This is a genomic window from Mesorhizobium sp. B2-7-3 (genome assembly GCF_006440715.1).
Classification (GTDB): domain Bacteria; phylum Pseudomonadota; class Alphaproteobacteria; order Rhizobiales; family Rhizobiaceae; genus Mesorhizobium; species Mesorhizobium australicum.
The window spans coordinates 221,209-274,724 of the sequence record NZ_VFTY01000009.1 but is presented as its reverse complement, the minus strand read 5'-3'; the positions used below and the strand labels follow the sequence as shown (position 1 = coordinate 274,724).

The window sequence follows — 53,516 nt, the reverse complement described above, 5'->3', positions numbered from 1 at the left end:
GTGCCGCTGAAGGTGCCTTCGGCCAACGCGTTGTCCAGCCCGACCAGCAGCAGGCCGTAGCCCTTGCGGGCTTCCGCGGCGATCGTCTCGGCGGTGGCTTCAAGCTCGGTGCGGGCCGTGAGGTGGACCTTGTCGACGGGCGTATCCTCGGCCTTCCTGACAGCCCTGGCGCTTCTGGCCGCCCCCCTCTTGACCTGCTTGGAGGCGCGCTCGGGACCTTTGTCGCGGGCCGGGCCGGGCAGCTTGCCACCCTCGAGGTGGAGCAGGGTGGTCGGCATGCCGCTGCCGCCGCCGACGAGACCGGCGAGGTAGGCGGTGAATTTGCCGACCGGGCTGTCGTCGACGAGCAGCAGCAACCGTTCCAGCTTGGAGACGAAGCCGCGCTCGTCGAGCAGTTCGCGGTCGACGCGCTGCTTTTCGGTGTCGCCCACCGGCAGCCGGCCGAGCGCCCAGCGCAGCATTGGCGGCATGGCCAGCGTGGTGATGACGGCCATGGTGACGATCATGGTGAACAGATTGTGGGAGAGGATGTTCATAGACAGGCCGATCGAAGCGACGATGACCTCGGTCGAGCCGCGCGCGTTCATGGCGCTGCCGACGGCGGTGGACTCCTTCAGCGACATGCCGGCCAGCCGGCCGCCGAGGAAGGCGCCCGAGAACTTGCCGATGCTGGCGATCAGCACCAGCGCCAGCGTCAGCAGCGCCAGCGTCGGATCGGCAAGCACGGTAAGGTCCGCGGACAGGCCGGCCATGCCGAAGAACACCGGCATGAACAGCGCCGTGATGACGCCGCGCAGCTGGCCCTCGATGTGGTCCGACAGGATCGGCGATTCCCCGACCAGTATGCCCGCGACGAAGGCGCCGAGCACGGTGTGGACGCCGATCAGGTTGGTGATCAGCGCCATCACGCCCATGATGATGAGGATAACGGTGATGACGGCGTATTCGCTGCGGAAGGAATCGTTGCTCCAGCGGATCAGGGTGAACACCAGGCGGCGGCCGATGGTGAAGGAGAACACCATGAACAGCGCCACTTCGGCGACCGTCAGGACCAGCGGCAGCACCTGCAGGCTGCCATTGGTGGCGATGCCGAAAGTGACGGCGATGATCAGCCAGCCGATCGTGTCCTCGATGATGGCCGAGGAGACGATGATCTGGCCGAGGTTGCGGCGCATGAAATTCATTTCGCGCACCACCATGGCGACGATCTTGACCGAGGAGATCGACAGCGCCGTGCCGAGGAACAGCCCGGCGACGATGCGCTCGCTCGGCTCGGGCAGAAGCGAATCCGGCAGGACCTGCGCCAGCGCGAAACCGCAGGCAAAGGGCAGGACGACGCCGGTGATCGAGATCGAAAAACAGGCCGCACCCACCCGCCGCACCAGCCGCAAATCCGTCTCCATGCCGGTGAGCAGCAGGAGCAGCAGGATGCCGAGCTGCGAGACGGCATCGATCATGCTTTTCTGCGCCGGATCGGTGGAGAAGATCAGATGCTGGGCGCCGGGCCAGAGCCAGCCGAACAGCGACGGCCCGAGCAGGATGCCGCCGATCAGCTGGCCCATGATCGCCGGCTGCCGGTAGCGCTGGAAGATCTCGCCAAGGCCACGGCCGACCAGAAGCAGAAGCACGATCTCGGCGACGAACAGGCCTTCGGCCGAGCCGCCCATGCCCGAGGCGTGGCCGGCCGGCTGCGCGGCCAGCGCCTGGCTTGCCGGGGCGAGGGCGACGATGGCCAGCGAAAGGGCGGCCGCGGTGCCGTGCGACCTTGTTGCCGGTGGGTGGATCATGGGTCCCTTCAAGACGCCGCCGCGGACTGACCATCACAACGCGCGGCCGAGGTTTGCGTTGCAGCCATCCGTCGCGAGATATCGAACTCAGACGTGGACGTCGCCGAAGGAGAGTTCGCCGTCGTCCCCCGGTGTCAGGAAGGCGGCTGCCAGCAGGACGGCATAGAGGAGGGCAACCACGGCGACGATGGCCACGCCCGGAATGGGGCCGAGGGCCGCGGCGCCGACAGCTTCGCGCATCGTGCCGACAAAGCCGACCGGCACGCCTTGGTCAATCAGGCTCGGGGTCGACAGTTTGAGGATCCAGGCGAGCAGCAGGATCAGCATCATGTGCAGGTAGTTGCGGCGCAAGCGGCGCGCCAGCGCCACGCGCTGCGAGACCAGGAATTTTGGCGTGCGCAGGCTCTCGCCGAGGATCAGCAGCCAGTCGGAGGCAAAGTCGGGCTGCGGCGAGAAGATCTGCGCGAAATAATGGCGCTCGAACTGGCGTACGCGGGCGCGGTAGACATCGAAGAAGCGGTAGCGGCGCGCCTCGATCCACAACAAGAGCAGCACCAGCAGCATGGCGAACAGCAGCACGCCGTGATGGGCGCTGGCCGTCGACAGCGACACCGACAGCATCGCCGCGACAACGGTGATCGCCCAATTGCTGGTGCGGTCGAGGCGGTCGCGCCAGCCCGCCATGCGGGCGATCTCGGCGCGATGGAAATGGGACATCACGGTGACCAGCTCGCCAGGCGAAAGCGGCCTGCCGACGGGCGTTGCCGGCGCATCGTTCATGACTTCCTCCCCGCCGACAACGCTTATGAGGCAATGTCGTTCCGGCCAGCGGTCATTCGGGCCCGCCGGTCCAGTCGGCCAGCAGGGCAGCGAGACCAAAGGCGGCGCCGATGGCGCAGAGACAGGGCCAGCCGCCCAGGGTCCAGCCGATGCCGGCCAGCAAGGAGCCGATGGCGCCGCCGATGAAGAAGATGCCGACGAACAGGCCGTTGAGGCGGCCGCGCGCCTCGGGACGCAGCAGGTTGATGGCGCGGCGGCCGAGCGTCTGGTCGCCGGTGACCCCGATGTCGAGCAGCACGGCGCTGACGCCCATCAGCGCGAGCGGTGTCCATGACACTCCGGACTGAAAGGAGCCGGCCCAGGCCGCGAGCACCAGCGCGCCGATCAGCACGAGATGGCAGAAGATCGTCGCCGCCCGCGTCCAGCCACGGTCGCCGGCGCGACCGAACAGCGGCGTAACCACGGCACCGCCGGCGCCGACGAGCGCGAAAAGCGCGATGCCGCGTTGCCCGAGGCCGAAAGGCGGCTGCGCCAGGCGCAGGGCCACCGCCGTCCAGAACAGACTGAACGCCGCCATCACCAGCGCCGCGGTCAAGGCGCGGCGCCGCAGCACCGGCTCTTGGCGCAGCAGATGGAACAGTGAAGCAATCAGCGCGCCATAGGACGATTTCACCTCCGGCCGCCGTCGCGGCAGGGTGAAGGCGAGCACGATGGCGAGCAGCGTCAGGGCGGCGGCGCTGAGGCCATAGAAGGCGCGCCAGCCCCAGGCATCGGCGACGAGGCTGGCCAGCGGCCGTGCGAGCAGGATGCCGATCATCAGTCCGCTCATCACATCGCCGATGACGCGGCCGGCCTCGCCGGGCGGCGCCATCGAGGCGGCGATTGGCACCAGTATCTGGATCGCCGAACAGGCGGCGCCGAGCACGAACAGGACGATCAGCAGCGAGGCGATGGTGGGCGCCAGCGCGGCGATGCCGGCCGCAAGAGCCGCCGCGCCCAGCATGCGCAGGATCAGGGTGCGGTTTTCGCCGAGATCGGCCATCGGCACCAAGAAGAACAGGCCGGCGGCATAGCCGAGCAGCGTCGCCATGGCGACCAGACCGACGCTCGCTGTGCCGGCGCCGAGCGACGGGCCGATCAGGCCGACCAGTGTCTGCGGCGCGAACAGATTGGTGACGATAATGCCGGTAGAGGCTGCAAAAAGCAGCGTCTGCGGGCCGGTGATGGTTCGAGCCGGCAGCCGTCCGGCCAGTTGGCCGTCATTGGTATCGAGCATGAAATCCTCAATGAAGTGGCATATCCCGTGAGGGCTTTATGCCGAAGCTTTATCATGCTACAATTCAATAAAATCGATAATGATTATGCGAGATGCGCATGAATATCCATGATCTCGAAGCTTTCGTCGCCGTGGTGGAAACTGGCTCGATCGTCGGCGCCTCGGCTAGGCTTAATCTCACCCAGCCGGGGGTCACGCGCCGCATCCAGAACCTCGAGGATGGGCTGGCGACAGCATTGCTCGACCGCCAGTCGAAGCCGCTGAAGCCGACCGCCTCGGGACGCGAAGCTTATGAGCATGGCCGGCGCGTGCTGCGTTCGCTGGAAGATCTGAAGGCAGGCGTGTCGCCGCAAGGCGAGGTCAGGGGCGAATTCCGCCTGGGCATCATGCCCTATCTCTCGGATGCGGCGCTGGCGCTGCCGCTCGATGGCCTGCGCGCCGCCTTCCCGCAATTGACGCTGCGCATCACGTCGGGCTGGTCGCCAAGGCTGGTCGAGCAGGTGGCGCGCAGCGAGGTCGACGCGGTGGCGGTGTGCCTCGCCGAAGGCCTGGCGCCACCGGACGAACTGGCCCGCGACGATCTCGGCGTACAATCGGTGCTGCTGGTCGCGTCTCCCGGCCTTCGCGTGCCGAAGCAGGCGAAGCTTGCCGATCTATCGCGCTTTGCCTGGGTGATGAACGAAAACGGCTGCGGTTTTCGCGCCTTCATCCGTCAGAGCTTCGAGGCCGCGAGGCTGCCTTTCCAGGTCGGCGTCGAAGCGCTCAGCGTCGATCTCAGAATGTCGCTGGTGGCGCGCGGCCATGGCATCGGCATCGTCACGCCGGGCGCCTTCGCCGACAGTCGCTGGCGCGATGCCGTCGAGGTGATCGACTGCCCCGACTTCAAGCCGCAAGTGCGCGCCTGGCTGCTGCACCGCCCGCCTGCTGGGCGGCTGGGGCGCCCGATTGCGCTGTTCCGCGACGCGCTGATCGACGGGCTCAAGCTGCCGATGCCGCTGGTGTCATAGGTGTCAGGGATGCTGACGTCGTCCGAATTTGTTGAATCCGATCAAGCTGCTGCACGGGATGGCTCAGGTATGGATTCCAGGTTTCGAACGGTTCTGGCTCTTGAGAATCCCCGAACCTTCAGCAACATGGCCGCCATGGCCGAGGCACGACAATGAGCAAGCCGATTTCCGCCGCACCGCGCAAATCAGCGCCACGCAAGGCGCCGATGGCGCTGACCGAGGCGCTGGTGGCGCGCACCTTGCGCGCGGTTGAGGATGCCGGGCCGGTGCCGGGCATGATCCCGATGACCGATGACGACTATGCGCGGTTTCGCGACGAGATCCTGGCCTCGGCGCCGACCGGGCCGCTGAAACTGTTCGCCTATGGCTCGCTGTTGTGGAAGCCGGCCGGCGAGGTGAGGGGCGGCGAGCGAGCGGTGGCGCGGGGCTGGCACCGGTCGTTCTGCTTCACGGTGCAGCGCTTTCGCGGCACGCTCGAGCAGCCCGGCCTGATGATGGCGCTCGACCGTGGCGGCCAGTGCCAGGGCATGGTGTTCGAGATCGCCGAACCGGTAGCCGCCAATCTGGAAGCGCTGCTGCGCCGCGAAATGACCATCCTGCCCGCCGTCAACGTGCCGCGCTGGCTGCGGGTCAGCACCGAAAGCGGGCCGTGCCTGGCGCTCGGCTTCGTCGTCGATCCCGCCAACCCGCGCTATGCCGGCAAACTGGACAAGCCCGCGGTCGCGGCAACGCTGGCCAACGCCGTCGGCCATTGGGGCTCGGGCGCGCAATATCTGTTCGAGACCATCCGCCATCTCGACGCCTGCGGCATACGCGACCGCAATCTGTGGCACTTGCAGGAACTGGTGGCGCGCGAGATCGGTCGCAGCCACGGCCCCATATAGCCACCACCGTATCAGGACGCTCCAATCTTCCGCTTGACGAACATATATCCCTGTGGTTATACGTTAACCAATAGCCAACGGGTTATCGATCAGCCATGCCAGACGCTCATGACATGCTCTTCAGAACGCTCGCCGACCCGACAAGGCGGGCGATCTTCGAGCGGCTGTGCCGCCAGGGAGAGCAGACGGTCGGGGCGCTGACCAGCCAGTCCGGCGTCTCGCAGCCGGCGGTGTCGAAGCATCTCGGCGTGCTGAAGCAGGCCGGGCTGGTGCGCGACCGCCACGAAGGCCGCCAGACGCATTACAGCGCGCAGCTTGCCGCGCTGGCGCCCCTGATGGACTGGACACGCCATATGGCCGGGTTCTGGGAAAGCCGGTTCGACGACCTCGAGGATTTGCTCAAAAGGATGGACCAGTGAACGATAGTGCACAGCAAACCCGCACTGTCGTCGTCGAGCGGGAGATCTCCCATCCGCCCGAAAAACTCTGGCGCGCGCTGACGCAACCGCATCTGATCGAGGAGTGGCTGATGAAGAGCGATTTCAAACCCGCCGTCGGCCATCGCTTCAACATCAGCGCCGACTGGGGCGGCGTGCTGGACTGCGAGGTGCTTGCCGTCGAGCCGCACAAGAGGTTGTCCTACAGCTGGAACCTCGCGCATCAGGACCCAGCGTTCGATCTCAGGAGCGTGGTGACTTTCACGCTCACCCCGACGCCAACGGGAACCCATTTGCGCATGGAGCAGGCCGGTTTCCGGCCCGACCAGAAGCGGGCCTATGGCGGCGCCAAGGTGGGTTGGCCGCAATTCCTGGAAAAGCTGGAAGAGCTTCTGGCGCGGACGGACTGAGGCCTCTCGGCCGAACTGAAAGCCACACAGAAATATTAGAGGGCGGGTTCTCCGCCGGCAAAACCATGGAGAAAAAGCGATGAAGATCAAACTGACCAGCATCTATGTCGACGATCAGGAAAAGGCGCTTGCCTTCTACACCGGCGTGCTGGGCTTCACCAAAAAAGCCGATTTCAGCAATGGGCCGTTCCGTTGGCTGACGGTCGTCTCGGCCGAAGAGCCCGACGGCACCGAATTGCAGCTGGCGCTGAACGACAACCCGGCGGCAAAGGCCTACCAGCAGGCGATCTTCAAGCAAGGCCAGCCGGCGCTGATGCTCTTCACCGACGACATCAAGGGCGACCATGAGCGCATCAACGCGAAGGGCGGTGCCTTTGCCATGGCGCCTACCGACGTGACCGGCTCGACCATCGCCAAGTTGGAGGATGGCTGCGGCAATCTCATCCAGATCACCGAACTGGCGCGCTGGTAGCGCCCAGCTGGTTTACGCGTTTTTCAAGGGAGGTAACATTGGACTGGAACAAATGGATCAGGCAAGCGCATCGCTGGCTGTCGATCATCTTCACGGCGACCGTGGTCGCCAATTTCGTCACCATGGCGTTTGGACAGCCGCCGGCCTGGGTGGTCTATTCGCCACTGCCGCCGCTCTTCCTTATGCTGTTCAGCGGCCTCTATATGTTCGTGCTGCCCTATGTCGCGAAAGGACGCAGCGCACAGCGGGCCAATGGATAGGAGGAAAGCGCATGGCCAAGGCGACCCCGGCCAAGGCTGAGCCGAAGCTGCTTTCCGGTGGCAATCCGCAGATCGCCAAGGGTTATGGCGACGCTCCGGTGCAGGCCTATATCGCGGCAATGCCGGGCTGGAAGCGCGAGATGGGCGGGCGGCTCGACGCGCTCATCGAGCGCGCCGTGCCCGGCGTAAACAAGGCGGTGAAATGGAACTCGCCTTTCTACGGCGTCGAGGGCGAGGGCTGGTTCCTCAGCTTCCATTGCTTCACCAGATACATCAAGGTGGCCTTCTTTCGCGGCATGTCGCTGGATCCGGTGCCGCCGGGCGAATCCAGGAGCCAGGACACGCGCTACCTCGACATTCGTGAGGACGACGCGTTCGACGAAGCGCAGTTCAGCGCTTGGGTGAAGCAGGCGAGCCTCTTGCCTGGCGAGCGCATGTAAGCGCTCTATTTTCAATTCGAAGGAGAACCACAATGACGACCACCCAGGACAGCAAATCTCCCTCCGAGCTGATCGACGGCAGGATCAAGGAATTGGGCGACTGGCGCGGCGAGATGCTGGGGCGGCTGCGCACGCTGATCCATCAAGCCGATCCCGACGTGGTCGAGACGTGGAAATGGCGCGGCGTGCCGGTGTGGGAGGATGCCGGCATGATCTGCACCGGCGAGACCTACAAGGCCGTCGTCAAGCTGACCTTCGCCAAAGGTGCCGCGCTGCCCGATCCCGCGCGCCTGTTTAATTCCAGCCTCGAAGGCAACACACGGCGCGCCATCGATTTCCAGAAAGGCGAGGAGGTCGACCAGGAGGCCTTCAAGGCGCTGGTACGCGCGGCGGTGGCTTTGAACAAATCCAAGTCCCGAAAGTAATCGTTCATTGTGCATAGAGGTCACGGTCGGCGCTGCCCCTCACTGTCCTGCCGGACATCTCTCCCCGTAAACGGGGCGAGAGGGCTGCCGCGAGGCCGACGCTCTTTCCGCAACGCCGGCGATTGGCGAAATCGGCGAGAACGGCGTCCCTCGCCCCGTTTACGGGGAGATGATGCCAGGCAGGCGAGGGGCAGCGCTGACGGCAGATGATTGCCAACGGCTTCAACACGGCGGCCCGCGGACGCTGCCAGCCTCACCGCAAGACAGCCGCGTTTACGATCTGGGAAGCTTGATGGTGCTAGACATCGCGGGATGATGGCTGGCCAGCCGGGCCGGCCGGTTTGGATTCGCCGCCATGAACAGCAGCCCGATGCGCATGCCGTGGGTGGACACGGCCAAAGGTCTCTCGATCATCCTCGTGGTCATGATGTACTCGGCCTACAACACCGGCGAGTATACAGGCGGCGTCGGCTTTCTCCACTATGTCATCGGCTTCGCGACGCCGTTCCGGATGCCGGAATTCTTCCTGATCTCGGGGCTGTTTCTGTCGCAGGTGATCGACCGGCCGTGGCTGCGCTATATCGACCGGCGCGTCGTCCATTACCTCTATTTCTACGTGCTGTGGGCGATCATCTCGATCGGGCTGAAGATCGGCATCTTCAGCCGGGATCCCGCCGGCATGCTGCACGACCTGGCAATGGCCGTCGTCCAGCCCTATGGCGTCCTGTGGTTCATCTACATGCTGGCGGTGTTCGGTCTTGCCGCGAAACTGCTGCGGCAGCTTGCCGTGCCCGCCTGGATCGTCATCCCGATCGCGGCCGGCCTGCAGATGTGGGCGCCGCATCCCGACAGCTACGCGGTCGAACAATTCGCCGCCTATTTCGTCTTTTTCTACGTCGGCTTCGTCATGGCCCCGCTGGTGTTCCGGCTCGTCGAATGGACGCAAGCCCGCCCGGCGCTGACCGTCTCCGGGCTCGTCCTGTGGGCTGTCGTCAATGGCCTGCTGGTCTATTCGCCGGGTTATGCCATGCAGCCGGTCGGCATGCAGATGGGCTTGGCGGCATGGCCGCCGCTGCATCTCGTCCTGGCCGTCGCCGGTGCCGTGGCGCTTTGCGTGCTTGGCGGTTTCCTGTCGAAATTTCCCGCCATGGAATGGCTGCGCTGGCTGGGCGAACATTCCCTGGTCGTCTATGTCGCCTTCACCATTCCGATGTCGCTGTTCCGCGGCGCCGCACTGGCAAGCGGCCTGCTGACCGACACGGGCTTGCTCAGCCTGGCGGTGCTGCTGGTCTCGATCGTCAGCCCCGTCGTGCTTTACTTCATTGTGCAGCGCATCGGCTTCGGCATGTTCTTGTTCGAGCGGCCGGCCTGGGCGCATATCGATGGCAGCGCCGCGAAAACAGCGCCGAAAAAGCCGCTGACCGCCGCCGCCCAGTCGAGCCGGACATAACCGGCCGCCCCATGGCGTTACGGCCGACCTCAACCATCGCGCAGCCAGACCAGCATCTCGCCCGGCTCGCGGTTGTCCCAGGCGAAATAGGGGATGGCGGTCAGGCGCGTCTCGACCCTGGCCGGCGGATCGGAGCGATAAAGGCCGTCCTGCCAGCCATCCCCGGCATCGGCTTGTGCCGTGGCTGAAAGCGTCACCACACCGCCGAGCAGATCCGGTTCGTCATGCGCCTCGATGCCGGCCGTGCGCGGCAGGGTTAGGCGATGCAGGCGATTGTCATTGTCGGTCGCCTCGACGCAGTAGATCAGCGGCCCGCGCGACAGTGCGACGCGGCCGGCATCCTGCCTCACCTCGGGATTGGCATAGAGCCGCTCGATCGGCATTTCGAGATCGAGCCGGACACGGTCGCCCTTCTGCCACCTGCGCCGGATCGCGGCGTAGCCATCACTGGTCAAATCCTCGAGGTCGACCGTCTCGCCATTGACGGCCAGGCCGGCGTTGCCGCTCCAGGCCGGCACACGCAGGTGCAGCGTGAACTCTACCGGCGCCTGCGGCTCAACGGTAATCTCGACGGCACCATCCCAGGGATAGCGGCTCGCCTGCGTCAGTGTGACCGGCGTGTCTGCAATGTCGAAGCGGGCGGTGGAGTCGCCATAGAGATGAACCGCCAGCGCGTCGTCCGCCAGGCTGTAGAAATAGCTGCCGATCGAGGCGACCACGCGCCCGATATTGGGCGGGCAGCAAGGGCAGCGGTGCCATTTCCAGCGGTTATGCTTGCCCCGGCTTTCCAGCGGATTCTCGTAGAAGAACAGCGAGCCGTCGAGCGACAGGCCGGAAATGGAACCATTGTAGAGCGCGCGCTCCATCATGTCGGCGTAGCGCGCGTTCGGCCCCATGCCGAGCATGCGGCTCGCCCAGAACACCAGCCCGACCGATGCACAGGTCTCGGCATAGGCGGTTTCGTTGGGCAGGTCGTAGTCGCTGGTGAAGCCCTCATTGTGCGCCGACGGGCCGAGCCCGCCGGTGATGTAGAGGTTCTTGGTGGTGAGGTCGTCCCACAGCCGGTCGAGCGCCACCCGCAACGTGTCGTCGCCATATTCGGTCGCGATGTCGGCCATCCCCGAATAAAGGTACATGGCCCGCACCGCGTGGCCGACGACCTTGTCCTGCTCGCGCACCGGTATGTGCGACTGGCTGTATTCGTAGGTCTTGAAATGATAAGCCTTCGGGTCGGCGCCACGGGCGCGCGCCTCCTCGTCGAAATAGTGCGGCTGCTGCCCGCGCTGGTCGATGAAGTATTTGGCCAATTCCATGTACTTTTGTTCGCCCGTCACCCGCGCCAGCTTGACCAGCGCCAGCTCGATCTCCTCATGGCCGCAATAGCCCTTTTTCTTGCCGGGCTCGGGCCCCAGCACCGAAGCGATGTGGTCGGCGTAGCGGCACATGATGTCGAGCAGCTTGCGCTTGCCCGTCGCCTGGTAGTAGGCGACCGCGCCCTCGATGAGGTGGCCGGCGCAATAAAGCTCGTGGCAGTCGCGCAGATTGGTCCAGCGCTTGCCCGGCTGGATGCGCTGGTACCAGCTGGAGAGATAGCCGTCCTCCTGCTGCAGCCTGCCGTACATGTCGATGACGGCATCGATCTTCTTCTCCAGTTCGGGATTCTTACGCCGGTAGAGCGAATAGGCCGCGGTCTCGATCGTCTTGCCGAGATCGGAATCCCAGAACATCTGCGTGGTCACCGTCGAGCCGGTGAAGCCGGCGGAGGCCGCCTCGTCGGGCGAGGGCGAGTGGAACGGAATGACGACGCCTGGCGAGGGCTGGTCCGGATCGATCTGCTCCAGCATGCGCGCCGCCACGCAGCGGTCGTAAAGGATGTCGGCGGTGCGCGTGGCAACCGCCTCGGCGCGGTCGCCCCAGAAGCCGCGCACGTCGACCTGCGGCACCGGCAGCGGGCGGAAGGCGAGCTTCGGCTTGCCCGTCTCCTGCGATTTATTTGGGGTGGCGTGCCGGGGGGATGGCGATGCGGTCATGAACTCACTCCATTCGATCTGACGTCTATCTCTTTGTTGGAGCATGATCTTTCCGAAAACCGGTTCCCACTTTTCGGGATCATGCTCTATTTGACGGCCCCGGCCATCAGGCCGCGGATGTAGAAGCGCTGCAAAGCCAGGAACAGGATCAGGCACGGCACCATCATCACGGTGACGCCCGCCTGCACCGCGCCCCAGTCGATGGCGCCGAAGCGGCCGGACTGAAGTGCGGTCATCATCACCGGCAGCGTGAACTTGGACTGGTCGGTCATCAGCACCAGGGCAGCGAGGAATTCGTTCCAGGCGCCGAGGAAGGCAAACAGCGCGATGGTGACGACACCAGGCCAGACCAGCGGCAGCATGACCTTTATGAGCATGGTGGCGTTGCCGGCGCCGTCCATGCGCGCGGCCTCCTCGATCTCGCGCGGCACCGCGTCGAAGGCGTTGCGCATCATGAAGATCGAGAACGGCAGCTGCAGCGTCACATAGACGCCGACCAGGCCGGTCAGCGTGTTGTGCAGGCCAAGCTTCGTCAGCACCAGGAAGATCGGCGTCAGGATCGACTGGAACGGGATCATGATCGTCGACAGGATGAGGACGAAGAACAAGTCCTTGAACGGGAACCGAAACCGCGAAAAGCCGTAGCCGGCGAGCACGCTGACGATGACCGACAGCATGACCGTCATCACCGAGACATAGATGCTGTTCTGCGCCGAGGCCCACAGGCCGTCGCCGAAACTGTTCAGCGTTTGATAGTTCTCCAGCGAGAAGCCCGTCGTCGGCCAGGGCGGCAGCGGCGGCAGGCGCGCCTCCTGCGCCGGCTTGAAGGCCGACAGCACCGTCCACACGATCGGCGCCACGAACAGCACCGAGGCGACGATGCCGGTGGAATGCCTGGCCAAGCGTGCGGCAAGCTTGCCTGTGCCCGATATCGCCTGCGCCATCAGTCGAGCCCCTCGGGTTTGCGCAGCAACCAGAGCTGGACGAGGCTGAGCGCCACCAGGATGACCAGCAGCACCATCGAGAGTGCCGCGCCATAGCCGAGCTTGAACGAGACGAAGGACTGGTTGAAGATCCAGTACACCGCCGTCAGCGTCTGGTTGCGCGGGCCGCCGCGCAGGATGATGTAGAACTGGTCGAAGGCAAGGATGGAGCCCGCGACCGATAGGATCAGCGCCAGCGCCAGGGTGCGGCGCATCAGCGGCAAGGTGATCGCCCGGAACCTGGCGAACGGCCCGGCGCCGTCGATGACGGCGGCCTCCTGCAGATCCTGCGGGATCGACTGCAGGCCGGTCATCAGGATGATCATGGTGAAGCCAGCGACCTTCCACACCACCATGGCGATGATCGACCAGAAGGCCGGTTGGAAGGTGGCGAGCAGGTTGAACTTCTTGTCGATCAGGCCGAGATCGTAGGCGGCGGGGCTGAACAGGCCGGAATCGACGTTGAGCAGCCACGACCACAAAAGGCTCGCCGAGGCAAAGCCGACCACCGCCGGCATGAAGAACATGGTGCGGTAGAGGTTGGTGAACGGGCGCGGCCGCTCGATGAAGATCGCCAGCGGAAAGGCGACGGCGAAGATCGCGATGGTGACGATCAGCGTGTAGTAACCGGTGAATCTCAGCGCGTTCCAGAACCTGGTGTCGCGCAGGATTGCCCAGTAATTGCCGAGGCCGATGAAGGAGTGCTCGCCCATCAAGGGCCAGTTGTGCAGCGACATCCAGGCCGTCATGCCGAGCGGAATGACGAAGAACAGCATGACCAGCGCCACGGCCGGCGCGACATAGAGCAGGCCAATCCATTGCCGGCGCCCGGCGCCGACGCGTTTGCGGAGGCGGGGTGGGGCGGTGGTTGCGGTGATGGTGGTCATGGCTGTTTCCCTGGCGCTGCGTCCCCTCCTCCTCAAGGGGAGGGTCCGGCCGAAGGCCGGGGGTGGGGTCCTCCGCCAAGCGCGCCGACATCAAGGAACGTCGAGCACTGCCGAGACGACCCCACCCGGACCTGCGGTCCGACCTCCCCTCAAGGGGGAGGTGGAGGCGGCGCTACTTCTGCGGCGCCTGGTCGATGATCGACTGCATGGTCTCCTGCGCGTTTGCTATGGCGCCATCGACGTCGTCGCCGAAGAACACCTCGTTGATCATCTGTGTCCACGGGCCGTTGGCGGAGTTGATCAGGTCGTTGAACACCACCGAATACGGCGTCTTGCCCTTGGCCATCGCCTCGGCGGCAATCTGGTAGCGCGGGTCGAGCTCCTTCAGCGCGTCCTTGGCGATGTCGCCGCGCACCGGCAGGCTGCCGTATTTGGCGAGGATCGTCTGGCCTTCGAGCGAATAGGCGAAGTCCAGGAACTCCTTCACCACGGCGAGTTTCTTGGTGCCCTTGGTGACGACGAAATTGTCGCCGCCGGCAAAGGACGACCAGTTGCCATCCTTGCCCGGCAGGAAGGTGACGCCGTAGTCGACATCAGGATATTGCGTGTTGAGCGCGCCGATGGCGAAGGCGCCGGAGGGCGAGATGCCGATATTGCCGGCGGCGAAGGCGGCAAAGAAATTGGCGCCGGTGTCGGTCTGCGCGCCCGCCGGCACCAAATCCTTCTTGACCATCGAGCGGTAGAGATCGATGGCGCCGCGCAATTGCGGGCTGTCCAGCGTCGCCTTGGAGCCGTCCTCCGACAGGATGTCGCCGCCCGAGGCCCAGATCAGCGGCGTGAAGGTGAAGATGTTGCAGCCACCGCAATTGCCGGAGAAGTAGAAGCCCTTGATGTTGCCGCCAAGAGCGTTGACCTTCTCGGCGTCGGCTTCGATCTCGGCCCAGTTGGCCGGGCCTTTTTCAGGGTCGAGGCCTGCCTGCTTGAACAGCTTCTTGTTCCAGATCAGCACCGAGGCGTCGGCCGAGAAGGGCAGGCCGTAAATGCGATCCTTGTAGGTGCCGGTCTTCACATGCGCGGGCGACAGGCTGGCGAAATAGGGGAGCGATTTCGCCCAGTCGGTGATGTCCTCCAACTGGCCGGCGGCCGCGAAGGAGGGCGTGTAGATCAGGTCGAGCGACAGCGCGTCGGGCGCCGTGCCGCCGGCCGCGGCCGCGCCATATTTCGGGATGATCTCGGCATTGGGGATAATGTCGAGCTTGACCTGGTCCTTGTTCGCCTTGTTGAAGGCGTCGACGATCCTCGGCATGAAGTTCGAGCCGTCGGCGCGTACCCAGATGTTGGCGGTTTCGGCGGCGGCAAATTGCAGGCCGCAACCCAGAACGGCAGCCGTCAACGTCAATTTGGTCAGGGCCAATTTGGTCGGGGCCAGTTTGGCAATCAAAGTCCTCATGTTCTCCTCCTCCTCATTTAGCCGCGATGCGCGGCTTGCCGCCGATCGCGGCGCTTCGTTTCTCAGCCGTCTTTTCAGCCGTCGGGCAGGCGGCCGCAGGACTGCCGCACCACCAGCCGGCACGGCAGTTTTCTGATGCCCGGCGCGGCGGGCTTGCCGCCGACCAGGGAAAGCAGGGTCAGCCCGGCCTCGCGGCCGAGCGCTGTCAGGTTCATGTCGACCGAGGTCAGCGGCGGGCGGGTCGCCTCGGCCACGATCTCCCAATTGTCGAAGCCGATGACGCCGACATCGCCGGGAACGCTCAAGCCACGCTCGCGCAGAGCATCGATGACGCCGCGCGCGATCTGATCGTTGCCGCAGAAGACGGCGTCCGGCTTTTCTCCCCCGCCATCGAAAAGGATCCTCACCGCCTCATGCCCCCAGGCTTCCGACCAGGCGCCGAGCAGGGGTTCGATGACGGACAGGCCGTTCTCGATCAGCGCGGCGCGATAGGCCTGCGCCCGTTCATGCACCACGGCAAAACTGGCCGGGCCGGTGACATGGGCGATGCGCTTGCGGCCGAGCCGGCAGAAATGGTCGACGGCCAGCCGCGCCCCGCCGGCATCGTCGGAAACGAAGGCGACGGCGTCGGGATCGGGCTGAGTGAAGGCGTAGATCACGGGGATGCGCAAATTGGCGAGATCGATCGGCAGATGGCGGTCGATGCGCTTGCCGGTGGCGATGATGCCGTCGACGCGCTTGTCGAGCATGGCCTCGACATGGAGCTGGCCGAGGCGGGGATCCTCCTCGACATTGCACAGGAATACCGAGACGCCGGCATCGACCAGTGCATCCGAAATGCCCGACATCAGCGGCAGCGAAAAACGGCCATAGGTGTCGTTGGTGAGCAGGCCGACAGTGAAGGAGCGGCGCCTCAGCAGGCTCTGCGCCAGGCTGTTAGGCCGGAAGCCCAGCTTGCGCGCCGTCTCGCGAATGCGCTCGCGGGTCTCGGCGGTCATGCGCCCCTGATCGTTGAGCGCCTTGGATGCAGTGGCAACGCTGACGCCGGCCTGCGCGGCCACGTCGCGCAAGGTGACGGGTTTGGGAAAGACCGGAACTGGCTGGTCGTCCGATGCCATCGCGGCAGAAATCCTTGGTTGGAAAAAGGTTTTCCCTTACCGGCCGGAATAAAGCCCGGCTAACGGCCGAACCCCATCGGGACTGTCTGGAAAAACCTTTTCTCAACTTGAAGGCTAGGCCAGAACGGGGGACCGATCAAGAGGAAAATGGCCAGATCAGGGTTCCTCGGTACCATCCGCTATTTCGCGCGCGGCCGCGACGTTTCGCATCTTCGAGGCCGAAAGGCAGGTGAAAGGGAACGCGCCGCGGTGTGGAGCTGGACGCTCTTGCCCTTGGTCGGCAGGATCATTGCATGGCTGGAACGTCAGACGTGGCTTGAGCCGCCGCATTCCTTGACTTGGTGCAAGCCCAGCGGAAGACCGCTCACGTCCTTGGAGTGACTCTATGCCTTCTTGGCCACACGCTTCTTTTTCGGCGCCGGGTTCAGCGCTTCCGCCACGCGATCGGCTTCTTCCTTGGCCAGGCGCAATTCCCTCAGCCTTGCCGTCTTGATCTCCCTGGCCCTCGCCTCGGACATGTATTCGGCGGTTGCCTTGTTGCGCTCCGCGGTTTTCTTCTGCTTGTCGACAAAGCGGGCTTCAGCTTTTTGCATGATCGTCTGATTGCCGTCGGCCATTGAAGAAATCTCCTTCGCGCGTGAAATCGTGAAAATGAACTTCTCGATAAATAGGCGCGCGGAAGGAAAAATTCAATCTTTCGAATAATTTGGCCTCCTTGTCGGCGTCAGGAGACCGCGCTTCGAAATAATACTTTTGAAATTTTTCTCCCGCCGGAATCAAATCTTGCGCCGGGAATGGAGATAGCGCCAAGGCGCCAACGGACAGAATTTCGAACGGAAGACCGTTTCGCATTTTCCTGAAATTGCCTAGGATGGTCCGGTGGTCGTTTGGTGCAGGGTTTGCGGAAACGGAACCGCGATTCCCAGTTGGAGACAAGTCATGTTCGCGGCCCAGGCCATCGGTATCTCAGACAAGGCCGCGTTCTACCGCGACCTCGCCAAGCAACTGAAGGCGCTGCTCGAGGGCGAGCACGATTCGATCGCCAATGCCGCCAACACCGCGGCGCTGATCTTCCAGATGGTGCCCGACCTCAACTGGGCCGGCTTCTATTTCCTGGCATCGGACGAAGAGTTGGTGCTGGGGCCCTTCCAGGGCAAGCCGGCCTGCGTGCGCATCGCCGTCGGCCAGGGCGTATGCGGAACGGCGGTCGAGCTCGGCACCTCGATGCTGATCAAGGACGTGCATGATTTCCCCGGCCACATCGCCTGCGACGCCGCCTCGCGCTCCGAGCTGGTCGTGCTGCTTGAGGACGAGGAGGGCGTTTTCGGCGTGCTCGATCTCGACAGCCCGCTGCCCGGCCGCTTCGACAGTGCCGACCAGGCCGGCATCGAGGCGCTGGCGGCGATCTATGTCGCGGCGAGTTCGTTCCAGGATTAGTTACCCTGAGACCTTCACCAGCATCAGGCTGAAGCCGCCGATGAACAGGAAGGCGCAGAAGGCGAGCGCCAGCGGGCGCAGGCCGCGCGAGCGCAGTTGCGAAATGTCCGCCTGCAGGCCCATGGCGGCCAGCCCCATGGTGAGCATGATGGTGGTGGCCAGCACTACCGCCTGCTTCACTTCGGCTGGTATCGTAACCAGGCTGTTCAATGCCACGACGGCGACAAAGGCGGCGACGAACCACGGCATGGGCGGGCGTGCAGCCGACTGGTCGTCACTTTTGCGGCGCGCCATCAGGCCGAGCGCGATGATCATCGGCGCAAGCATGGCGACGCGGGTCAGCTTGGCGACGGTGGCGATCTCGCCGGATTGGGTGCCGTTCTGGAAACCGGCGCCGATGACTTGCGCCACCTCATGGATGGAGGCCCCGGCCCACAATCCGAAGGCGTGCTGGTCGAGGCCGAGCAGCGGCGCCAGCAGCGGGAAGCCGAGCATGGCGATGGTGCCGAACAAGGTGATCGAGGCGACGGCATAGGTGACGTCCTCGTCGCGCGCATCGGTGACGATGTTGGTGGCGACGATCGCCGAGGCACCGCAGATCGAGGTGCCGGCGGCGATCAACTGGGTGAGCTTGGCGTCGACGCCGATCAGCCGGCCGAGCGTGATGGTGAAGACGAAGGTGGCGCCAAGGGTCAGTGCGACGATGCCGACGCCGCCGGCGCCGATCGAGACGACCTGGCCAAGCGTCAGCTGGAAGCCGAGCAGCACGATGGCGAAGCGCAGCAGGCGCTTTTGCGAAAAGGCGATGCCCGCCTTCGCGTGCACCGGTGTGCCGAGCACGTTGGAATAGACCATGCCAGCGACGACGGCCAGGATCATCGGGCTGAACAGGGCAAAACCGGAGACATTGCGGGCCGAGAAGGCGACGGCCGTGATCATCGCCACCAGCACGATGCCGGGAATGATGCCGTTTCCCAGGGAATCGAGGCGCTTGCGACCTTGGGCCAGATCGGCGGAAATCAGGCCTTTCGGAATACCGTTCGCGATGTGGATCAGGGACGACAATGCAATTCTCCGTGCAGGCATGCCGGAGAAATGTCATTCCAAGACCAATCTTTCCAACGAATTATTTTCGTTAGAATGATCGATTTTTATGAACGGTCTTAGGCGCGCTTCGAAAAGCAGACGAGCGGTGAAGGGCCGGCCTACAGCTGCGCTTCGATCGCCGCCTTGTCGATCACCGACCAGACGTGCCTGATCCTGCCGTCGAGAAACTCGTAGAAGACGTTCTCGCTGAAGGACACTTTCCTGCCGTTGACCGGCAGGCCGAGAAAAGTTTCCTTCGGCGTGCAGTTGAATTGAAGGCGGCTCGCTATGAAAGGCGTATCGGCGATCAGCAGCTGGATGTCGAAATAGAGATCGGGAATTTCGCGAAAATCCCGCTCCAGCATGTCGCGGTAACCCGACAGGCCGACCCGGTCGCCATTGTAGTGCACCTCCTGGTGTACGAAGCGGTCTAGGCTCCGCCAGTCCTGGGCGTTGAGGCAGGCGATGTAACCACGATAGCTATTGGCAAGATCTTCATCGGTCATAGCATGCTCCGGTGCTTTGCCAACCGCATGTCTTCCACGACTGTTCCGGACGGCGAGAAGTGCTTGTTCGGGGAAGACATAGAGCGGCGATGCCGGAATGCGAGTGCGGCATCAGGGAAGGACTTCGAATTCCGGTCCGCCGATCACCTCGTCGATCGCCTGTGGGTCGACGTGCTCGCTGTCGACCGAGGCTTCGAGCTGCGACAAGGGGGCTTCAAGGGTCCAGGTGACGCCGTGGCTGTCATATTCGAGAACGCCGGTGCCACTTACAGCTGCTGGAGCGACGCGCTGGAGCACGACGGTGCCGAAACCGCCATGGCCGATGTTCTGCACCTGAGGACCATCGCGCTCTTTCCAGATCAGCTGGAACCGTTTCAGGGCGCCTGCCTGGCTCACCTTCCATTGCACCGATATCGTTCCCTCGGCGGCCGAAAGCACGCCATATTTGGCGGAGTTGGTCGCCAGTTCATGAAAGGCGATGCCGAGATACTGGACGGCATTGGGGTTCAGCGTCAGGGAAGGGCCAGCCATGGAAATCCGTTCCTCGTTGCCGAACGGTTTGGCTTGTGCCAGGAGCAGCTCGAAAATCGTCGCGCCTCGCCAGTCGCCGGACACCAGCAGGTCGTGCGAGAGCGACAGCGCCATGATGCGCTCGCGCACCTGGCGTTCGAACTCCGCCGGTGTCGAGGACCTCTTGCTGGTCTCGCGGATCATAGAGATGATGACGGAATACTGGTTCTTGACCCGATGGTTGACCTCGCGCATCAGCATGCGGATGCGATATTCGCTCTCCTTGGCTATCGAGATGTCGCGGGCGATCTTGGAGGCGCCGATGATCCGGCCGACGGCATTGCGTACGGGCGAGATCGTCAGGGATACGGGCACTAGGCTGCCGTCCTTGCGGCGGCGGATGGTCTCGTAGGTCTCGACCCGCTCGCCTTTGCGGATGCGCTCCAATATGCGCGGCTCCTCGTCCAGATGGTCATCGGCTATCAGCATCGTCACGGACCTGCCGACCGCTTCGTCGGCGGTGTAACCGAACAGGCGCTGGGCGCCTGAGTTCCAGCTCTTGATGACGCCGTTCAAATCCTTGCTGACGATTGCATCGAAGGAGGATTCCACGATGGCCGACAGATGATGCCTGGCCTCGTCGGCAAGATGCCGGTCGGTGAGGTCGAACAGCATGTTGACGGCCCCGACCAGCCTGCCTTGGTCGTCATGGAGCGGCGTGGGATAGGGAAGGAAGGGCACGCGCGTGCCGTCGGGACGCTGCGAGATGGCCGACTGGTTTCTGACCGGCCGGTTCTCCCGCAACGCAACGGCCATCGGGCATTGGTCGTGCGGCAACACCTGCCCGTCGGTCGTGAACAGCTTGTGCGTTACGCACCACTGGTCTTTTCCGAGCTCGGGCTCGCGCCCGGCAAAATCGGCCGCGGCCCGGTTGAAATAGGTGATCCTGCCTTCGCTATCGGTCGTGTAGATGGCGACAGGAAGATTATCGAGGATTTGATGGGATAGATCGAGTGTCGAACTGTTCGACAGGTCCGTCATGCGCAAGGTTCCATTTAACTACCGTGAACGCTGTCCGGCTGAATTGGTTCCTGGACCCGTAGGCTAGCCGCGATAACGCAGCGCATCAACCAGCAGCGTAAAGGCGGGCGTCGCCTGGCGGCGGCTGGGATAGTAGAGGTGGTAGCCGGGAAACGGCGGGCACCAGTCGGCCATGAGCCGCAACAAACGGCCATCGGCGAGATGCGCCGTCACTTGATCCTCCGGGAGATAGGCGAGGCCGACGCCGGCCAACACGGCATTCATGCGCAGCCCCGCCGTGTTGAAGACCAACTGGCCGTCGACGCGCACCTTCAGCTCGCGTCCGGCCTTCTCGAATTCCCAGGCATAGAGCCCGCCATGGGTCGGCAGGCGCAGGTTGATGCAATTGTGATCGGTCAGGTCCTGCGGCGTGCGCGGCTTCGGCCGGCTTGCGAAATAGGCCGGAGATCCGACCACCGCCATGCGCATGTCCGGCCCGATGCGCACCGCGATCATGTCTCGCGCCACCTGTTCGCCCAGCCGTACGCCGGCGTCGTAACGCCCGGCGACGATGTCGGTCAGGCCGTAGTCGACGACGATCTCGATCCGGATGTCGGGATATTGCGGCAACAGCCGGGCAATGGCCGGCCACAGGACCGTGTTGGCCGAATGTTCGCCGGCGGTGATGCGGATGGTTCCGGCGGGCTTTTCTCGCAATGCGCTCAAGGCGGCGAGCTCACTTTCGATCTCGTCGAGCCTCGGTCCGACGGTGCGGGCCAGGCGTTCGCCGGCTTCGGTCGGCGAGACACTGCGCGTGGTGCGGGTCAAAAGCCGCACGCCCAGCCGCTCTTCCAACGTGCGCAAGGCATGGCTGAGCGCCGATTGGGATACGCCAAGCTTGGCCGCCGCCCTGGTGAAGCTCTTTTCGCGCGCGACGGCGAGGAAGGCGGTCAACTCATTCAGATTGTCGCGTGGCATTGATGAATTTCTCTCATAAGTACATGCCGGATATAGCAACTACTCATGATCATCGCAGCCCCTAAATAGAACGCAATCGGCCGAACAAGCCGGTGCTCCTGGCCTGGCGGCAATGTCCTCCCGGCATCACGAAAGGACGGAAAACGTGGAGATCACACGAAGTGGCTCGCAGCCCTCGGCGAAGGGGCCCGCCGAATATTTCACCGGGGCGGTGCGCATCGATGCATCCTTCAAGGGCAGCGGCCCCGCGCGCGTCGGCGGGGCTACCGTGACCTTCGAGCCCGGCGCGCGCACGGCCTGGCACACGCACCCGCTCGGCCAGACGCTTATCGTTCTGTCGGGCGCCGGTCTGGTGCAATGCGAAGGCGGGCCGATCCAACAGATCCGTCCCGGCGACATCATCTGGTTCGCGCCGGGCGAAAAGCATTGGCATGGGGCGTCGCCGACAACGGCGATGAGCCATATCGCCATTGCCGAAGCGCTCGACGGCAAGGTCGTCGACTGGATGGAGCATGTCACCGACGAACAATACGGGATTTGACCGACCAGGCCGCGCACCCACCGATAGCACAAGAAGGAGACCCTCATGACCGATGCCCCAGCGCCTCCCAAAAGCCCGTTTTCCGACATCGCTCCAGCACTCGGCACCTATACCGACGAGGTGCTTTTCGGCGACGTCTGGAAACGCCCCGGCCTCTCGCCGCGCGACCGCAGCCTGGTCACCGTCGCCAGCCTGGTCTCGGGCTACCGGATCAACGAGATGCCGTTCCACATGAAGCGGGCGCTCGAGAATGGCGTAACCCATGACGAGCTCATCGAGGCCATCACGCATCTTGCCTTCTATGCTGGATGGCCGCCGGCAAGCACCGCGATCGGCATCGCCCGCAAGGTCTTCGAACAGGCCGACGCCGAGAAGAAGGGACACTGACGATGCAAAAGCGCACACTTGGAAACAGCGGCCTCGAAGTCTCGGCCATCGGCCTTGGCTGCATGGGCATGAGCCAGTCATATGGGCAGCCGATGGAGACGCCGGATGCGGTCCGTCTGATCCGGGCGGCATTCGAGCGCGGTGTCACCTTCTTCGACACGGCGGAGGTCTACGGACCGTTCAGGAACGAAGAGGTCGTCGGCGAGGCGTTGCAGCCAATCCGCGACCAGGTGGTGATCGCCACCAAATTCGGCATCGACATCGCCGGTGCGGCCGGACACCAGGGCATGGACAGCCGGCCGCAGCATATTCGCGACGTCGTCGAGGCCTCTCTCAAGCGGCTGAGGACGGACTACATCGATCTTCTCTACCAGCATCGGGTCGATCCGGTCGTGCCGATCGAAGAGGTGGCTGGCGTGGTGAAGGACTTGATCAGCCAAGGCAAGGTGAAGCATTTCGGCCTCTCGGAAGCGGGCGTGCGCACCATCCGCCGCGCTCACGCGGTGCAGCCGGTCGCCGCGCTTCAGAGCGAATATTCACTCTGGTGGCGTGAACCCGAGGAGGCGATCCTGCCGGTCCTCGAGGAACTGGGAATCGGCTTTGTGCCTTTCAGTCCGCTGGGCAAGGGTTTCCTCACCGGCGCCATCAACGCCGGGACGACGTTCGATGCCAACGATTTCCGCAACAGCGTTCCGCGGTTCACGGAGGAAGCCCGCCAGGCAAACCAGGCACTGGTCGACGCCATCGTCGCGATCGCGGCTGACAAGAACGCGACATCGGCACAGGTCGCGCTTGCCTGGCTGCTGGCGCGCAAGCCCTGGATCGTTCCCATCCCAGGCACGACCAAGCTAAACCGCCTTGAGGAAAACATCGGATCTCTCGCCGTTGCCCTGACCGCGGACGATCTTCGCGATATCGAGAACGCGGTCTCGGCGATTGCCGTCCAGGGAGAACGATACTCCCCGCAACAGGCGGCGAGGATCGATCGCTGAGGGTCCCAGCCGTATCAGGCCAAGGCGTTGCCGACGGTTTGGCCCAATGACAGGCCGAGGCGGTGTCTTGACGCGGGACCGTTGCTGCTCCAGCTTGCCGCGATGTTCGTTCCCGCGCCCGTCATCGCCAAGCGACGCCGCTTCCGCCCAGCGTGGAGCGGCACGCTGATTGCGCGACGACAAAGGCCGGCAGGATAAATCCGCTTCGCTCGTTTCCAGCCCCGCCCGCGACAACAGCCGGCGGGGTTTTTCATGCCTGGAGCACTGTCATGATCATCGAGTCTGCCATCCGGTTTCGGCCGGCCGAACCCGCCGATGCCGCCGCCATCCGCGACATTGTGCGTGCCGCCTATGCCAAATGGGTGCCGGTGATCGGCCGCGAGCCGCTGCCGATGCGCGCCGACTACGAAAAGGCCGTCGCCGAGCATCCGTTCGACCTCGCCGTCGAGGACGGCCGCATCGTCGGCATGACCGAGACCACGCTGGCCGACGATCACCTGTGGATCGAGAACGTCTGCGTCGCGCCGGAAGCGCAGGGCAGGGGTATCGGCCGGCTCCTGCTGGAGCGTGCGGAAATCAAGGCGCGCGAGGCGGGCCGCAACGAGCTTCGCCTGTTGACCAACGGCGCCTTCGAAGCCAACGTGTCGCTCTACAAGCGGCACGGCTATACGGTCGACCGGGAAGAGCCGTTCATGAATGGGGTGACGGTCTATATGAGCAAGAGGTTGACATGACGATCAGAGCGCGACGATGGCTGCGAGGATAACGCTGAAGCAACTGTCCGGGCTCTACGCGATTTCGCGGCTTCAGGCCGCTGACGGCATCCCTGGCTGGGCGGACGGACCAGGTTTCGTCAGCATCACCAGGACCGACGACGAGCTCTCGATCACCTGCCTTCAGGATCGCGTGCCCGATGCCGTCAAGCATGACCGCGACTGGGTCGCCTTCAAATTGCAGGGGCCGTTCGCGTTCGACGAAACCGGCATCGTGCTGTCCGTCATCAGGCCGCTGTCGGAAAACGGGCTGGGCATCTTCCTGGTATCGACCTTCGATGGCGACCACCTGCTGGTGAAAGCGGCTGACGAGCCTGCGGCAACACGGTTGCTGGGCGAAGCCGGGCATACGCTGCTATAGTCCGCTCATCGCTGGTCCAGCCCTCTGGCTCAACCACTGCCGCGCTGGCTCAACCAGTTCGGGGGTTGCGTTTGACAGCGCCGTTCGCACATCGTTATTTCTGGCCAGATATCACGGCCTGACCGGCCATGCGGCACCTCAAGGAGAGATCATGTCACACGATCTGCAGTTCTACATCGATGGCGCGTGGGTCGATCCTGTCGTGCCCAACACGCTCGACGTCATCGATCCATCGAACGAGGACGCCTTTGCGCGGATCTCGCTCGGCTCCAGGGCCGATGTCGACAAGGCTGTGGCCGCCGCCAAGCGCGCCTTCAACACATATGGCTTCACCTCGGTCGAGGAGCGCCTCGACATCCTCAACCGCGTCATCGAGGTCTACAAGAAGCGCAGCAAGGACCTGGCGGTCGCCGTGTCGCGCGAGATGGGCGCGCCGCGCCAGATGGCGCTCGACAGCCAGGTCGGCATCGGCCTGGCGCATCTGGCCAAAATGGCCGAGACGCTGAAGAATTTCCAGTTCCGCCACGTCAAGGGCAACCATCTCGTGGTCAAGGAGCCGATCGGCGTCGTCGGCCTGATCACGCCCTGGAACTGGCCGCTGAACCAGATCACCTGCAAGGTCGGTCCGGCACTCGCCGCCGGCTGCACCATGGTGCTGAAGCCCTCGGAAATCGCGCCGCTCAACGCCATCATCTTCGCCGAAATCATCGACGAGGCCGGCGTGCCGAAGGGCGTGTTCAACCTCGTCAACGGCGACGGCCCTGGCGTCGGCCAGGCGCTGTCCAGCCATCCCGACATCGACATGATGTCGTTCACCGGTTCGACCCGGGCAGGCATATTGGTGGCCAAGGCTGCCGCCGACACCGTCAAGCGCGTGCATCAGGAGCTTGGCGGCAAGTCGGCCAACATCCTGTTCCCGGATGTCGACCTCGCCACCGCCGTCAGCAAGGGCGTCGCCGGCTGCTTCAGCAACAGCGGCCAGTCCTGCAACGCGCCGACGCGCATGTTCGTGCCGCGCGACCGCCACGACGAGGCCGCGGGATATGCCAGGACGGCGGCGGAAAGGTTCACGGTCGGTCCGGCCGACGGCGCCAACACCAAGCTCGGCCCAGTCGTCAGCCAGGTCCAGTTCGACAAGATCCAGGACCTGATCCAGAGCGGCATCGACGAGGGTGCCAGGCTGGTCGCCGGCGGCCCCGGCCGCCCTGCCGAACTCAATCGCGGCTACTATGTCAGGCCGACCGTGTTCGCCGACGTCACCCACGACATGCGCATCGCGCGCGAGGAGGTTTTCGGGCCGGTGTTGGCGATCCTGCCCTACGACACGGTCGAGCAGGCTGTCGAGCAGGCCAACGACACCGTCTACGGCCTTGCCTCCTACATCCAGGCCAAGGACCTACAGAAGGCGCGCGAGGTCGCGGCCCGCATGCGCTCGGGCAATGTCTACATCAACTATCCCCAATGGGACGCCGGCCTGCCCTTCGGCGGCTACAAGCAGTCGGGCAACGGCCGCGAATACGCCGAATACGGGCTCGAGGATTTCCTCGAGATCAAGGGCATCGCGGGGTACGAGGCGGCGGAGTAGTGCAGGACTTTCGGGCCGGCGCAACGCCGGCCCGGTCAGAAGGGACAGGTCCCGTCAGAAGGCTCTATTTCAGCGGCAGAAACAATTCGCAGACCACATCAGGCACCGGCACATTCGGGAACATCGAAAAGTGCCGGCGGCAATAGATCGGGAAGTCACGCGCTTCCTCGCCGCTGGCAGGAAGCCAGTCGCGATAAAGGTAGAGCGCGGCTGGCTCCAGGTTATTGGTATTGTGGACGACGCGCAACACGGCGCAGCGTCCGCCGGGGATCACGCCAGCCATCATTTGCCCGTCATCAGCGTCGATCGGCAGGTCAGTCCCGACACACAGGTCCATGCTGTAATCGGCTGGGTTGGCGGGCATCCTCTCGGAACGGAAGACGTTGAAAGTCGGGCTCGTCTCCGGCGACAGGCCGGCGGCCTTGCGCCAGGCGATGAACCGCTGGATGGTGTCGCCGAGTGTCGCCCGGTCGCCTCGATGTTCCATGATCGCCACCGGCGTCGGGGGCACATCGCGGATCGTCACGTCGTCGTGGTCATAGGTAATGTGCATGAGCTTGCTCCTTGCATTGTCCATAGGCCCGAAGGCCGCAAGCCACGGTGCCCAGTCGGGCGACTTCCGGAACGATGAAGGAGACTGCCCGAACCGTTGCCGAAAGGCGCGGGCGAAGGCGTCCGGTGCATCGTAACCGGCATCCATCGCTATGTCAGTGACGCTTTCGGCATCCCTGAAGGCCAGCCGGTATGAAGCGCGCTTCATGCGGGCAAGCTGGACATAGCGATGAACGGACAGCCCGAAGGTCGCCGTGAACTGCCGGTGGAAATGGTATTTGGAAAATGCCGCGATGCCGCTCAAAGCATCCAGGTCCAGATTGCCGTTCAAATGCTGGTCGATATGATCCAACACTCTCTGCATCCGGGCATGGTAGTTTTGAAGCGCCGCCTTCATCATTCCGTTCTCCGTGGCAGCACCAGCTAAAGCGTATGCGGACATGACGCGCTCGACCGATCTTGCGGTTTGTCACGGGTCGCGGAACCGGGCGCCAAGGACCGTTTAGGGGCACGCGCGACCTTAGTTGGAAATCCAACTACCGGGAAATTCGACCGTAATTGTTGATGCAACATTGTTCGGACCATCTAATCGCCATCAGTGCGGTCTTCACTGGCAATGGCTCCCCGCCTTGCCAATTGGCATATACATGCTATATATCTGCCAATTAGCGAGGTCTAAACATGCAGCTTCAAGCCATCACCGCCACACCGGCCACGGTCGGCTCAGCCATTTCGGATGAAGAGGCAGGCGCTTTGGCGCGCACCACGGTCAACCTGTTCAAGGCCTGGAACCTCACCGACTTCGAGGCCTGCGTCCTGCTTGGCGGCATTTCGGCGCGCACCTGGGCGCGGTGGAAGGAGGGCGGCATCGGCCGGATCGACCGCGACCTGCGCACCCGCATGGCGCATCTGATGGGCATCCACAAGGGGCTGCGTTACCTCTTCACCGAGCCGGCGCGCGGCTATGCCTGGATACGCAAGCCCAATGCCACCTTCGGCGGGCAGTCGGCGCTCGACGTGATGCTGCGCGGCGACATTTCCGATCTCGCGGCGATGCGTGAATGGCTCGACGCGGAGCGTGGTGCATGGTGAGTGGGCTCGCGGTCCGGCGCCGCGTCCACTGGCCCCAGACCTATCGCATCATCCGCTCCATCCATCCGCCGATCGATCTGTTCGAGGACATCGCCGATCCGCGCGACTGGGAGGCGCTCGCCGCCGTCGAGGAGAAGACCAACCCGCGCATCCGGCTGGAGCTTGGCGATCTCGGCAAGGTGCCGGCCGCAAGGCGGGTTTCCGGCCCTGGCGCCAGCTTCGTCATGGCGCCTTTCGTGCATTGTTCCGTCCTTCGGCCCGGCCGTTTTTCGGACGGCAGCTACGGCATCTACTATGCCGGCGACAGCGAGGACGTGGCGCTGGCCGAAACCATCCACCATCACCAGAAATTCATGCGCGCCACCAACGAGGCGCCCGGCTGGACGGCCGATTTCCGCGTGCTGATCGGCAGCGTCGATCGCGACCTCGACGACGTCAACGCCGTGCCCGGCGTGCTCGATCCCGACGACTACACGGCGTCGCAGGCGGAAGGGCGGGCGCTGCGGGCCGCCGGCAGCGACGGGCTGGTGTGGAACAGCGTGCGCATGCCCGATGGGGAGTGCATCGGCATCTTCTGGCCAAACGTCATCGGTGTCCCTGTGCAGGGCCGCCACTACAGTTACCACTGGGACGGCGGCCGCGTCGATTTCGTGCGCCAGCACGACACGGGCAAGGTGCTGGAAGTGGTGTGAGCGAAGGCGGCCGCGGCGACCAGTCCCAGCCTTTACGTAGCCTTGCGTGCCTGCGTGACGGCCAGCCATACGGCCGAGACGAGAAAATAGAAGGCACCGAACGCGGCATAGGGCGCGATGTCGGTGATGCCAGGCGTCGCGGTGCCGATTGCCTGTTTGATGAAGAAGCCACCGGCCAGCGCCGACTGCGCACCGCTCAGCACCATCGCCCATTGCGCGCCTGCCCGCCAACGGCGCACGCCGGTCGCAAGCTGGAACAGGCCGGCGAGAACCGCCCACGCACCGAACACCGCCAGAACCGCGTGCGGGCCCTGTCCGAGTGCGATGACGACGGCAATGGCCGTGATCGTGCTGACCACCGCGTTGAGCGCCTGGCTGGGATTGGCTTTCAGGCCGCCGCTGCGCTGCGCGTCCAGAATATTGGCGATAGCGTCCCACAAGGGATAGGCGACCAGGAGTAGCGCCGCGACCGGCGGCACGCTTTTGCCAAGGGTGAAGGCCGCCGCCACCCAGGCGACCGAAAAGCCGGCCCGGAGGAAATAATAGGATTTCAGCCACTGCGATGCGGCGCCGGGCGCCTGGATGGTTTGAGTGCTCATTGGAATTTCCTGTCTTGTTGTTGGACGGTGATTGATCCGCTTGATCGATTTGGAATCACGCCCGCCGGGTTGGATGATTGGAACAGCCCGTTCTCGCAGCCTTGGCTGCGGGAATGGTTTTGATCCAAGCAAAAAACGGCGCATAATCAGCATGAAAATGCGCTATCCTCGTGAGGAATGTAGGGGAGCCGGCCGGCCGCATCCATGATGGAATCGCCTGAAAATTTGACCATTCTTCCGGATGGAGGGCCGCGTGCCGGTGTCTCCGGGGACCTTCTCTCGCATGTGCTGGCGCAGATCAGGCTTACTGGCGACGAGGTTTTTTCACGCACGCTGTCACAGGCGGAGCAACTCGATCTGGACGAGGGCCAAGCCCATATTGTCGTGGTGACCGTCGGCGCGCTGCGCATGGAGGGCGGGGATCAGGCCGCTGTCGTCATAGAGGCCGGCGACCTCGTGCTCCTGCCTCGTGGTCCCGGCGCGTTGCGGCTGGTGGCGTCGCATCCGCAGGTGGCGATCGTCGCCTGCCGCTTCTGGTTCGATCCTGACAGCCTGCGGGGAATGATCTTCGCCTTGCCGCGATGCATCCATATCGAGCGTGCCCAGGGGGCAGGGTGGGTCGATGGAATGCTGCCTTTCCTGATGGTCGAAACCAGCGACGCCCAGCCCGGGGCGGCTTTGATGATTTCCCGCATCATCGATCTCATGGTCATCCGCACCTTGCGCAGTTGGGTCCATGAAGGACGCGCCACGGGCTGGCTCGGCGGGCTTTCAGACGCCCGCATCGCCCGTTCCCTGAAGGCCATCCACGAAAGGCCGCTGCAGCGGTGGAGCATCAATGAACTGGCCGACAAGGCCGGCATGTCCCGATCCAGCTTCTGCGAGCGCTTCGCCGCGCTCGTCGGGCGCTCGCCGCTGCGCTACCAGAATGAATGGCGGCTGGGCCTGGCCCGCGATCTGCTGGCCAGGCGAGACGCACGCGTGGGTGAGATCGGCTTGCGCATCGGCTACGAGTCCGAAGCCGCCTTCAGCCGCGCCTACAAACAGCTCTTCGGGCATCCGCCACGGGTTGAATATGCCCTGGCGAATGAAGCCGCACCGGTGAAACCGCGCTGACCGATGGGGCCAGCTTGAAAATATCGGGTTGTGGCCGCTACCGCACCACCAGCACCGGGATCTCGGTGTAGGACAGCACTTCCGCCGTCTGGCTGCCCAGAAGCAGCCTGCCGAGGCCCCGGCGGCCGTGCGAGGCCATGACGATCAGGTCGCAGCCTTGCGCCCGCGACAGTTCCAGGATCGCTTCGGCCGGCCTTTTGTCCTCGACATGGACCAGCGTGGCGGACACGCCGGCGGCGTCGGCGGATGCCTTGCACTTGTCGAGCACTTCCTTGCCATAGCGGCGCGCTTCCTCCCGATAGGTGACCAGTTCGTCGCCGGCGGCATAGCCGGCCATGGCGCCGCCCCAGGCGAAGATCGGGAATTGTTCCGAGACGGTAACGAAGGTGACGGCGGCGCCGATGCCCTTGGCCAGTGTGAGGCCCTGGGCGACACCCTTGCCGGCCAGGTCAGAACCGTCGGTGGCGATGAGCAGATGTTTGTACATGATGGTGTTGCCTGTCGTGCCTGATGACTATCCAGCAGAGATAGTTATGCCGCACGCTCAATCATTGTGCCAATGCGGCGGGAATCAGGGCCAGGCGAGGTTTCGCCAGTACCCCGGATTCCCCTTTGCCGCATCGTCCTCTAAGGTGCCGCCGACATCGAAAGGTACCCCATGAGCAGTGCGTTCCCCCAAATCCATCTGGTCCGGCATGGCGAGACGGCATGGAGCCTTTCGGGGCAGCATACCGGGCGCACCGACATGCCGCTGACGCCGGCCGGCGAGGCGGCCGCGCGGGGTGTTGCGGAGCGGTTGAAAGGCCTACCGTTCTCAGCCGTCTGGTCGAGCCCCTCGCAGCGCGCCTACAACACCAGCGTGCTTGCCGGCTTTGGCGCGACAAGCGTCAAGATGGACGATCTGCAGGAGTGGGACTACGGCGCCTATGAAGGGCGCACGACGAAAGAGATCCTGGCCGAGCGGCCGGGCTGGAACGTGTTTCGCGACGGCTGTCCGCAAGGCGAGCTGGCGGCCGATGTCGGCACCCGCGCCGACGGGATCATCGAGCGCCTGCGCAAGGCCAATGCCGACATACTGATCTTTTCCAGCGCGCACTTCCTGCGCGTGCTGGCCGCCCGCTGGCTCGGCCTGCCGCCGGAAGGCGGGGCGCTGTTCGTGCTCGACACGGCCAGCATCAGCGTGCTCGGCTACGAGCATGATTTCGGTGAGCCGGTCGTGCGCAAATGGAACGGGAAGTAGGGCGGGCACCGGCTCGGCGCGGAAGCGCCGTCTTTTCGTCATCCACGGGCGGAGCAAGGAGCGTAGCGACGCCGCGCAGACCCGAGGATCCATGCCGCGACCTCCGAGCGCGGCCACGGTGCGGAATCTGCTCCGCTGCACTCCACGGCCAGCATCGCGGCATGGATCCCAGGGTCTCCGCGACGCCGCTTTCGCGGCTGCTCCGCCCTGGGATGACGAACGCGGGGAGGCTTCGGCAATTCCCAAACCCTAGCCAATCCCGACCGTCTCTATCTGTCAAACTTCCGGATCGCCTCGGCGGTGACGGGCTGGAAGAAATTCACCAGATTGCCGTCGGGGTCGCGAAACAGCAGCGAGCGGTTTCCCCAGGGCATGGTGGTCGGCTGCTGCACGGTCGTGCTCTTGATGAGGTCCGACAGCCGGGCGAATTCGGCATCGACGTCGCCGACGCGGAATTCGAGGATTGCCGTGTGGTTGTCGGCGGGGCGGGCGATGTCGCCGCCGAACAGCATCAAGGTGCGCGTGCTGCCGATCGCCAGCGTGCAGGCTGGCGTCGACAGTTCGGCGAAGTCTTCAGTATATACCGTCACCGGCATGCCGGTGACCTCACCGTAGAAGCGCACGAGGCGCTGGACATCCGATGTGATGATGCGGACTGAGACGAAATTCATCGCTTAGGTTCCTTGGTCGCTGAAGCCCGGGCCGGGCTTCCCAGCCGATGCATAGCCCAGGTCTCCTGCCAGCTTTCTGTCAGGAGAGGGGGGTGCGATGGTCTATTCGGGCCTGAGCGACTCCTGGACGGCGCGAGGGAGAAATCATCGGCAGGTGTCAAACAGCGCAATCGGCAATCTGTTCTTGGCAAAGTTTATGGCTTGACGATTTTCATGGCGTTGTTTCGACAGGAATACTCCATTTCATTCGGCAGAGTGTTGATAAGGGCGATCGCCGGGCCTTTACTCGATTTTGTTCTGATAACCATGAATTGATTGGTATGGCTGTTTCCGTGATTTGAGCCTGGATTTGTGCCGTCATAAAATCGCCGGTGGGAAATTTCTGAAACGGGGGAAAAAACATGTCTCACCGCGCGACAAGCATCATGGCCGGCCTGGCGCTTCTGGCTTTTGCGGTCAGTCCGGCGGCTGCTTCCAACCGCATGTTCACCTCCCAAAAGACAGCGCTTTCGGGCCGCGATGTCTATTTCTTCGGCGGAGCGAGCCTGAACGTGGATTGTTCCAGCGCGGGCAGGGACGATGTGAGGGTGGTCTCGGGTCCAAGCCACGGAAATGTAAAACTCGTCCATGACGGGGTGTTTACGCATTACAACAAGTCGAACGACCGGGCAAAATGCAATTCCCACAAGGTGAATGGCATCAAGGCGCTTTACAGGTCGAGCCCTGGCTTCAAGGGCTGGGATCAGGTGACGATCTCGGTTCACACCTATGACGGCGACGCGTTCAAATACGTCACCAACATCAAGGTGGAGTAGTGCTCGCCCGAACGCTTTGTTTTACGCAATTCCGGACGGAAAACCATTACGCACTTTTCCTGGAATTGCCCTAAATCGCACAAGCAGGAGGATCGTTGAAATGAAGCGTCGGACGACAGGTGCGATAACGGCATTGGCGGTTCTGGGATGTGCCGCCTGGCCGGCGGCGGCGGAAAGCTATGGAAAGGTGGCGCTCTCCGGACAGGAGATCTATATTTTCAGGGATGCCAGCCTGAATGCCGACTGTTCCAGTGCCGGCGCGAACGATGTCAGGATCGTCGCGGGCCCAAGTCACGGGAAGATCAGGCTCGTGCATGCCAAGCTCTATACCGGTTTCAGCAAATCGAACGAGCGCTGGAAATGCAATGCCCACAAAGTGGACGGCATCAAGGGGTTTTACCGGTCGAACCCCGGATACAAGGGGCGCGACCAGGTCACGTTTTCGGTCCACACCTATATGGGCAATGCCCATCAGACCGTCGTCAGCATCAACGTCGAATAGTGGGCTTCGTCGCCCACTCACTGCGCCAGCAGCGCCAGTTCCTCCGGCGTGAGGTGCCGCGCGGCGCCCTTGGCGAGGTCGCCGAGGGGCAGGCGGCCGATGGCGACGCGGATCAGGCGCTTGACCTCGATGCCGTGAGCGGCGAGCAGGCGGCGGATGTGGCGGTTCTTGCCTTCGTCGAGCACGATCTCCAGCCAGGCCGTGCGACCGCCGCTGCGCAGGAATTCGATCGAATTGGCCGCCAAGGCCTCGCCGTCGATGGTGGCGCCCGCGCGGAGTTTGTCCAGCAGCGTTTCATCCGGCACCGTGGCGACCTGCACGTGATAGGTCTTGGGCAGATGCGAGGCCGGGTCCATCAGCCGGTTGGCGAAGCGTGTGTCGTTGGTCATCAGAAGCAGGCCTTCGCTGGCCTTGTCCAGCCGGCCGACCGGCGAAACGAAGGGCAGGTCGAGCCCTTCGAGACAGGCATAGACGGTGTCGCGCTCGAGCGGGTCGTCGCGGGTGGTGACCAGCCCGCGCGGCTTGTTCACCATGAGATAGACCTTGCGCTCGGCAACCACCTCGACGCCATCGACGACGATCCTGTCGCGGTTCATGTCGACGCGCAGCGCGGCATCGCGCACCACCTTGCCGCCGACGCGCACGCGGCCTTGCGCGATCAGCGCCTCGCCCTGCGTGCGCGAGCACAGGCCGAGTTTTGAGAGCGCTCGGTTCAGGCTGACGCCAGGAGGGCCGGCGCTGCGTGGCTTGCCGGGTGGCGGCCTGCCGGGCGGTGGTGGTCGTGAAGCCATGCTGCTTGGGTCGATCCGTGGTATTGGACAGATGCCATGGGCAGCGTCAGCTTAGCAAGCTGCCGCCGAGGCCGCATCGAGGCCCGGCGGCAAGCCGGCCAAACGGGGCCTTTCGACGCGTCACGCGGCCTGCTCGGTCTCGCCTGCTATGCCGTTCAAGACCTGGACGGCATCCGCCGGCAGCTTAAGCTCTGCGGCCGCCAGGTTCTCCCTGAGATGCCCGACTGACGAGGTGCCGGGGATAAGCAGGATGTTGGGCGAGCGCTGCAACAGCCAGGCGAGCGCCACCTGCATGGGGGTGGCGCCGAGTTTTTGCGCGACGTCGGCAAGCGTGCTCGACTGCAGCGGCGTGAAGCCGCCGAGCGGGAAGAACGGCACATAGGCGATGCCGTCGGCGGCAAGCTCGTCGATCAGCGCGTCGTCCTGGCGATGCGCGATGTTGTATTGGTTCTGCACGCAGACGATGTCGACCATCCCGCGTCCCTGCGCGATCTGCTTGCGGGTGACGTTGCTCAGGCCAATATGGCGCACAAGTCCTTGGCGTTGCAGTTCGGCGAGCGTTTCGAGTTGCGGCTCGAGCGAGCCTTCGGCGGGCCCGTGGATGCCATGCATGGAGCGCAGGTTCACGACCTCGATCACGTCCAGCCCGAGATTGCGCAGGTTGTCGTGCACGGCCTGCGTCAGTTCCTGTGGCGACATCGCCGGGATCCACGAGGCATCCGCGCCGCGCCGCGCACTGATCTTGGTGACGATGGTGAGGTCCGCGGAGTAGGGGTGCAGCGCCTCGCGGATGATCTGGTTGGTGACGTGCGGACCATAGAAATCCGATGTGTCGATATGGTCGACGCCGCTGGCAACGGCCTCGCGCAGCACGGCGATCGCCGCATCGCGGTCCTTCGGCGGGCCGAAGACACCGGGTCCGGCCAGTTGCATGGCGCCATAGCCCAGGCGCTTCACGGTGCGGTCGCCGAGCTTGAAAGTTCCGGCCTTGCTGATGTCGGTCATGGGTCTCGATCTCCTTTGGATCGGCTCGATATAGACAGTCCCCGCCCGCGCGATAATATGGCGCAGTCGGCACAGGCTGTGCGGAAAGGCGAACAATGGCGACGGATCTGGGTGACCTCCAGGCATTCATGGCGGTGGCGCGCGCCGGCGGGTTTCGGCAGGCGGCGCGGACGACCGGCTTCAGCGCCTCCAGCCTGAGCGAGACGGTGCGACGGCTGGAAACGGGGCTTGGCGTGCGGCTCCTCAACCGCACCACGCGCAGCGTCGCCCCCACCGAAGCCGGCGCGCGCCTGCTGGAGCGGCTCGGTCCCGCGCTCGGCGAGGTCGAGGCGGCGCTCGACGTGGTCAACGGGTTTCGCGGCCGTCCGGCCGGCACGCTACGGCTCAACGTGCCGGTGGTGGCGGCGAAACTGGTGCTGCCGCGCCTTCTGCCGCCCTTCCTCGCGGCCTATCCCGACATCCGCGTCGAAGTAACGGCCGAGGACAGTTTCGTCGACATACTGGCGAGCGGTTGCGATGCCGGCATCCGCTATGACGAACGGCTGGAGCAGGACATGATCGCGGTGCCGATCGGCCCGCGGCGGCAGCGCTTCGCCACCGCCGCCGCACCGGCCTATCTCGATCGGCGCGGCCGGCCCGGCCATCCACGCGACCTGCTCGATCACGCCTGCCTGCGCGGCCGCTTCGCCAGCGGCTCCATGCCGCCCTGGGACTTCGAACGCAACGGCGAGACGGTGAGCGTCGACCCGACCGGCCCGCTGCTGGTCAGCACCGGCACGGCGATGGACCTCGCTGTCAGCGTGGCGGTCGACGGCGGCGGTATCGTCTCATTGTTCGAGGACTGGCTGCGCCCCTATTTCGACGATGGCAGGCTCGAGCCCGTGCTGGAGCCCTGGTGGCAGGAATTCTCGGGTCCGTTCCTTTACTACCCCGGCCGCCGCCTGACGCCAGCGCCGCTGCGGGCATTCATCGATTTTGTCGACGGGATGCGGTGGTGAGGGGGGGGGCGACGGCCTGGCTCCTTCGACCAAAGGCAATCCCTGATGTAACACTTTGTTGTCATTGAGGGTCTATCGAGGAGGCGGTACGGCGAAAGCCCGGTAACAGGAAAGGCGCCCAATGGGTTCGCCCTGGTCCGAATTGCTGGCCAATCTGGCGGTCGTGGCGATGTTCGTGTCGGTCTGGATCCACACCCATGTGTGGCTGGACCGCTGGGCGCCCGCCGTAAAGGCGGCGACCTTCGGCCTGCTGATGGGCGCTGGCGCCATCATCCTGATGCTCACACCAATGCAGCTGCAGCCTGGCGTGCTCGCCGATCTCAGGGCGACGATGATTGCCGTTGCCGGCTTCTTCGGCGGTCCCGTCGCCGGCATCGTCGCCGGGGTTATGGCCGGTGCGTTCCGGACTTTCGAGGGCGGGCTCGGCGCCTTCGCCGGCGCGGTGGGGATCGCGGCCGCCATGCTGGTCGGTGTTGCCGGAAACCTCGCCCTTAGGGGCCGCCGGCCCACCATGGTCGACATCATGACCCTCGGCGCGGCGGCAGCGGCGGCGTCGCTGCTTGGCCTCAGCGTCCTGCCGCGGGATGTGCTGCAAACAGTCCTGCCGAAGGTTGCGCTGCCTTCCTCCCTGCTCATCTTCGTCTCGGTGGTGCTGTCGGGGCTTACGCTTTACCAGGAGCGGCGGCGCCTCGAGGCGCTGCAGTCGCGGCGCATCTACAAGGCCGTGGTGGAGACGCTGCCGGATTGCCTGAACGTCAAGGACCTCGACGGGCGGTTCATCGCGGCCAATCCGGCAACGGCCGAACTGATGCAGGCGCCAGACGCCAAGGCGCTGATCGGCAAGACGGACTTCGACTTCTATCCGCGCGAGACGGCGAAAGGTTTCCGCGAGGACGAGCTTGCCGTGCTGGCGTCGGGCGTCTCGTCCACCATCGAACAGCACCTTCATCACGAGGATGGAACCGAAGGCTGGCTGGCGACCTTGAAGGCGCCCTTTCGCGACAGGAGCGGGGCCGTCGTCGGCCTGATCACGCACAATCGCGACATCACGGCGCGCAAGCAGCTCGAGACCGAGCTGGCGGAAAGTCGGGTCCGGCTCGGAGACGCCTTGACACACATGGCCGACGGTCTGGTGATGTTCGACCCGGACGGCAGGCTGGTGCTGTGCAACGACCAGTATCGCGCCATGTTTCCTAAGACGGCTGAGATGAGGGTGCCCGGCGCCGACTATCGCGACATCCTGCGCGCCTCGGCGGCGCGCGGCGAGGGGACCACACCGCCAGACGCGGTCGAGGGCTGGATCGACGGCATCATGGCCTCGCAGAAGCTTGTCAGCCACCGCCAGGTCCGGCTCGCCGACGGCCGCTGGCTCGACGTACGCACCCGGCCGACAGGCGACGGCGGCAGCCTCAGCGTGTTTTCCGACATCACCGAGGCCAAGCAGGTCGAGGCCGAACTGCTGGCCGTCAACGAGAAGCTGAACCTTCTGGCGCACCGCGACGGGCTGACCGAACTGTGGACGCGCCGCGCCTTCGATGAAGCGCTGGCGCGCGAATTCTCGCGCGCCAGGCGCAATGCGGCGCCGCTCAGCCTAGTGATCATCGATGTCGACTGGTTTAAGCGGTTCAACGACCATTACGGCCATCCGGCGGGCGATGATTGCCTGCGCGCCGTGAGCCGCTGCATCCAGGCGACTGCCCGCCGTCCGGCCGACGCGGCGGCCCGCTACGGCGGCGAGGAGTTCGCGCTCATCCTGCCGGAGACCGACGCCCGGGGCGCCTTCGTCATCGCCGAGACCCTCAGGAGCAAGGTGCGCGACCTTGCCATGGCGCATGCCGGCAGCGAAAAGGGTATCGTCACGGTCAGCATTGGGGTGAGCACCCTCGATGCGGACGGCGCCGCGATGGAGATTGCCGATCTTCTGAGACGCGCCGACGAGGCGCTTTACGGCGCCAAGGCCGCCGGGCGGGACCGGGTGCATGGCTGGCGCCCGCATCTCAGCGACCAACGCTCGACCGGTTCCCGGCGCAAGATATGAGACTTGCAAGGCCACTGCCGGTGGATTTGGATCAAGGCTGAGCTTGCGATTGCCTGAACGAGGGTCCGGGCGGGAAGCTCTCTCGGTGGCGCGTAAGCTTCAGCCGGAGTGAGCTGAATCCGTGCTGGCGCGATCGAGCTTCACAAGACGAGCCTTCGCTTCGCCGACGCGTTGTTGCGCGGATCTTATCCTGTCACAAAGCCGCAGATTGATACCGACGCCACAGTCTTCGTCCAGCATCGCGTTTGCGCGTTCAAGGGCGAGTTCCGCCCGGTTAAGTCGCTGCCTCGCCCTGGCAAGTTCCAAGGTCAAAAGTTCCATTGCTGCTTCCGTGGTTTGCGGTCCCTTCCATTGGGAAACCGCTGCCGGGTGGTTTGGTTCCGGGCCGTTCGTGAAGCTGTATTCGCTGCCGGGGTCAGGCGTCTGCCTGGAGATGCGGCGGCCGCCACGCTTCCAGGATTGGGCTGGTGATTGGCAGTCATGTCTTTGTTTATTGACCCCGCCAATGGCTGGCGTAACTTGTCAAAGGCCGTCCGCGACGCGAAGACACGTGGGCGCTTGGGAGCGGTCATCCTGCTTCCACCCAAATCCAGGAGGAAGCTGTGCGCAGGCTATTACAGACGCGCCCTGGCGAATATCTCGATCACCGATTGGAGTGCCCTTTTTGCGGCACCATCCGCCTGCAAATCCCGGCCGATGCGACACCATCGACGCGGATCAGTTGCGCCGAGTGCGGCAGATATCTTGGTATCTGGGATGAGCTGCAGACCGACTTCGAGCAACAAGGCGGCAACGATGGCGTGTTCCGTCTCGACAAAGGGCGCATCCAGAAGCTCGACTAGGCTCGCCGCGAGCAGCGCTCGATAGCGCCGGCTAGGGTCGGCTCACCATCGCCGATGCCCATCAGGACGGCCTTGGATGGGCAAGGCCGGTGTCGAAGGTGCCTGGCAACACAGGTGGGCCACTGCGGCTGGTCGAGGCTGTCGCCATCGCGTCAACCGGCACGATGATGATCATGCGGGCATGCTGCTCCGGCCACAATGGCTTTCCGAAAAGGAAGAATGTGCTGGCGAGAAAACAGACCAGCAAGAGGATTGCCAAGGTGTTGGCGATGATCTCACCAAGCTGCATTGCTCTTCTCCAATTCACGCGTCCCTCTCGGCAACGAGCGCCAGCAAACTATGTTCAATGTTTGGGACCAATGCGCCTGGTTCGCAGGACTTCAGTCCGAGTTGCGGGTCGAGCGATAAACGCACAACCTGCCTTTGCACCGGCCCGAGCCTCCGCCAAGTGTGGCAGCCGGAGCATAGCCCGGCCTGCTCGCAACGTGCCGAGCCCTCCGCCAAAGCAGGCCGGGCTCCTTTCTGAAAGGGTCACAAACGGACCGCGATTTCCACGGGCAGCGGTAAGCGCTGGTTGTGCAGCGAGGGCAAGGCCCGATCAGCGGGGTGGCGGAAAGCGCGCCGGTACCGTCCGCCTTGCTCCACGGCGACAAAGGCGCGATTCTCCTCCCTTTGGCGGCTAGCATGGTCAGATCGGGCCAGCATGGTCAGGTTGGGATTGTATGGGCGGATCTGTTGTCCCATGGCCTCAACTCGACCCCACGATTGGCGATAAAGGCAGCAAGGGCTGCTACCAGTTCAAAGTAAGGCTGACGAGCAGGACGGCGATCAAGGCCGACAACGGGACCGCCATCACCAGCGCCGCCTCCATAAGGCGGGTTTCCTTGTCGCTGAACATTAAACCTCCTCACTTATCGGCTGACGCCGAGGGTTTAGGGTTCGCTCACCGCCTGAAGCAGTGAGCGAACCCTATTGGCGCAGGAAGGGACGTAGCTGCGCCAATTCGCAAAAACACACCCGCAGTGCCCGACATCGGCCGGATTACTGCGATGAACTTGCAGCGAACAACGAGCGTGAAAGACGGCCGTTCCCGGCGGCGGCGCCGGCAGGACTATTGCGTTTTTCGATGGGACCTAAGTCTGGCGCTGGCCGGACCGAAGCCCAAGCCCTGGAACATTCAATCATGCCTGAAGTTCGATCCGGCAGCGCGGTGACAATGTTGCGCTGTGCAGGTTTCAGATGGAGGTATTCATGAAAAAAGATCTTGCCGCCGTAGCCGCGGTTCTGTTGCTCGCAGGTGTCGGCGCAGCCGCTGCCGAGGACGTCGTCATCCAGCCCGAGCAGGAAACAGTGATCAAGGAGTATGTGCATAAGCAGCCGCTGGCTTCGGTCAAGCTTCCCGGCGTGGAACTCAACGTCGGCACGGCCTTGCCCGATACCGTCGAACTCCACGAAGTCCCCAACGTCAAGTATCGCTACACCGTGGTCGACAACCGGACCGTGATCGTGGATCCAAGCACCCGCAAGATCGTCAAGATCATCCAGTAGCGGCGCCTGGCCCGCTGCCGGCTGGCGGCGGGCCAACCGTGCAAATGCATTGCCTGACAATCAGAATTTGTGTGGGTGGATGCCGACCTTGCGCAAGCTGAACGGGTGTGCGAACGCCCCTTCAATGGGATCCAGAGTCAACGCGACAGGTCCGCCTCTCGCTCCTTGTGCCGCCGGGCGAGATCGCGGATCCGGTCGGCGACCTTGCTGTCCACCGGATTGTAGACGGTCAGGCTCAGATCCGGCCGCCCATCCACCGCGAAGGCTGAATATTCCAGCTCGATGTCGCCGAGTTCGGGATGCTTCAGGCGCTTTGTCCCGTCGCCATGGCTGAGCACGTCGTTTTCCCGCCACAGCGCGTCGAATTCCGGGCTGGCGCTGCTAAGCTCCTCCACCAGTTGGGCGACCTCTGACACCGCGCCGGCGCGCGCCGCATCGGCCCGGAACGCGCCGACCACGAAACGGGCGAGGTTCTCCCAATCGTGCTGCTTGGCGCGGATGGTGGGGCTCAGGAACATAAACCGCAGGATGTTGCGCTGGCCAGCGGGCAAGGTGCTGTAATCGGTCATCACGACTTGCGCGGCGCGGTTCCAGGCGACGACATCCCAGGTCGCCGTCTTGATCAGGGCCGGGCTTGCCTCGAGCGTGTCGATAAGGCGCTGCAGCCTGGGGCTGACGCCGTCGGCGCCGATGTAGCGGACCTCGGGCGGGCGCCCGAGCCCCAGCATGAAAAGATGTTCGCGCTCGGCCTCGGTCAGCAGCAGGCCCTTGGCGATCCGGTTCAGCACGTCGGCCGAAGGCGCGCCGCCGCGTCCCTGTTCCAGCCATGTGTACCAGGTCGGGCTGATGTTGGCGCGTTGCGCGACCTCTTCCCGGCGCAGTCCCGGCGTGCGCCTGCGCCCGGAAAAGCCGAACGAAGATGGGTCGAGCCGGGTGCGTCTGTCTTTCAGGAATGCCGCGAGCGAACCGGCGGAAGTGTTGGACATCCTGTTAGCCATTATACCATGATAAGATCACTACTTTAATGGAATAATAGAGCAGCGATAGTACGCAGGCAACTGTGCAGGAGATTTTGCATGCGTATCTTTTTAACCGGCGCGACCGGTTTCATCGGTTCGGCCATCGTTCCCGAACTTCTTCAGGCCGGCCATCAGGTCGTCGGCGTCACCCGCTCCGATGCCGGTGCCGAGGCGTTGGCCGCCGCCGGCGCCGAGGTGTACCGGGGAACCCTTGAGGATCCCCAAGGCCTGCGCGACGGCGCGGCGGAGGCGGAAGCCGTGATCCACACCGCGTTCGACCATGATTTTTCGCGGTTCGCCGAGAATTGCGAAAAGGACAGCCGTGTCATCGCCGCGCTCGGCCAGGCACTCGCCGGCTCCGACCGGCCGCTGGTGATCACCTCGGGCGTCGGCATGGGCAGTCCCGGCCACGGCCAACTGGCCGTCGAGGATGTCTTCAACCCCGATCACCCCAATCCGCGCATCGCCTCGGAACTCGCCGGGAATGCGTTGCTGGAGGCGGGCATCAACCTGTCGGTGATGCGCCTGCCGCAGGTCCACAACACGCTTAAGCAAGGCCTCATTTCGCCGCTCATCGAGATCGCGCGCCAGAAGGGCATCTCGGCCTATGTCGGCGAGGGCCGCAACCGCTATTCGGCCGGCCATGTCGCGGACGCCGCGCGTCTTTACCGGCTCGCGGTGGAGAAGCGGCAGCCCGGCGCGCGCTATCACGCCGTCGGCGAGGAAGGCGTCGAGGTGCGCGCGATCGCCGAGGCGCTTGGCCGGGGACTGAACCTGCCGGTGGTTTCGATCGCGCCGGAAAAGGCGGCGGAGCATTTCGGCTGGATGGCGATGTTCGCCCCCATGGACCTGCCGGCCTCCAGCGCGCTGACCCAGGCGCGGCTCGGCTGGCGTCCGACCGGCCCGACGCTGATCGCCGATCTGGACGCGATGCGATACTGAGGCGCGTAAGAGGCGGCCTTAGCCCGGGGTGACGGCGTAGCGCAAATGGACGAGCCCGTGCGCGAGGGCTTTGCAATCCTTGAGCGACAACCGCACCTTGTCGGCAAGGCCGCTTTCACCGAACTCGACAAAGCCCTGGTTTGCCGCCCGCGCATCGAGCGCGGGAGCAATGAGAAGGCTGAGTTCATCGACCAGCCCCGCCGCCAGGAAGGAGCCGTTGATGCCGGCGCCGCCTTCGAGCAGCAGGCGGCGGATGCCGAACTCACGCCCGAGCACGTCCAGCATGGCGGCGAGATCGATGCCGGGCGTTTGCGACACGATATAAGACACGCCGTCAGTGGCGAGCTCGGCCAGATGGCTGTCGGCCACATCATACCCGAGCAGCACCACGACATGGTCGCCGCCGATATCGGGTTTGGCGAAGTGCAGCTTGCCCGAGGCATCGAGCGCCACGGCAAAGCTGCCCGCGTCGCGCCGCGCGAAATGATGCGGCCGATCGACCTTGCCCACATGCTCGGGCGGATGCGCGGCGGCCTTGCTCATCTCGGCCATGGTGACGCGGCCGACGATCCAGGCGTCACCTTCGAGGTCGTTGTGGATCTTTTCATAGAGGCCCGACCACTCCGCCCGGCTGCCGTCGGGGCTTTCAGTATAGCGGCTCGGATGAAGGCTGCCGTCGAGCGAGGCAAGCATGTGGCAGATGATGCGCGGCTTCATATGGTGTCTCCATTTCGTCGGCCTGGCCGCCCCAAAGGTAGTGCCGCACCCGCAAAATGGAAGCCGATGCGGTGTGCCTTGAGGCTGCAAGTCCCGGCAGGTAAAATGTCTGGATCTGCGCGACCTAGGGGCCGGTGCATGGCGGACGTCATCCTGTTTCACTCGGTTCTTGGCCTTCGCCCGATCGAGCGTCATCTTGCGGAACGCCTTCGCGCCTGCGGCCATGCGGTCGCACTGCCAGATCTTTATCAGGGTGCGGCGACGGATGATCTGGATGAAGGTTTCGCGATCAAGGCGCGGATCGGTTGGGGTGCCATCTGCCTGAAGGCGCGAGAGGCTCTGGCCTCGACGCCGGGGGATGCGGTGCTGGCGGGTATCTCGATGGGAGCCGGCGTGGTGGCGGAATTCTGGGAGTCGCGGCCGCTGGCAGCGGGTGTTCTGCTGTTGCATGGTTTGGCGACCGTGCCTGCCAACACACGACCCGGCTTGCCCATCCAACTGCATGTCGCGGACACCGATCCACTGTTCCCCGAGCCCGACGTCACTGCCTGGCAGGAAAGCGCGGAGGCAGCGAGAGCGGATGTGCAGGTTTTCCGCTATCCAAACGCGGGACATTATTTTTCCGACCCGGCACTGTCCGATTACAATGCAACGGCGGCCGCGCAGCTCTGGAGCCGCTCCTTGGCGTTCCTGACGTAGAAGGCCTTCGGACCGAAGAGTCCAAAATTCAGACAATTCCGACAAGTTGCTGTCCTGGCTGTTATATCGATGTTGCACAAATGGTTGACCCTGGGTTAGCATCCTCTTGTTGACGCCGATCGGAGGAATTTAGGCGGCGGTCAGCTGGAGCGGCATGCGTTCTTGGCGCAAGGAGGATGCTCCAACACTTTAACCGGCGCATGATCCTTCCTGAAACCGGTCCCGGTTTTTAGGGGCCGTGCGCTTCTGTGGAGGAGGAACCCATGAACAGACGCGAATTCCTGATGACGTCCGTGGCCGCGGGCGCCATGATGCTCGCCGCACGCTCGGCTTTCGCCGAGGACAAACTCACCATTCTCGGCTCGGTGCCCAGTCTCGGCTTTCCGTTCTTCGTGCACATGCTGAATGAGATCAAGGCCGAAGCGCAGGCGCAAGGCGTCAACCTGACCGAGAGCGACGGCCAGAACTCGGCCACCAAGCAGACCGCCGACATCGAGGCGGCGCTGGTGCAGAAGGTCAACGCCATCGTCATCTCGCCGCTCGACGTGAACGCGCTGGCGCCAGCCATCGAGGAAGCGGTCAAGGCCGGCGTTCCCGTGGTGACGATCGACCGCCGCGTCGACGGTGTCCAGGGCATTCTGGCCCATGTCGGCGCCGATAATGTCAAGGGCGGCGAGGCGGAAGCCCAGGCCGTGGTGGCGGCGTTCCCCAATGGCGCCAAGCTGTTCCACCTGCAGGGCCAGCCGGGCGCGGGTCCCGCGATCGACCGCAACAAGGGCGTGCACAATGTGCTCGATCCGCTGAAGGACAAGTACCAGATCGTCTACGAGCAGACCGCCAACTTCGCCCGCGCCGAGGCGCTGACGGTGACGGAAGCCGGCCTTGCCGCCAACGGCAAGCCGGACGCCATCATCTGCGCCAATGACGACATGGCGCTCGGCGCGCTCGAAGCGTGTGCCGCGCGAAATTTCAGCGACGTCAAGATCTACGGCTTCGACGCGCTGCCGGAAGCGCTGGTGGCCGTGCGCGACGGCAAGCTCGCCGGCACGGTCGAACAGTTCCCAGGCAAGCAGTCGCGCACCGCCGTGCAGATCGCGGTCGCCTACGCCAAGGACAAGACCGAGCCGAAGGAGAAGCTGGTGCTGCTGACGCCCATCGTCATCGGCAAGGACAATCTCGACAAGGCGGAGAGGCTGAACGAGACGAAGTAGGGGCGGGTGGACATCGGCCGATTGGCGAGGCAGGCGGGACAGCACCCCCCTCTGTCCCGCCGGCCAGAGGGGGGTGTTCAAGCGCAGCCTGAACCGCATCAAGGAGCACTCCTTGTCTCCATCTGAAGCCGCATCCCCCGTCCTGCTTTCCGTCGAAGGCCTCACCAAGCATTTCGCCGGCGTCACCGCGCTGAGCGATGTCTCGCTCGATGTCCGCGCCGGCGAAATCCTTGGCCTGCTTGGCGAAAACGGCGCGGGGAAATCGACGCTTCTGAAAATCCTGTCGGGGGTCATGCCACCGTCCGGCGGCCGCATCACCTTCGACGGCGCCGAGTACCAGCCGGCGAGCCCGCAGGAGGCCAAGCGGCTGGGCATCGTCACCATCTACCAGGAACTCAGCCTGATCCCGACGCTGACAGTGGCGGAGAACATTTTCATCGGCCGCGCGCCGATCGGCCGGCTTGGGCTGGTGAGTTGGCGCAAGATGGAACAGGATTCCCGCGCCATCATTGCCCGTGTAGGCCTTACCATCGATCCGATGACGCCGGTTTCGGCGCTGTCGGTGGCCGAGCAGCAGCTGGTCGAGATCGCCCGTGCGTTGTCCTTGAAAAGCCGGCTGATCATCATGGACGAGCCGACCTCGGCGCTGACCGAGACGGAGGTGCAGAGGCTGCTGTCGATCATGGACCGGCTGCGCAAGGACCATGTCGCGATCATGTTCGTCACCCACCGGCTGGAAGAGGCATCCGCCATCTGCGACCGCATGACGGTGCTGCGCGACGGCAGGCTGGCGGGACATCTCGAGCGTCAGGGTGGGCCGGTCAAATTGCCCGCCATCATCGAAAAGATGGTCGGCCGCGCCGCTTCCGAACTTTACGCCCGTCCGGCGCAACGCGCGGCGGCCGGCGATGTGGTGCTGTCGGTTCGGGGCTTGCGCACCGTGCGCGATCCCGAAGCGCCGCACGCCATCGTGCTCGACGGTGTCGATATCGACCTCAAGGCGGGAGAGATCCTCGGCGTTGCCGGCCTCGTCGGCTCTGGCCGCACGGAGCTGGCGCGCGCCATTTTCGGCGCCGACCGCATCGCGGCGGGAACGATCACGCTCGACGGCAAGCAGATCGCGCCCGCATCGCCGGCCGACGCCATCGCGCTCGGCATTGGGCTGGTGCCGGAAGACCGCAAGCACCAGGCGATCTTCGCGGCACTTGGTATCCTGCCGAATTTCTCCGTCGCGTCCCTCGGGCGCTTCAGCAACGGCTTCGGCTTCATGGCCGAGCGGCGCGAGCGCGACGCGCTGTCGGGGTTCAGGAAGATGCTGTCGATCCGCATGGCTTCGGCCGAGCAGGCGATCGAGGGCCTGTCGGGCGGCAACCAGCAGAAGGTGATCCTGGCGCGCTGGCTGGCGCGCGACCCGAAAGTGCTGATCGTCGACGAGCCGACGCGCGGCGTCGATGTCGGCGCCAAGGCGGAGGTGCACCAGATCCTTGTGCAACTGGCGGCGCGCGGCATCGCGGTGATGATGATCTCGTCCGAATTGCCCGAGGTGCTGGCGGTGTCGGACCGCATCGTCACCATGCGCAAGGGGCGCATCACCGGCGAAATGCCGGGCGTCGAGGCAAACGAGGAAAGATTGATGGAACTGATGGCGCTCGACAGGCAGGATACGCCGGCACAGGATGCGGAGGGGCAGGCACGATGAGCATCGCCGAGGAACAGAGCCAGCGCGGCGGCGTGACGATCGCGCGGCTTTTGATGAGCTTTGGGCCGCTGCTGTTCCTGGCGGCGCTGGTCGTCGTCTTCACCGTGCTGAAGCCAAGCTTCATCGACCCGATCAACCTGTTCAACATCACCAGGCAGATCTCGATCACCGGGCTGATCGCGCTCGGCATGACCTTCGTCATCCTCACCGCCGGCATCGATCTTTCGGTCGGCTCGCTGCTCGCCTTCTGTGGCATGGTCGCGGCCGTGGTCGCCAAGGGCGGCACCGCCAACACGCTGTCGCTGTCCACGTCAGGCACGCAAGGTTTTGGCTGGTTCGCGGCGTTGCTCGCTGCTGTCGTGGTCGGTGCGCTCGCCGGCGGCGTGCAGGGGTTCGCCATCACAAGGCTGAAAGTGCCGCCCTTCGTCGTCACGCTGGGTGGGCTGACGGTATTCCGCGGGCTGACGCTGACCATTTCCAATGGCGGCCCGATCTCGGGCTTCGATGCCTCGATGCGCTGGTTCGGCACCGGGCTGATCGGTCCGGTGCCGGTGCCGGCGATCATCTTCGCCATCGCCGCCATCCTGTGCCATATCGTGCTGCGCTACACCCGCTATGGCCGCGCCGTCTATGCCGTCGGCGGCAATGCCGAGGCCGCGCGGCTGTCGGGCCTGCGGGTCGACCGTATCCTGGTCTCGGTCTATGTCATCGTCGGCTTCTTCGCCGGGCTCGCCGCCTTCGTGCTGTCGGCCAGGCTGAATTCTTCCGAAGCGGTCGCCGGCATCGGCTACGAATTGACGGTGATCTCCGCCGTCGTCATCGGCGGCACCTCGCTGTTCGGCGGCATCGGCTCGGTCGGCGGCACGGTGGTGGGTGCCGCCCTGATCGGCGTGCTGCAGAACGGCCTGCAGTTCAACAACGTCTCGTCCTACACGCAAAGCATCGTCATCGGGCTGATCCTGATCCTGGCGGTGGCGTTCGACCGCTGGCTGAAGTCGCGGGTGAGGCGATAGGAGCGAGAGGTTGTGCGCTCACCCTAGCCGTTTGCCAGGAAAGCTGCCCCATTTCTTGCAAAACATCCGCGCCTTGCTAGAAAGGCTTCGCGCGGGGGCAGCGTGAAAGAATCTCATGGTTGCCGACATCATCAGGCCGATCAGCTTGAGTTTTTCGCTGCTGCGGCGCTTCTGGCCGCAGCTCGTGGCGCTGGTGCTGGCCGGGGTGCTGGCCGGCGATCTCCTGCTGCAGCTGGCTGCCAGGGTGGCGCTCGCCAACCATTTCGCCGGGCTTGCCATGCTGACGCTGGTGGCGCTTGCGCAGCTGGTGGTGACGGTTGCGATGTTCCATGTGCTGCGGCCAGGCCTGCCCAATGTGCTGGCCGCGCAGCGCGGCGCGGACAAGGCCGCGGCCTCCGAGAGCGAAGTCGCTGGCAAGGAGGCGAGAGGTACTGACCGGCGCGGCTCGCGGCTGGTGCGCATGATCACCATCGCGCTGCTGCCGTTCTTTGCCTATTACGCCGCCTGGGGGTTCCTCGGCGATATCGTGCGCCAATATTCGCGCGCCTCGCTCGAACAGGCCGATTTCGGCCAGAGCGGCAATGTGCTCGACGTGCTCGATTCGCGCTGGCTGCTGATTTCGGTCGCCGTGTCATGGCTGATCCGCCGGTTGGCCAAGTTCATGCAGACGAAGACGAGAGCAACCTCGTTCTGGCAGATCGTCGTGGTGATCTGCGAGACCAACTGGATCTTCGTCGGTCTCTACGTCATCAGCCGCTGGAAGGACAGCGCGCTGCACTGGCTGATGAGCCGCAATCTCTGGTCCGTGCTGCAGGCGTCCATCGACGGGCTGGCGAGCCCGGTGACGGCGACGAGCGCCGCATCTGTGGTGACGGTCGAGATCACCTCGATCGGGCCCTCGACGGTGGCGGTCAATCTGTTTTTCTACATGCTCTTGCCGCTGATCTGGCTGGTGATGGCGGCGCTGATCTATGGCTATGACGTGCGCGACGACGCGGCGTTGATGCGGGTCGACAGCCGCGTCGAGCGGTTCGGCCGGCGCTATGCCGGACTGCCGAAATTCCTGCGCGATTTCGTCGAGCATTTCATCGCCGGCTATCGTTCGCGCTATCTGCCAATCGCCAATGGCGTGCGGCTGACGGTGAGTTCCAGCCTGGTGCTTTTGTGCACGCTGATCGTCGGCTACCGCCTGCTCGACTGGGGCGCGGCCTGGCTGTGGCTTGGCGCGACGCGGCTGATTGGCCCGCACGAGCTCGATGTCTGGCAGATTTTCTCCCATGGACTGACGCTGCTGTTCGGCAGCCCGTTCCAGGATTCCTCCACCGGCATCCTGATCGAGCCGATCAGGATATGTTTTCTCGCCGCCGTGCTGGAGACGGCGTTCTCGCTGCCCAAGCGGGTGACCGGGACTGTCGAAGCGCGGAAGTAGAGGATTTGTTGGCGCCGGCCTTGCAGAGTCGAGCCTGGGGCGCTGTCACTTCGGCGGCCGCTGGAAACGCAGATACCACGGCCGTTCGCTGCCCAGCCCGACGGCGGGGCGAATGGTTTTCACCGCGTCCTCGGGCACGATGAAAATGTCGCCGATGGTGATGACGTCGCCTCTTTTGGCGCCGGAGAAGATGGCCGAAGCGCAATTCATCACGCCGTCGGGCAGGCTGACGCCGCTGATGAAATCGGGCAGCCATCGGCGCCCGGCGGCGTCGGTCAGCATCAGCTTGCAGTCCAGCCATTGTTTCTGCAGGTCTGGGTCGCCAATGGTCACGGTGAAGGTAGCGATGACGGCGTAGGCGTGGTTGGGCACGCGGCCGGCCTTGCCGCCGCGCAAATCGGCCAGTTTCCAGCCGCTGCCGCCGAACGGCACGGATTGGCCGAACTCGACATCCCTGGCGATAAGGTCCTCGCCATGCAGCCATTCGCGGACGCTGTCATGGCTGGTCTCGGCCAGTGTCAGCGGCAGCAGGATGGCGAGCGCCATCAAGCCGCGCCGGCGCCATCGTCGCTCGGATTGCCGGTCCACGGTCGGGGTGTCTGTCGAAACGGCGCTCATGTCTTGCCCTGCGGTGTCTTGTCCTGCGGTGTCAGGCCCGGCGCCCCGTCGAGGTCGAATTCCGGCAGGATGTCGGCCGGCTGGCCGTCAGCGCCGGTCGGCAGCGCGTCGAGGCTGATGCGGGCCTGCGCGTCGAGCGGGCCGAACTGGCGCGCTGATATCAGCAGCCTGGCGCCGCGGATCTGGTCCGGTGGTACCTCGAAGACGAACAGGCCATGGTTGTCCAGGCCCGGATCGACGCCGTGCGGCGGCATGTCGGGGCGGTAGCCCAGCCGCTCCGTCTGGTGATATCGCAGCCCGGTCGGACCTTGCCAGAAGCCGTCGGCGACCGCCGTGGAGGTGCTGGTCGCGGTGAGGTTTGTTGTTACCACCGCCCATAGGCCGCTGGTCGTCAAAAGCTTTTCCTGACCGAACTGATTGGTCTTGAGCTGGCGCGCGAAGATCACCTTGTCCAAGCTGACAGCGAAGCTGCGCGCGCGCACCGTGTCATGCATCGAACCATCGATGGGGATAGGTGCGGTGAGGTCGGCATAATGCGGCTTCGTCATCTGCATGCCGTAGCTCAGCACCACGGTGGCGCAAAGGATCGCGAGATTGCCAAGCACGCGTATCCTCATGGGCCGCTTTCCGGCTGCCCACTCTGAGACTGCCCACTCTGCGACTGCCCGGCCGTCGGCAGGTCGGCGACCGGCAAGGTGACGGTGCCGAGCCGGTAGGGGTTGTACCAGCCTGGTGTGCCATAGAGATTGTCGCGCGGCTTGAAGATCTCGGCGGTGACGCCGAAGGCGAGGCTTGCCGGCACGGCGGCGTCCCCGGCAAGCGGCCAGACATAGGCCATGCGCTCGGTCATGCCGGGATGCAGTTCCGGCGTCATCGTGGGATCGCGTGTCAACACGATCATCGGCACGGGATCGGACAGGATGACGCCGTCCGGCGCGAAGACGTTGAAATAGCCCTTGTCGGATTGCGCGGTGCGGTTGGTCATGTCGATTTCCAGCACCAGCGCCTTCTGGCCCGGCTTCAGCGGCACGCCGTGGACCCTGGCATGGCCGACATAGGCGCGCACCGGCTGCAGGCGCCAGCGACCGGCCTCGATGACGGCATCTGGCGGCAATTGTGGTGGACCATGGGCGGGCAGGGCGCCGAATGCCCCCATCAGGCCGGCGACGAACAAGGCGGCAATGGTTCCCGCGCCGGCCGTTATCCAGGTCTGAACGTTTGAGCGGGCAGTCTTGAACATTCCAAATTATGTGCGTCGAACGAACAGGCACCCCGGGCGCAATCTAGAAAGAAAAATCAGGGATTGAAACCCGCAAATGGCTCGGTCCAGCCGTGCTCGGGCCTCAGGCTGCTTCAAGTGCCCAAAGACGATGGCCGAAACGGCGGAAGAAGCGCGCCACGAGCCGCTGCTGCTTCGCCCTGGCGAGATCGGCCAGGCGCCGTTCCTGGCGCCAGCGCGGCATGTTGCGCCAGCCGGCGATAAAACGGGCTGTATCCTCGACAGCTTCGTGCGCCGACAGCGCCGGGCCGATCGCGGCCAGGAACAGCGGCTCGGCGCGCTTCAACTCGTCGATGACGGCCTTGCGCCTGAAATGATCCAGGCGGGCCTGCGCGATGCCGGTGCGGCGGATCGCCTCGAAGGCTTCGAGCAAGGCGGGACTATCGCCGGTGTAGCCGCAGGCGCGGGCGAAATCGGCATCCATTCTTGCTCCCGGATCTGGCGCGAGGTGATCCCGCGCCGACTCACATTTGCAAGTATGATATAAGCATAACTCAAACAGACATAGAAGGGAGACTTTTGGAGGAGTTTGGAAACTGCGACTCGACTCCTGCTTCGAAACACGGGAAGATAAGAACAAAGCACGAACAAAAGGACGGAGAAGTGATGGCGTTGCCAGGCAGGGAAGCAGTGATCGCGCAGGTCGCCTCGCTGTCGGTCGAGTGCGCCGATTGCGGCCGCAACAGGTGGTGGCGGCCCGATCAGTTGAAGCGCTTCGGTGTGAATGGGAGCACGCCGCTGGCCGCGCTGTCGGGCCGCATCGTCTGCTCGGCCTGCCGGGCCGACGGGCTGCCTGGCACGGCGATCTCGATCCAGGCCGCTTTCATCGACGAGCGCCAGCGCGTGCGCTCGGAAGCGCGCATGCTGAGCGGCCGCGACGTGCCGCTGGAGGGGTCGAGGCGGGCTTGAGGGCGCCGGCTGCCTAAGGCGTCAGCAGACGTGTCTTCGTCGAAGAGGGCAACGTCTCGCCCGCCGTGAAAGGCTTGCAAGACCGTCACGGTGTTGTCCTTGACGCTGAATGCTATCGTGGCTCGCGGGCGATAGCCCACGCCACGCAGGCCCGGTCTAGTATCCCAGCAGTTCCTTCAGCGGAATCACCCGCCAGACGTGCTTGATGGCGTAGCGATTGAAGGTCAGCGTCTTGGGCGGATTGTACTGCTCGACCACCAGCTCGCCCGCCGTGCGCCGGACCAGTTTCTTGATGAAGGCCTTGCCGTTCTTCTCGTTCTCGTCGGGAAAGGTCTCGATCACCACATGGTCGCCCGGCACCGCGTCGCGGCCGCCGCAATAGATCATGTCGCCGGGTTCGTAGCGCGGCACCATGGAATCCGAGAGGACATGGAGCGCGAATACTCTCGGCAGGTTGCGGACCCCTGGCGGACGCTGCACGTATCCTGCCGGCTCGCCGTTGAAGGTGAAGTCGCCGTCGTCGCCGCCGACGGCGGCGCCCAGCACCGGAATGTCCATCGCTCCGGCCGGCAGCGGGCCGGCGTCGGTGACGATCTCGGCGTCCGCCACCGGGCCGGCATCGTCGAGGAAGACGACCTGCCCTTGGCCCAGCGCCACGGGGTCGACGCGCAGGAAGGCGGCGGTCTTCAGCAAGTTTTCGGTCTTGGGCAGGTTGCGCCCGGTTTCCCAGTTGCCGACGGCGGCGACATCGGTGTCGTTGTGCTCGGCGATGTGGCGCATGACCAGGCCACGCTGCTTGCGTGCCTGGCGGATCGCGGCCCCGACCCTGATCGACAGTTGCGTTTTCACCATGGCCTCATGTGACCGGCAAGTCCTGCTTTCGTCCATGAAAGAATGGCTTGCATGATTTTTTGAGTTATGCTTATATCGACTTATGCAAAAGCTCAACCCTCTCAGAGTCGACAGCACCTCCAGACCGGCCTTGCCGGCCTGCCCTTTCCCTTCCGCCCCGGCCGCCTCCTCCCCGGCCGGGGCGAAGCGCGAAGCCGATTGCGTTGGTGCATCGGCCTTGCGTCCGGTCCGCCCGTTCCCGGCGGCCGGAACGGCCGGAGCCGCCGCTCCCCGCGGCTCCGGCCCCCCATTCGACCCGGCCGCGGGTGTTGCCTGTCGCACGCAGAACGGCACCGTAGATCCTGTACGAGCCGATG

The 53,516-nt window shown here is 64.4% G+C and carries 62 protein-coding genes (1 of these 62 running past the window's edge); 33 read left to right on the top strand and 29 right to left on the bottom strand.

Translation table 11 applies throughout. The features are described 5' to 3' along the window. The 3 genes from FJW04_RS21580 to FJW04_RS21570 all read right to left on the bottom strand — a co-directional run. Window positions 1-1,787, bottom strand: the 5' portion of a protein-coding gene (locus FJW04_RS21580; protein WP_246673945.1) for a cation:proton antiporter. It extends 544 nt beyond the left edge of the window; 1,787 of the gene's 2,331 nt are visible here — the first part of the coding sequence; its start codon is at window positions 1,785-1,787; its stop codon lies beyond the left edge, outside the window. Between the two features lie 87 nt (window positions 1,788-1,874). Continuing rightward, a complete protein-coding gene (locus FJW04_RS21575; protein ID WP_140617867.1) occupies window positions 1,875-2,567 on the bottom strand; it encodes a DUF2270 domain-containing protein in 693 nt (230 codons plus the stop codon). Between the two features lie 52 nt (window positions 2,568-2,619). Beyond that, entirely contained in the window at window positions 2,620-3,843 is a 1,224-nt protein-coding gene (locus FJW04_RS21570) for an MFS transporter (protein WP_140716570.1), read from the bottom strand. Window positions 3,844-3,941: 98 nt separating this feature from the next. Between FJW04_RS21570 and FJW04_RS21565 the strand changes: the two genes are divergently transcribed. The 9 genes from FJW04_RS21565 to FJW04_RS21525 all read left to right on the top strand — a co-directional run bounded on the left by FJW04_RS21565 (window position 3,942) and on the right by FJW04_RS21525 (window position 9,628). Beyond that, on the top strand, window positions 3,942-4,850 hold the full coding sequence (locus tag FJW04_RS21565; RefSeq protein ID WP_140716568.1) for a LysR family transcriptional regulator: 909 nt from the start codon (window positions 3,942-3,944) through the stop codon (window positions 4,848-4,850). A gap of 152 nt (window positions 4,851-5,002) precedes the next feature. Next, window positions 5,003-5,734: a gamma-glutamylcyclotransferase gene (locus tag FJW04_RS21560; protein ID WP_140716566.1), complete on the top strand. Its 732-nt coding sequence runs from the start codon at window positions 5,003-5,005 to the stop codon at window positions 5,732-5,734. A gap of 95 nt (window positions 5,735-5,829) precedes the next feature. Continuing rightward, window positions 5,830-6,153: a metalloregulator ArsR/SmtB family transcription factor gene (locus FJW04_RS21555; protein ID WP_140716564.1), complete on the top strand. Its 324-nt coding sequence runs from the start codon at window positions 5,830-5,832 to the stop codon at window positions 6,151-6,153. Then, entirely contained in the window at window positions 6,150-6,581 is a 432-nt protein-coding gene (locus FJW04_RS21550; RefSeq protein WP_140716562.1) for an SRPBCC domain-containing protein, read from the top strand. The genes FJW04_RS21555 and FJW04_RS21550 overlap by 4 nt, the downstream gene beginning before the upstream one ends. Window positions 6,582-6,660: 79 nt before the next feature. Next, window positions 6,661-7,053 carry a VOC family protein gene (locus FJW04_RS21545; protein ID WP_140716560.1) on the top strand — a complete coding sequence of 131 codons (393 nt, stop codon included), beginning with the start codon at window positions 6,661-6,663 and terminating at the stop codon, window positions 7,051-7,053. Between the two features lie 38 nt (window positions 7,054-7,091). Next, the gene (locus tag FJW04_RS21540; RefSeq protein ID WP_140716558.1) at window positions 7,092-7,313 is read left to right on the top strand and encodes a hypothetical protein; all 222 of its coding nucleotides are present in this window, start codon (window positions 7,092-7,094) and stop codon (window positions 7,311-7,313) included. 11 nt (window positions 7,314-7,324) lie between these two features. After that, entirely contained in the window at window positions 7,325-7,753 is a 429-nt protein-coding gene (locus tag FJW04_RS21535) for a DUF1801 domain-containing protein (protein WP_140716556.1), read from the top strand. Window positions 7,754-7,785: 32 nt separating this feature from the next. Beyond that, the gene (locus FJW04_RS21530; protein WP_140716554.1) at window positions 7,786-8,178 is read left to right on the top strand and encodes a DUF1801 domain-containing protein; all 393 of its coding nucleotides are present in this window, start codon (window positions 7,786-7,788) and stop codon (window positions 8,176-8,178) included. A gap of 355 nt (window positions 8,179-8,533) precedes the next feature. Further along, window positions 8,534-9,628, top strand: a complete 1,095-nt coding sequence (locus FJW04_RS21525) for an acyltransferase family protein (protein ID WP_140716552.1) — start codon at window positions 8,534-8,536, stop codon at window positions 9,626-9,628. A 29-nt stretch (window positions 9,629-9,657) separates the two neighbouring features. Here FJW04_RS21525 and FJW04_RS21520 read toward each other — a convergent pair whose 3' ends face one another. From FJW04_RS21520 to FJW04_RS21490, 7 genes are all read right to left on the bottom strand, one after another. Next, the gene (locus tag FJW04_RS21520; protein ID WP_140716550.1) at window positions 9,658-11,658 is read right to left on the bottom strand and encodes a glycoside hydrolase family 127 protein; all 2,001 of its coding nucleotides are present in this window, start codon (window positions 11,656-11,658) and stop codon (window positions 9,658-9,660) included. An 86-nt stretch (window positions 11,659-11,744) separates the two neighbouring features. Continuing rightward, window positions 11,745-12,602, bottom strand: a complete 858-nt coding sequence (locus FJW04_RS21515; protein ID WP_140617877.1) for a carbohydrate ABC transporter permease — start codon at window positions 12,600-12,602, stop codon at window positions 11,745-11,747. Beyond that, complete coding sequence (locus tag FJW04_RS21510) at window positions 12,602-13,528, bottom strand: sugar ABC transporter permease (protein ID WP_015316767.1); 927 nt, start codon at window positions 13,526-13,528, stop codon at window positions 12,602-12,604. Before FJW04_RS21510 ends, FJW04_RS21515 begins: the two co-directional genes overlap by 1 nt. 172 nt (window positions 13,529-13,700) lie before the next feature. After that, window positions 13,701-14,978 carry a sugar ABC transporter substrate-binding protein gene (locus FJW04_RS21505; protein WP_140716548.1) on the bottom strand — a complete coding sequence of 426 codons (1,278 nt, stop codon included), beginning with the start codon at window positions 14,976-14,978 and terminating at the stop codon, window positions 13,701-13,703. Between the two features lie 74 nt (window positions 14,979-15,052). Continuing rightward, on the bottom strand, window positions 15,053-16,096 hold the full coding sequence (locus FJW04_RS21500) for a LacI family DNA-binding transcriptional regulator (RefSeq protein ID WP_140716546.1): 1,044 nt from the start codon (window positions 16,094-16,096) through the stop codon (window positions 15,053-15,055). A gap of 383 nt (window positions 16,097-16,479) precedes the next feature. After that, complete coding sequence (locus FJW04_RS21495) at window positions 16,480-16,713, bottom strand: hypothetical protein (RefSeq protein ID WP_015316770.1); 234 nt, start codon at window positions 16,711-16,713, stop codon at window positions 16,480-16,482. Further along, a complete protein-coding gene (locus FJW04_RS21490) occupies window positions 16,676-16,948 on the bottom strand; it encodes a hypothetical protein (RefSeq protein WP_140716544.1) in 273 nt (90 codons plus the stop codon). The genes FJW04_RS21495 and FJW04_RS21490 overlap by 38 nt, the downstream gene beginning before the upstream one ends. A gap of 87 nt (window positions 16,949-17,035) precedes the next feature. Between FJW04_RS21490 and FJW04_RS21485 the strand changes: the two genes are divergently transcribed. Further along, a complete protein-coding gene (locus FJW04_RS21485; protein WP_140716542.1) occupies window positions 17,036-17,533 on the top strand; it encodes a GAF domain-containing protein in 498 nt (165 codons plus the stop codon). Here FJW04_RS21485 and FJW04_RS21480 read toward each other — a convergent pair whose 3' ends face one another. The 4 genes from FJW04_RS21480 to FJW04_RS21465 form a co-directional block, all read right to left on the bottom strand. Then, window positions 17,534-18,598 (bottom strand): YeiH family protein, encoded by a 1,065-nt coding sequence (locus FJW04_RS21480; protein ID WP_140716540.1) that lies wholly within the window; start codon window positions 18,596-18,598, stop codon window positions 17,534-17,536. Between the two features lie 140 nt (window positions 18,599-18,738). Next, on the bottom strand, window positions 18,739-19,125 hold the full coding sequence (locus tag FJW04_RS21475; protein WP_015316775.1) for an ester cyclase: 387 nt from the start codon (window positions 19,123-19,125) through the stop codon (window positions 18,739-18,741). Between the two features lie 111 nt (window positions 19,126-19,236). Continuing rightward, entirely contained in the window at window positions 19,237-20,676 is a 1,440-nt protein-coding gene (locus tag FJW04_RS21470) for a PAS domain S-box protein (RefSeq protein ID WP_140716538.1), read from the bottom strand. Window positions 20,677-20,739: 63 nt separating this feature from the next. Beyond that, window positions 20,740-21,633 (bottom strand): LysR family transcriptional regulator, encoded by an 894-nt coding sequence (locus FJW04_RS21465; RefSeq protein ID WP_140716536.1) that lies wholly within the window; start codon window positions 21,631-21,633, stop codon window positions 20,740-20,742. Window positions 21,634-21,778: 145 nt separating this feature from the next. On the opposite strand from FJW04_RS21465, the gene FJW04_RS21460 reads away from it, so the two are divergent. From FJW04_RS21460 to FJW04_RS21435, 6 genes are all read left to right on the top strand, one after another. Further along, window positions 21,779-22,174 (top strand): cupin domain-containing protein, encoded by a 396-nt coding sequence (locus FJW04_RS21460; protein ID WP_140663567.1) that lies wholly within the window; start codon window positions 21,779-21,781, stop codon window positions 22,172-22,174. Window positions 22,175-22,219: 45 nt separating this feature from the next. Next, window positions 22,220-22,561: a carboxymuconolactone decarboxylase family protein gene (locus FJW04_RS21455; protein WP_140716534.1), complete on the top strand. Its 342-nt coding sequence runs from the start codon at window positions 22,220-22,222 to the stop codon at window positions 22,559-22,561. A 2-nt stretch (window positions 22,562-22,563) separates the two neighbouring features. Then, complete coding sequence (locus FJW04_RS21450) at window positions 22,564-23,553, top strand: aldo/keto reductase (protein ID WP_140617884.1); 990 nt, start codon at window positions 22,564-22,566, stop codon at window positions 23,551-23,553. 269 nt (window positions 23,554-23,822) lie between these two features. After that, on the top strand, window positions 23,823-24,287 hold the full coding sequence (locus tag FJW04_RS21445; protein ID WP_140716533.1) for a GNAT family N-acetyltransferase: 465 nt from the start codon (window positions 23,823-23,825) through the stop codon (window positions 24,285-24,287). A 16-nt stretch (window positions 24,288-24,303) separates the two neighbouring features. Then, window positions 24,304-24,687: an ACT domain-containing protein gene (locus tag FJW04_RS21440; protein ID WP_140716531.1), complete on the top strand. Its 384-nt coding sequence runs from the start codon at window positions 24,304-24,306 to the stop codon at window positions 24,685-24,687. Between the two features lie 151 nt (window positions 24,688-24,838). Beyond that, window positions 24,839-26,272 (top strand): aldehyde dehydrogenase family protein, encoded by a 1,434-nt coding sequence (locus FJW04_RS21435; RefSeq protein ID WP_140716529.1) that lies wholly within the window; start codon window positions 24,839-24,841, stop codon window positions 26,270-26,272. Window positions 26,273-26,336: 64 nt separating this feature from the next. Here FJW04_RS21435 and FJW04_RS21430 read toward each other — a convergent pair whose 3' ends face one another. Then, a complete protein-coding gene (locus FJW04_RS21430; RefSeq protein ID WP_140716598.1) occupies window positions 26,337-27,221 on the bottom strand; it encodes an AraC family transcriptional regulator in 885 nt (294 codons plus the stop codon). A 284-nt stretch (window positions 27,222-27,505) separates the two neighbouring features. Here FJW04_RS21430 and FJW04_RS21425 point away from each other — a divergent pair, with 284 nt between their 5' ends. Together FJW04_RS21425 and FJW04_RS21420 are read left to right on the top strand one after the other, a co-directional pair. Next, entirely contained in the window at window positions 27,506-27,916 is a 411-nt protein-coding gene (locus FJW04_RS21425) for an MbcA/ParS/Xre antitoxin family protein (RefSeq protein ID WP_015316785.1), read from the top strand. Continuing rightward, window positions 27,910-28,608 (top strand): RES family NAD+ phosphorylase, encoded by a 699-nt coding sequence (locus FJW04_RS21420; protein WP_015316786.1) that lies wholly within the window; start codon window positions 27,910-27,912, stop codon window positions 28,606-28,608. Before FJW04_RS21425 ends, FJW04_RS21420 begins: the two co-directional genes overlap by 7 nt. A 32-nt stretch (window positions 28,609-28,640) precedes the next feature. Here the strand turns inward: FJW04_RS21420 and FJW04_RS21415 are convergent, their stop codons facing one another. Then, complete coding sequence (locus FJW04_RS21415) at window positions 28,641-29,207, bottom strand: DUF308 domain-containing protein (protein ID WP_140716527.1); 567 nt, start codon at window positions 29,205-29,207, stop codon at window positions 28,641-28,643. 204 nt (window positions 29,208-29,411) lie between these two features. Here FJW04_RS21415 and FJW04_RS21410 point away from each other — a divergent pair, with 204 nt between their 5' ends. Then, entirely contained in the window at window positions 29,412-30,323 is a 912-nt protein-coding gene (locus FJW04_RS21410) for an AraC family transcriptional regulator (protein ID WP_140716525.1), read from the top strand. A 37-nt stretch (window positions 30,324-30,360) separates the two neighbouring features. On the opposite strand, the gene FJW04_RS21405 is transcribed toward FJW04_RS21410, so the two are convergent. Further along, window positions 30,361-30,810, bottom strand: coding sequence for a universal stress protein (locus tag FJW04_RS21405; protein WP_140716523.1), 450 nt, complete (start codon window positions 30,808-30,810; stop codon window positions 30,361-30,363). Between the two features lie 171 nt (window positions 30,811-30,981). Here FJW04_RS21405 and FJW04_RS21400 point away from each other — a divergent pair, with 171 nt between their 5' ends. After that, complete coding sequence (locus tag FJW04_RS21400) at window positions 30,982-31,563, top strand: histidine phosphatase family protein (protein WP_140716521.1); 582 nt, start codon at window positions 30,982-30,984, stop codon at window positions 31,561-31,563. Between the two features lie 269 nt (window positions 31,564-31,832). Here FJW04_RS21400 and FJW04_RS21390 read toward each other — a convergent pair whose 3' ends face one another. Then, window positions 31,833-32,234 carry a VOC family protein gene (locus tag FJW04_RS21390; protein WP_140716517.1) on the bottom strand — a complete coding sequence of 134 codons (402 nt, stop codon included), beginning with the start codon at window positions 32,232-32,234 and terminating at the stop codon, window positions 31,833-31,835. A gap of 401 nt (window positions 32,235-32,635) precedes the next feature. Between FJW04_RS21390 and FJW04_RS21385 the strand changes: the two genes are divergently transcribed. Together FJW04_RS21385 and FJW04_RS21380 are read left to right on the top strand one after the other, a co-directional pair. After that, on the top strand, window positions 32,636-33,049 hold the full coding sequence (locus tag FJW04_RS21385) for a hypothetical protein (protein ID WP_015316792.1): 414 nt from the start codon (window positions 32,636-32,638) through the stop codon (window positions 33,047-33,049). A 100-nt stretch (window positions 33,050-33,149) separates the two neighbouring features. Continuing rightward, on the top strand, window positions 33,150-33,551 hold the full coding sequence (locus tag FJW04_RS21380) for a hypothetical protein (RefSeq protein ID WP_015316793.1): 402 nt from the start codon (window positions 33,150-33,152) through the stop codon (window positions 33,549-33,551). A gap of 17 nt (window positions 33,552-33,568) precedes the next feature. On the opposite strand, the gene FJW04_RS21375 is transcribed toward FJW04_RS21380, so the two are convergent. Beyond that, window positions 33,569-34,342, bottom strand: coding sequence for a pseudouridine synthase (locus tag FJW04_RS21375; protein ID WP_181173018.1), 774 nt, complete (start codon window positions 34,340-34,342; stop codon window positions 33,569-33,571). Window positions 34,343-34,462: 120 nt separating this feature from the next. After that, window positions 34,463-35,347 carry an aldo/keto reductase family oxidoreductase gene (locus FJW04_RS21370; protein WP_140716515.1) on the bottom strand — a complete coding sequence of 295 codons (885 nt, stop codon included), beginning with the start codon at window positions 35,345-35,347 and terminating at the stop codon, window positions 34,463-34,465. Between the two features lie 95 nt (window positions 35,348-35,442). Between FJW04_RS21370 and FJW04_RS21365 the strand changes: the two genes are divergently transcribed. Then, window positions 35,443-36,345, top strand: coding sequence for a LysR family transcriptional regulator (locus FJW04_RS21365; RefSeq protein ID WP_140716513.1), 903 nt, complete (start codon window positions 35,443-35,445; stop codon window positions 36,343-36,345). A 121-nt stretch (window positions 36,346-36,466) separates the two neighbouring features. Next, on the top strand, window positions 36,467-38,383 hold the full coding sequence (locus tag FJW04_RS21360) for a diguanylate cyclase (protein WP_140716511.1): 1,917 nt from the start codon (window positions 36,467-36,469) through the stop codon (window positions 38,381-38,383). Window positions 38,384-38,482: 99 nt separating this feature from the next. On the opposite strand, the gene FJW04_RS21355 is transcribed toward FJW04_RS21360, so the two are convergent. Then, window positions 38,483-38,704, bottom strand: a complete 222-nt coding sequence (locus FJW04_RS21355; protein ID WP_140617896.1) for a hypothetical protein — start codon at window positions 38,702-38,704, stop codon at window positions 38,483-38,485. Window positions 38,705-38,985: 281 nt separating this feature from the next. Between FJW04_RS21355 and FJW04_RS21350 the strand changes: the two genes are divergently transcribed. Beyond that, window positions 38,986-39,225, top strand: a complete 240-nt coding sequence (locus tag FJW04_RS21350; RefSeq protein WP_015316799.1) for a hypothetical protein — start codon at window positions 38,986-38,988, stop codon at window positions 39,223-39,225. A 61-nt stretch (window positions 39,226-39,286) separates the two neighbouring features. Here FJW04_RS21350 and FJW04_RS21345 read toward each other — a convergent pair whose 3' ends face one another. Then, window positions 39,287-39,514 (bottom strand): hypothetical protein, encoded by a 228-nt coding sequence (locus FJW04_RS21345; protein WP_015316800.1) that lies wholly within the window; start codon window positions 39,512-39,514, stop codon window positions 39,287-39,289. 962 nt (window positions 39,515-40,476) lie between these two features. Here FJW04_RS21345 and FJW04_RS21340 point away from each other — a divergent pair. Further along, complete coding sequence (locus FJW04_RS21340; protein ID WP_140716509.1) at window positions 40,477-40,773, top strand: DUF1236 domain-containing protein; 297 nt, start codon at window positions 40,477-40,479, stop codon at window positions 40,771-40,773. Window positions 40,774-40,910: 137 nt separating this feature from the next. Here FJW04_RS21340 and FJW04_RS21335 read toward each other — a convergent pair whose 3' ends face one another. Continuing rightward, the gene (locus FJW04_RS21335) at window positions 40,911-41,759 is read right to left on the bottom strand and encodes a helix-turn-helix transcriptional regulator (protein ID WP_246673942.1); all 849 of its coding nucleotides are present in this window, start codon (window positions 41,757-41,759) and stop codon (window positions 40,911-40,913) included. A gap of 90 nt (window positions 41,760-41,849) precedes the next feature. Between FJW04_RS21335 and FJW04_RS21330 the strand changes: the two genes are divergently transcribed. After that, window positions 41,850-42,734 (top strand): SDR family oxidoreductase, encoded by an 885-nt coding sequence (locus tag FJW04_RS21330; RefSeq protein ID WP_140716505.1) that lies wholly within the window; start codon window positions 41,850-41,852, stop codon window positions 42,732-42,734. Between the two features lie 18 nt (window positions 42,735-42,752). Here FJW04_RS21330 and FJW04_RS21325 read toward each other — a convergent pair whose 3' ends face one another. Continuing rightward, window positions 42,753-43,451, bottom strand: a complete 699-nt coding sequence (locus tag FJW04_RS21325) for a RibD family protein (protein ID WP_140663532.1) — start codon at window positions 43,449-43,451, stop codon at window positions 42,753-42,755. 138 nt (window positions 43,452-43,589) lie between these two features. Between FJW04_RS21325 and FJW04_RS21320 the strand changes: the two genes are divergently transcribed. From FJW04_RS21320 to FJW04_RS21300, 5 genes are all read left to right on the top strand, one after another. Further along, window positions 43,590-44,150 carry a dienelactone hydrolase family protein gene (locus FJW04_RS21320; protein ID WP_140716503.1) on the top strand — a complete coding sequence of 187 codons (561 nt, stop codon included), beginning with the start codon at window positions 43,590-43,592 and terminating at the stop codon, window positions 44,148-44,150. Window positions 44,151-44,413: 263 nt separating this feature from the next. Then, window positions 44,414-45,361 (top strand): substrate-binding domain-containing protein, encoded by a 948-nt coding sequence (locus FJW04_RS21315; RefSeq protein ID WP_140663528.1) that lies wholly within the window; start codon window positions 44,414-44,416, stop codon window positions 45,359-45,361. A gap of 97 nt (window positions 45,362-45,458) precedes the next feature. Then, window positions 45,459-47,060 (top strand): sugar ABC transporter ATP-binding protein, encoded by a 1,602-nt coding sequence (locus tag FJW04_RS21310; protein WP_181173021.1) that lies wholly within the window; start codon window positions 45,459-45,461, stop codon window positions 47,058-47,060. Beyond that, window positions 47,057-48,073 (top strand): ABC transporter permease, encoded by a 1,017-nt coding sequence (locus FJW04_RS21305; RefSeq protein ID WP_023774610.1) that lies wholly within the window; start codon window positions 47,057-47,059, stop codon window positions 48,071-48,073. The genes FJW04_RS21310 and FJW04_RS21305 overlap by 4 nt, the downstream gene beginning before the upstream one ends. A 115-nt stretch (window positions 48,074-48,188) precedes the next feature. Continuing rightward, complete coding sequence (locus FJW04_RS21300) at window positions 48,189-49,502, top strand: hypothetical protein (RefSeq protein WP_140716499.1); 1,314 nt, start codon at window positions 48,189-48,191, stop codon at window positions 49,500-49,502. A 45-nt stretch (window positions 49,503-49,547) separates the two neighbouring features. On the opposite strand, the gene FJW04_RS21295 is transcribed toward FJW04_RS21300, so the two are convergent. The 4 genes from FJW04_RS21295 to FJW04_RS21280 form a co-directional block, all read right to left on the bottom strand. Next, complete coding sequence (locus tag FJW04_RS21295) at window positions 49,548-50,120, bottom strand: hypothetical protein (protein ID WP_140716497.1); 573 nt, start codon at window positions 50,118-50,120, stop codon at window positions 49,548-49,550. Beyond that, the gene (locus tag FJW04_RS21290; RefSeq protein ID WP_140716495.1) at window positions 50,117-50,737 is read right to left on the bottom strand and encodes a hypothetical protein; all 621 of its coding nucleotides are present in this window, start codon (window positions 50,735-50,737) and stop codon (window positions 50,117-50,119) included. The genes FJW04_RS21295 and FJW04_RS21290 overlap by 4 nt, the downstream gene beginning before the upstream one ends. After that, window positions 50,734-51,360, bottom strand: coding sequence for a hypothetical protein (locus FJW04_RS21285; protein WP_140716493.1), 627 nt, complete (start codon window positions 51,358-51,360; stop codon window positions 50,734-50,736). The genes FJW04_RS21290 and FJW04_RS21285 overlap by 4 nt, the downstream gene beginning before the upstream one ends. Window positions 51,361-51,463: 103 nt before the next feature. Next, window positions 51,464-51,823: a hypothetical protein gene (locus FJW04_RS21280; RefSeq protein WP_140617907.1), complete on the bottom strand. Its 360-nt coding sequence runs from the start codon at window positions 51,821-51,823 to the stop codon at window positions 51,464-51,466. A 182-nt stretch (window positions 51,824-52,005) separates the two neighbouring features. Here FJW04_RS21280 and FJW04_RS21275 point away from each other — a divergent pair, with 182 nt between their 5' ends. Further along, the gene (locus FJW04_RS21275; protein ID WP_015316815.1) at window positions 52,006-52,308 is read left to right on the top strand and encodes a hypothetical protein; all 303 of its coding nucleotides are present in this window, start codon (window positions 52,006-52,008) and stop codon (window positions 52,306-52,308) included. 156 nt (window positions 52,309-52,464) lie between these two features. Here the strand turns inward: FJW04_RS21275 and FJW04_RS21270 are convergent, their stop codons facing one another. Continuing rightward, window positions 52,465-53,160: a helix-turn-helix transcriptional regulator gene (locus tag FJW04_RS21270; RefSeq protein WP_181166485.1), complete on the bottom strand. Its 696-nt coding sequence runs from the start codon at window positions 53,158-53,160 to the stop codon at window positions 52,465-52,467. Between the last annotated feature and the right edge of the window lie 356 nt (window positions 53,161-53,516).

Excerpts from the sequence above, each read along its gene's own strand:
- FJW04_RS21570 (WP_140716570.1), bottom strand. The coding sequence starts at position 3,843 with ATGCTCGATACCAATGACGGCCAACTGGCCGGACGGCTGCCGGCTCGA.
- FJW04_RS21340 (WP_140716509.1), top strand. The coding sequence starts at position 40,477 with ATGAAAAAAGATCTTGCCGCCGTAGCCGCGGTTCTGTTGCTCGCAGGT.
- FJW04_RS21305 (WP_023774610.1), top strand. The coding sequence starts at position 47,057 with ATGAGCATCGCCGAGGAACAGAGCCAGCGCGGCGGCGTGACGATCGCG.
- FJW04_RS21320 (WP_140716503.1), top strand. The coding sequence starts at position 43,590 with ATGGCGGACGTCATCCTGTTTCACTCGGTTCTTGGCCTTCGCCCGATC.
- FJW04_RS21455 (WP_140716534.1), top strand. The coding sequence starts at position 22,220 with ATGACCGATGCCCCAGCGCCTCCCAAAAGCCCGTTTTCCGACATCGCT.
- FJW04_RS21545 (WP_140716560.1), top strand. The coding sequence starts at position 6,661 with ATGAAGATCAAACTGACCAGCATCTATGTCGACGATCAGGAAAAGGCG.
- FJW04_RS21430 (WP_140716598.1), bottom strand. The coding sequence starts at position 27,221 with ATGAAGGCGGCGCTTCAAAACTACCATGCCCGGATGCAGAGAGTGTTG.
- FJW04_RS21335 (WP_246673942.1), bottom strand. The coding sequence starts at position 41,759 with ATGTCCAACACTTCCGCCGGTTCGCTCGCGGCATTCCTGAAAGACAGA.
- FJW04_RS21300 (WP_140716499.1), top strand. The coding sequence starts at position 48,189 with ATGGTTGCCGACATCATCAGGCCGATCAGCTTGAGTTTTTCGCTGCTG.
- FJW04_RS21495 (WP_015316770.1), bottom strand. The coding sequence starts at position 16,713 with ATGGCCGACGGCAATCAGACGATCATGCAAAAAGCTGAAGCCCGCTTT.
- FJW04_RS21445 (WP_140716533.1), top strand. The coding sequence starts at position 23,823 with ATGATCATCGAGTCTGCCATCCGGTTTCGGCCGGCCGAACCCGCCGAT.
- FJW04_RS21530 (WP_140716554.1), top strand. The coding sequence starts at position 7,786 with ATGACGACCACCCAGGACAGCAAATCTCCCTCCGAGCTGATCGACGGC.
- FJW04_RS21465 (WP_140716536.1), bottom strand. The coding sequence starts at position 21,633 with ATGCCACGCGACAATCTGAATGAGTTGACCGCCTTCCTCGCCGTCGCG.
- FJW04_RS21390 (WP_140716517.1), bottom strand. The coding sequence starts at position 32,234 with ATGAATTTCGTCTCAGTCCGCATCATCACATCGGATGTCCAGCGCCTC.
- FJW04_RS21280 (WP_140617907.1), bottom strand. The coding sequence starts at position 51,823 with ATGGATGCCGATTTCGCCCGCGCCTGCGGCTACACCGGCGATAGTCCC.
- FJW04_RS21285 (WP_140716493.1), bottom strand. The coding sequence starts at position 51,360 with ATGTTCAAGACTGCCCGCTCAAACGTTCAGACCTGGATAACGGCCGGC.
- FJW04_RS21315 (WP_140663528.1), top strand. The coding sequence starts at position 44,414 with ATGAACAGACGCGAATTCCTGATGACGTCCGTGGCCGCGGGCGCCATG.
- FJW04_RS21415 (WP_140716527.1), bottom strand. The coding sequence starts at position 29,207 with ATGAGCACTCAAACCATCCAGGCGCCCGGCGCCGCATCGCAGTGGCTG.
- FJW04_RS21515 (WP_140617877.1), bottom strand. The coding sequence starts at position 12,602 with ATGGCGCAGGCGATATCGGGCACAGGCAAGCTTGCCGCACGCTTGGCC.
- FJW04_RS21405 (WP_140716523.1), bottom strand. The coding sequence starts at position 30,810 with ATGTACAAACATCTGCTCATCGCCACCGACGGTTCTGACCTGGCCGGC.
- FJW04_RS21475 (WP_015316775.1), bottom strand. The coding sequence starts at position 19,125 with ATGACCGATGAAGATCTTGCCAATAGCTATCGTGGTTACATCGCCTGC.
- FJW04_RS21410 (WP_140716525.1), top strand. The coding sequence starts at position 29,412 with ATGATGGAATCGCCTGAAAATTTGACCATTCTTCCGGATGGAGGGCCG.
- FJW04_RS21400 (WP_140716521.1), top strand. The coding sequence starts at position 30,982 with ATGAGCAGTGCGTTCCCCCAAATCCATCTGGTCCGGCATGGCGAGACG.
- FJW04_RS21295 (WP_140716497.1), bottom strand. The coding sequence starts at position 50,120 with ATGAGCGCCGTTTCGACAGACACCCCGACCGTGGACCGGCAATCCGAG.
- FJW04_RS21560 (WP_140716566.1), top strand. The coding sequence starts at position 5,003 with ATGAGCAAGCCGATTTCCGCCGCACCGCGCAAATCAGCGCCACGCAAG.
- FJW04_RS21505 (WP_140716548.1), bottom strand. The coding sequence starts at position 14,978 with ATGAGGACTTTGATTGCCAAACTGGCCCCGACCAAATTGGCCCTGACC.
- FJW04_RS21375 (WP_181173018.1), bottom strand. The coding sequence starts at position 34,342 with ATGGCTTCACGACCACCACCGCCCGGCAGGCCGCCACCCGGCAAGCCA.
- FJW04_RS21290 (WP_140716495.1), bottom strand. The coding sequence starts at position 50,737 with ATGAGGATACGCGTGCTTGGCAATCTCGCGATCCTTTGCGCCACCGTG.
- FJW04_RS21535 (WP_140716556.1), top strand. The coding sequence starts at position 7,325 with ATGGCCAAGGCGACCCCGGCCAAGGCTGAGCCGAAGCTGCTTTCCGGT.
- FJW04_RS21380 (WP_015316793.1), top strand. The coding sequence starts at position 33,150 with ATGAAGCGTCGGACGACAGGTGCGATAACGGCATTGGCGGTTCTGGGA.
- FJW04_RS21470 (WP_140716538.1), bottom strand. The coding sequence starts at position 20,676 with ATGACGGACCTGTCGAACAGTTCGACACTCGATCTATCCCATCAAATC.
- FJW04_RS21420 (WP_015316786.1), top strand. The coding sequence starts at position 27,910 with ATGGTGAGTGGGCTCGCGGTCCGGCGCCGCGTCCACTGGCCCCAGACC.
- FJW04_RS21450 (WP_140617884.1), top strand. The coding sequence starts at position 22,564 with ATGCAAAAGCGCACACTTGGAAACAGCGGCCTCGAAGTCTCGGCCATC.
- FJW04_RS21345 (WP_015316800.1), bottom strand. The coding sequence starts at position 39,514 with ATGCAGCTTGGTGAGATCATCGCCAACACCTTGGCAATCCTCTTGCTG.
- FJW04_RS21275 (WP_015316815.1), top strand. The coding sequence starts at position 52,006 with ATGGCGTTGCCAGGCAGGGAAGCAGTGATCGCGCAGGTCGCCTCGCTG.
- FJW04_RS21325 (WP_140663532.1), bottom strand. The coding sequence starts at position 43,451 with ATGAAGCCGCGCATCATCTGCCACATGCTTGCCTCGCTCGACGGCAGC.
- FJW04_RS21355 (WP_140617896.1), bottom strand. The coding sequence starts at position 38,704 with ATGGAACTTTTGACCTTGGAACTTGCCAGGGCGAGGCAGCGACTTAAC.
- FJW04_RS21525 (WP_140716552.1), top strand. The coding sequence starts at position 8,534 with ATGAACAGCAGCCCGATGCGCATGCCGTGGGTGGACACGGCCAAAGGT.
- FJW04_RS21330 (WP_140716505.1), top strand. The coding sequence starts at position 41,850 with ATGCGTATCTTTTTAACCGGCGCGACCGGTTTCATCGGTTCGGCCATC.
- FJW04_RS21565 (WP_140716568.1), top strand. The coding sequence starts at position 3,942 with ATGAATATCCATGATCTCGAAGCTTTCGTCGCCGTGGTGGAAACTGGC.
- FJW04_RS21270 (WP_181166485.1), bottom strand. The coding sequence starts at position 53,160 with ATGGTGAAAACGCAACTGTCGATCAGGGTCGGGGCCGCGATCCGCCAG.
- FJW04_RS21500 (WP_140716546.1), bottom strand. The coding sequence starts at position 16,096 with ATGGCATCGGACGACCAGCCAGTTCCGGTCTTTCCCAAACCCGTCACC.
- FJW04_RS21440 (WP_140716531.1), top strand. The coding sequence starts at position 24,304 with ATGGCTGCGAGGATAACGCTGAAGCAACTGTCCGGGCTCTACGCGATT.
- FJW04_RS21555 (WP_140716564.1), top strand. The coding sequence starts at position 5,830 with ATGCCAGACGCTCATGACATGCTCTTCAGAACGCTCGCCGACCCGACA.
- FJW04_RS21520 (WP_140716550.1), bottom strand. The coding sequence starts at position 11,658 with ATGACCGCATCGCCATCCCCCCGGCACGCCACCCCAAATAAATCGCAG.
- FJW04_RS21370 (WP_140716515.1), bottom strand. The coding sequence starts at position 35,347 with ATGACCGACATCAGCAAGGCCGGAACTTTCAAGCTCGGCGACCGCACC.
- FJW04_RS21490 (WP_140716544.1), bottom strand. The coding sequence starts at position 16,948 with ATGCGAAACGGTCTTCCGTTCGAAATTCTGTCCGTTGGCGCCTTGGCG.
- FJW04_RS21575 (WP_140617867.1), bottom strand. The coding sequence starts at position 2,567 with ATGAACGATGCGCCGGCAACGCCCGTCGGCAGGCCGCTTTCGCCTGGC.
- FJW04_RS21425 (WP_015316785.1), top strand. The coding sequence starts at position 27,506 with ATGCAGCTTCAAGCCATCACCGCCACACCGGCCACGGTCGGCTCAGCC.
- FJW04_RS21365 (WP_140716513.1), top strand. The coding sequence starts at position 35,443 with ATGGCGACGGATCTGGGTGACCTCCAGGCATTCATGGCGGTGGCGCGC.
- FJW04_RS21510 (WP_015316767.1), bottom strand. The coding sequence starts at position 13,528 with ATGACCACCATCACCGCAACCACCGCCCCACCCCGCCTCCGCAAACGC.
- FJW04_RS21485 (WP_140716542.1), top strand. The coding sequence starts at position 17,036 with ATGTTCGCGGCCCAGGCCATCGGTATCTCAGACAAGGCCGCGTTCTAC.
- FJW04_RS21360 (WP_140716511.1), top strand. The coding sequence starts at position 36,467 with ATGGGTTCGCCCTGGTCCGAATTGCTGGCCAATCTGGCGGTCGTGGCG.
- FJW04_RS21435 (WP_140716529.1), top strand. The coding sequence starts at position 24,839 with ATGTCACACGATCTGCAGTTCTACATCGATGGCGCGTGGGTCGATCCT.
- FJW04_RS21385 (WP_015316792.1), top strand. The coding sequence starts at position 32,636 with ATGTCTCACCGCGCGACAAGCATCATGGCCGGCCTGGCGCTTCTGGCT.